The organism is Methylobacterium sp. WSM2598, from assembly GCF_000379105.1.
Classification (GTDB): domain Bacteria; phylum Pseudomonadota; class Alphaproteobacteria; order Rhizobiales; family Beijerinckiaceae; genus Methylobacterium.
The window spans coordinates 6,512,105-6,568,380 of sequence record NZ_KB900609.1 but is presented as its reverse complement, the minus strand read 5'-3'; the positions used below and the strand labels follow the sequence as shown (position 1 = coordinate 6,568,380).

Annotated in this window: 50 protein-coding genes, 1 tRNA gene and 3 pseudogenes (1 of these 54 cut by a window edge); 23 read left to right on the top strand and 31 right to left on the bottom strand. The window is 70.6% G+C overall.

Going from position 1 to position 56,276, the window contains the following annotated elements:
* On the top strand, nt 1–1,001 hold the 3' portion of the coding sequence (locus MET2598_RS0130535; RefSeq protein WP_018263446.1) for a deoxyribodipyrimidine photo-lyase. 397 nt of this gene lie to the left of the window's left edge; the window shows 1,001 of its 1,398 coding nt (coding positions 398–1,398); the start codon falls outside the window, past its left edge; it ends in the stop codon at nt 999–1,001.
* A gap of 201 nt (nt 1,002–1,202) precedes the next feature.
* Here MET2598_RS0130535 and MET2598_RS0130530 read toward each other — a convergent pair whose 3' ends face one another.
* Nucleotides 1,203–1,463, bottom strand: a complete 261-nt coding sequence (locus MET2598_RS0130530; RefSeq protein ID WP_012336006.1) for a DUF2934 domain-containing protein — start codon at nt 1,461–1,463, stop codon at nt 1,203–1,205.
* Between the two features lie 282 nt (nt 1,464–1,745).
* Here MET2598_RS0130530 and MET2598_RS0130525 point away from each other — a divergent pair, with 282 nt between their 5' ends.
* The 6 genes from MET2598_RS0130525 (at nt 1,746) to MET2598_RS0130500 (ending at nt 7,861) form a co-directional block, all read left to right on the top strand.
* Nucleotides 1,746–3,059, top strand: a complete 1,314-nt coding sequence (locus MET2598_RS0130525) for a replication-associated recombination protein A (protein ID WP_012336007.1) — start codon at nt 1,746–1,748, stop codon at nt 3,057–3,059.
* Nucleotides 3,060–3,197: 138 nt separating this feature from the next.
* The gene (locus tag MET2598_RS0130520; protein WP_018263445.1) at nt 3,198–4,022 is read left to right on the top strand and encodes a ParA family protein; all 825 of its coding nucleotides are present in this window, start codon (nt 3,198–3,200) and stop codon (nt 4,020–4,022) included.
* Between the two features lie 178 nt (nt 4,023–4,200).
* Entirely contained in the window at nt 4,201–5,610 is a 1,410-nt protein-coding gene (locus MET2598_RS0130515) for an RluA family pseudouridine synthase (RefSeq protein WP_018263444.1), read from the top strand.
* Nucleotides 5,611–5,793: 183 nt separating this feature from the next.
* Nucleotides 5,794–6,333, top strand: a complete 540-nt coding sequence (locus MET2598_RS42420) for a hypothetical protein (protein WP_051086546.1) — start codon at nt 5,794–5,796, stop codon at nt 6,331–6,333.
* A gap of 30 nt (nt 6,334–6,363) precedes the next feature.
* Nucleotides 6,364–7,023 carry an HAD-IA family hydrolase gene (locus tag MET2598_RS0130505; RefSeq protein WP_012336011.1) on the top strand — a complete coding sequence of 220 codons (660 nt, stop codon included), beginning with the start codon at nt 6,364–6,366 and terminating at the stop codon, nt 7,021–7,023.
* Nucleotides 7,024–7,072: 49 nt separating this feature from the next.
* On the top strand, nt 7,073–7,861 hold the full coding sequence (locus MET2598_RS0130500) for an ATP12 family chaperone protein (RefSeq protein WP_012336012.1): 789 nt from the start codon (nt 7,073–7,075) through the stop codon (nt 7,859–7,861).
* A 30-nt stretch (nt 7,862–7,891) separates the two neighbouring features.
* Here MET2598_RS0130500 and MET2598_RS0130495 read toward each other — a convergent pair whose 3' ends face one another.
* The gene (locus tag MET2598_RS0130495) at nt 7,892–8,161 is read right to left on the bottom strand and encodes a DUF6894 family protein (RefSeq protein ID WP_012336013.1); all 270 of its coding nucleotides are present in this window, start codon (nt 8,159–8,161) and stop codon (nt 7,892–7,894) included.
* 339 nt (nt 8,162–8,500) lie between these two features.
* On the opposite strand from MET2598_RS0130495, the gene MET2598_RS0130490 reads away from it, so the two are divergent.
* From MET2598_RS0130490 to MET2598_RS0130450, 9 genes are all read left to right on the top strand, one after another.
* Nucleotides 8,501–9,097: a LemA family protein gene (locus tag MET2598_RS0130490; protein WP_051086613.1), complete on the top strand. Its 597-nt coding sequence runs from the start codon at nt 8,501–8,503 to the stop codon at nt 9,095–9,097.
* A gap of 345 nt (nt 9,098–9,442) precedes the next feature.
* The gene (locus MET2598_RS0130485) at nt 9,443–10,240 is read left to right on the top strand and encodes a TPM domain-containing protein (protein WP_018263442.1); all 798 of its coding nucleotides are present in this window, start codon (nt 9,443–9,445) and stop codon (nt 10,238–10,240) included.
* Nucleotides 10,230–10,862, top strand: a complete 633-nt coding sequence (locus tag MET2598_RS0130480) for a TPM domain-containing protein (protein WP_012336016.1) — start codon at nt 10,230–10,232, stop codon at nt 10,860–10,862. The genes MET2598_RS0130485 and MET2598_RS0130480 overlap by 11 nt, the downstream gene beginning before the upstream one ends.
* Before the next feature lie 270 nt (nt 10,863–11,132).
* Nucleotides 11,133–11,507 carry a hypothetical protein gene (locus MET2598_RS0130475; RefSeq protein WP_012336017.1) on the top strand — a complete coding sequence of 125 codons (375 nt, stop codon included), beginning with the start codon at nt 11,133–11,135 and terminating at the stop codon, nt 11,505–11,507.
* A 503-nt stretch (nt 11,508–12,010) separates the two neighbouring features.
* On the top strand, nt 12,011–13,630 hold the full coding sequence (locus MET2598_RS0130470; protein WP_236728842.1) for a patatin-like phospholipase family protein: 1,620 nt from the start codon (nt 12,011–12,013) through the stop codon (nt 13,628–13,630).
* Complete coding sequence (locus MET2598_RS0130465; protein WP_012336020.1) at nt 13,627–13,833, top strand: hypothetical protein; 207 nt, start codon at nt 13,627–13,629, stop codon at nt 13,831–13,833. The genes MET2598_RS0130470 and MET2598_RS0130465 overlap by 4 nt, the downstream gene beginning before the upstream one ends.
* Before the next feature lie 99 nt (nt 13,834–13,932).
* Entirely contained in the window at nt 13,933–15,015 is a 1,083-nt protein-coding gene (locus MET2598_RS0130460) for an ABC transporter ATP-binding protein (RefSeq protein WP_018263440.1), read from the top strand.
* Nucleotides 15,012–15,968 (top strand): ABC transporter permease subunit, encoded by a 957-nt coding sequence (locus tag MET2598_RS0130455; protein WP_012336022.1) that lies wholly within the window; start codon nt 15,012–15,014, stop codon nt 15,966–15,968. The genes MET2598_RS0130460 and MET2598_RS0130455 overlap by 4 nt, the downstream gene beginning before the upstream one ends.
* On the top strand, nt 15,965–16,741 hold the full coding sequence (locus MET2598_RS0130450; RefSeq protein ID WP_012336023.1) for an ABC transporter permease: 777 nt from the start codon (nt 15,965–15,967) through the stop codon (nt 16,739–16,741). Before MET2598_RS0130455 ends, MET2598_RS0130450 begins: the two co-directional genes overlap by 4 nt.
* 137 nt (nt 16,742–16,878) lie before the next feature.
* Here the strand turns inward: MET2598_RS0130450 and MET2598_RS0130445 are convergent, their stop codons facing one another.
* The 5 genes from MET2598_RS0130445 to MET2598_RS0130425 all read right to left on the bottom strand — a co-directional run bounded on the left by MET2598_RS0130445 (nt 16,879) and on the right by MET2598_RS0130425 (nt 25,904).
* Nucleotides 16,879–18,327 carry a pilus assembly protein TadG-related protein gene (locus MET2598_RS0130445; RefSeq protein ID WP_018263439.1) on the bottom strand — a complete coding sequence of 483 codons (1,449 nt, stop codon included), beginning with the start codon at nt 18,325–18,327 and terminating at the stop codon, nt 16,879–16,881.
* Entirely contained in the window at nt 18,312–19,019 is a 708-nt protein-coding gene (locus MET2598_RS0130440; RefSeq protein ID WP_018263438.1) for a TadE/TadG family type IV pilus assembly protein, read from the bottom strand. The genes MET2598_RS0130445 and MET2598_RS0130440 overlap by 16 nt, the downstream gene beginning before the upstream one ends.
* On the bottom strand, nt 19,019–19,576 hold the full coding sequence (locus MET2598_RS0130435; protein ID WP_018263437.1) for a TadE/TadG family type IV pilus assembly protein: 558 nt from the start codon (nt 19,574–19,576) through the stop codon (nt 19,019–19,021). Before MET2598_RS0130435 ends, MET2598_RS0130440 begins: the two co-directional genes overlap by 1 nt.
* 98 nt (nt 19,577–19,674) lie before the next feature.
* The gene (locus tag MET2598_RS0130430) at nt 19,675–24,006 is read right to left on the bottom strand and encodes a translocation/assembly module TamB domain-containing protein (RefSeq protein ID WP_018263436.1); all 4,332 of its coding nucleotides are present in this window, start codon (nt 24,004–24,006) and stop codon (nt 19,675–19,677) included.
* Nucleotides 24,006–25,904: an autotransporter assembly complex protein TamA gene (locus MET2598_RS0130425; RefSeq protein ID WP_020493677.1), complete on the bottom strand. Its 1,899-nt coding sequence runs from the start codon at nt 25,902–25,904 to the stop codon at nt 24,006–24,008. The genes MET2598_RS0130430 and MET2598_RS0130425 overlap by 1 nt, the downstream gene beginning before the upstream one ends.
* A 377-nt stretch (nt 25,905–26,281) precedes the next feature.
* Here MET2598_RS0130425 and MET2598_RS0130420 point away from each other — a divergent pair, with 377 nt between their 5' ends.
* Both MET2598_RS0130420 and MET2598_RS37660 read left to right on the top strand, forming a co-directional pair.
* A complete protein-coding gene (locus tag MET2598_RS0130420; RefSeq protein WP_012336029.1) occupies nt 26,282–27,178 on the top strand; it encodes a histone deacetylase family protein in 897 nt (298 codons plus the stop codon).
* 75 nt (nt 27,179–27,253) lie between these two features.
* The gene (locus MET2598_RS37660) at nt 27,254–27,394 is read left to right on the top strand and encodes a hypothetical protein (protein ID WP_012336030.1); all 141 of its coding nucleotides are present in this window, start codon (nt 27,254–27,256) and stop codon (nt 27,392–27,394) included.
* A 229-nt stretch (nt 27,395–27,623) separates the two neighbouring features.
* Here MET2598_RS37660 and MET2598_RS0130410 read toward each other — a convergent pair whose 3' ends face one another.
* Nucleotides 27,624–28,982, bottom strand: coding sequence for a leucyl aminopeptidase family protein (locus MET2598_RS0130410; protein ID WP_018263434.1), 1,359 nt, complete (start codon nt 28,980–28,982; stop codon nt 27,624–27,626).
* 467 nt (nt 28,983–29,449) lie between these two features.
* On the opposite strand from MET2598_RS0130410, the gene MET2598_RS0130405 reads away from it, so the two are divergent.
* Entirely contained in the window at nt 29,450–30,250 is an 801-nt protein-coding gene (locus tag MET2598_RS0130405; RefSeq protein WP_018263433.1) for a tetratricopeptide repeat protein, read from the top strand.
* Nucleotides 30,251–30,274: 24 nt separating this feature from the next.
* Here MET2598_RS0130405 and dxs read toward each other — a convergent pair whose 3' ends face one another.
* Nucleotides 30,275–32,272 (bottom strand): 1-deoxy-D-xylulose-5-phosphate synthase, encoded by a 1,998-nt coding sequence (gene dxs / locus MET2598_RS0130400; RefSeq protein ID WP_018263432.1) that lies wholly within the window; start codon nt 32,270–32,272, stop codon nt 30,275–30,277.
* A gap of 95 nt (nt 32,273–32,367) precedes the next feature.
* Nucleotides 32,368–32,652 (bottom strand): exodeoxyribonuclease VII small subunit, encoded by a 285-nt coding sequence (locus MET2598_RS0130395; protein WP_012336034.1) that lies wholly within the window; start codon nt 32,650–32,652, stop codon nt 32,368–32,370.
* A gap of 287 nt (nt 32,653–32,939) precedes the next feature.
* Between MET2598_RS0130395 and MET2598_RS0130390 the strand changes: the two genes are divergently transcribed.
* The gene (locus tag MET2598_RS0130390) at nt 32,940–33,224 is read left to right on the top strand and encodes a hypothetical protein (RefSeq protein ID WP_018263430.1); all 285 of its coding nucleotides are present in this window, start codon (nt 32,940–32,942) and stop codon (nt 33,222–33,224) included.
* A 10-nt stretch (nt 33,225–33,234) separates the two neighbouring features.
* Here MET2598_RS0130390 and serA read toward each other — a convergent pair whose 3' ends face one another.
* The 3 genes from serA to MET2598_RS0130375 all read right to left on the bottom strand — a co-directional run bounded on the left by serA (nt 33,235) and on the right by MET2598_RS0130375 (nt 37,796).
* Nucleotides 33,235–34,830 carry a phosphoglycerate dehydrogenase gene (serA, locus tag MET2598_RS0130385; RefSeq protein ID WP_018263429.1) on the bottom strand — a complete coding sequence of 532 codons (1,596 nt, stop codon included), beginning with the start codon at nt 34,828–34,830 and terminating at the stop codon, nt 33,235–33,237.
* A gap of 175 nt (nt 34,831–35,005) precedes the next feature.
* The gene (locus tag MET2598_RS0130380; RefSeq protein WP_012336037.1) at nt 35,006–36,178 is read right to left on the bottom strand and encodes a phosphoserine transaminase; all 1,173 of its coding nucleotides are present in this window, start codon (nt 36,176–36,178) and stop codon (nt 35,006–35,008) included.
* 82 nt (nt 36,179–36,260) lie between these two features.
* Nucleotides 36,261–37,796, bottom strand: a complete 1,536-nt coding sequence (locus MET2598_RS0130375) for an FAD-dependent monooxygenase (RefSeq protein ID WP_018263428.1) — start codon at nt 37,794–37,796, stop codon at nt 36,261–36,263.
* Nucleotides 37,797–37,869: 73 nt separating this feature from the next.
* On the opposite strand from MET2598_RS0130375, the gene MET2598_RS0130370 reads away from it, so the two are divergent.
* Nucleotides 37,870–38,526: a TetR/AcrR family transcriptional regulator gene (locus MET2598_RS0130370; RefSeq protein WP_018263427.1), complete on the top strand. Its 657-nt coding sequence runs from the start codon at nt 37,870–37,872 to the stop codon at nt 38,524–38,526.
* 13 nt (nt 38,527–38,539) lie between these two features.
* Here the strand turns inward: MET2598_RS0130370 and MET2598_RS0130365 are convergent, their stop codons facing one another.
* Nucleotides 38,540–38,953: a hypothetical protein gene (locus MET2598_RS0130365; RefSeq protein ID WP_018263426.1), complete on the bottom strand. Its 414-nt coding sequence runs from the start codon at nt 38,951–38,953 to the stop codon at nt 38,540–38,542.
* A 364-nt stretch (nt 38,954–39,317) separates the two neighbouring features.
* On the opposite strand from MET2598_RS0130365, the gene MET2598_RS0130360 reads away from it, so the two are divergent.
* Nucleotides 39,318–39,407, top strand: a tRNA-Ser gene (locus MET2598_RS0130360).
* A gap of 22 nt (nt 39,408–39,429) precedes the next feature.
* Here MET2598_RS0130360 and MET2598_RS37655 read toward each other — a convergent pair.
* From MET2598_RS37655 to MET2598_RS38310, 15 genes and pseudogenes are all read right to left on the bottom strand, one after another.
* A complete protein-coding gene (locus tag MET2598_RS37655; protein ID WP_018263425.1) occupies nt 39,430–40,524 on the bottom strand; it encodes a tyrosine-type recombinase/integrase in 1,095 nt (364 codons plus the stop codon).
* Nucleotides 40,521–40,766, bottom strand: coding sequence for a hypothetical protein (locus tag MET2598_RS0130350; RefSeq protein WP_018263424.1), 246 nt, complete (start codon nt 40,764–40,766; stop codon nt 40,521–40,523). The genes MET2598_RS37655 and MET2598_RS0130350 overlap by 4 nt, the downstream gene beginning before the upstream one ends.
* Before the next feature lie 22 nt (nt 40,767–40,788).
* Nucleotides 40,789–41,394, bottom strand: coding sequence for a hypothetical protein (locus MET2598_RS0130345; RefSeq protein WP_018263423.1), 606 nt, complete (start codon nt 41,392–41,394; stop codon nt 40,789–40,791).
* A gap of 1,079 nt (nt 41,395–42,473) precedes the next feature.
* A complete protein-coding gene (locus MET2598_RS0130340) occupies nt 42,474–43,040 on the bottom strand; it encodes a hypothetical protein (RefSeq protein ID WP_012333597.1) in 567 nt (188 codons plus the stop codon).
* A gap of 290 nt (nt 43,041–43,330) precedes the next feature.
* The gene (locus tag MET2598_RS43480) at nt 43,331–43,462 is read right to left on the bottom strand and encodes a hypothetical protein (protein WP_018263422.1); all 132 of its coding nucleotides are present in this window, start codon (nt 43,460–43,462) and stop codon (nt 43,331–43,333) included.
* Between the two features lie 74 nt (nt 43,463–43,536).
* Nucleotides 43,537–44,292 (bottom strand): annotated as a pseudogene (locus MET2598_RS0130330) (transposase); the annotation flags it as partial.
* A 104-nt stretch (nt 44,293–44,396) separates the two neighbouring features.
* Nucleotides 44,397–44,570 carry a hypothetical protein gene (locus MET2598_RS41670; protein ID WP_157182288.1) on the bottom strand — a complete coding sequence of 58 codons (174 nt, stop codon included), beginning with the start codon at nt 44,568–44,570 and terminating at the stop codon, nt 44,397–44,399.
* Between the two features lie 41 nt (nt 44,571–44,611).
* Nucleotides 44,612–47,722, bottom strand: coding sequence for an efflux RND transporter permease subunit (locus MET2598_RS0130325; protein ID WP_018263420.1), 3,111 nt, complete (start codon nt 47,720–47,722; stop codon nt 44,612–44,614).
* Between the two features lie 47 nt (nt 47,723–47,769).
* Nucleotides 47,770–48,966: an efflux RND transporter periplasmic adaptor subunit gene (locus tag MET2598_RS0130320; protein ID WP_026191018.1), complete on the bottom strand. Its 1,197-nt coding sequence runs from the start codon at nt 48,964–48,966 to the stop codon at nt 47,770–47,772.
* Between the two features lie 260 nt (nt 48,967–49,226).
* Nucleotides 49,227–49,979, bottom strand: coding sequence for a sulfotransferase domain-containing protein (locus MET2598_RS38330; RefSeq protein ID WP_051086545.1), 753 nt, complete (start codon nt 49,977–49,979; stop codon nt 49,227–49,229).
* Between the two features lie 66 nt (nt 49,980–50,045).
* Entirely contained in the window at nt 50,046–50,834 is a 789-nt protein-coding gene (locus tag MET2598_RS38325) for an ABC transporter permease (protein ID WP_012333602.1), read from the bottom strand.
* A gap of 3 nt (nt 50,835–50,837) precedes the next feature.
* Nucleotides 50,838–51,752: a nodulation factor ABC transporter ATP-binding protein NodI gene (gene nodI / locus MET2598_RS38320; protein ID WP_051086544.1), complete on the bottom strand. Its 915-nt coding sequence runs from the start codon at nt 51,750–51,752 to the stop codon at nt 50,838–50,840.
* 350 nt (nt 51,753–52,102) lie between these two features.
* Nucleotides 52,103–53,350 (bottom strand): chitooligosaccharide synthase NodC, encoded by a 1,248-nt coding sequence (nodC, locus tag MET2598_RS37650; RefSeq protein ID WP_036270597.1) that lies wholly within the window; start codon nt 53,348–53,350, stop codon nt 52,103–52,105.
* Between the two features lie 24 nt (nt 53,351–53,374).
* Nucleotides 53,375–54,025 carry a chitooligosaccharide deacetylase NodB gene (gene nodB / locus MET2598_RS38315; RefSeq protein WP_051086543.1) on the bottom strand — a complete coding sequence of 217 codons (651 nt, stop codon included), beginning with the start codon at nt 54,023–54,025 and terminating at the stop codon, nt 53,375–53,377.
* Entirely contained in the window at nt 54,022–54,666 is a 645-nt protein-coding gene (locus tag MET2598_RS38310) for a NodA family N-acyltransferase (protein WP_085984603.1), read from the bottom strand. The genes nodB and MET2598_RS38310 overlap by 4 nt, the downstream gene beginning before the upstream one ends.
* A 113-nt stretch (nt 54,667–54,779) precedes the next feature.
* Here MET2598_RS38310 and MET2598_RS38305 point away from each other — a divergent pair, with 113 nt between their 5' ends.
* Nucleotides 54,780–55,706, top strand: coding sequence for a LysR family transcriptional regulator (locus MET2598_RS38305; protein WP_051086542.1), 927 nt, complete (start codon nt 54,780–54,782; stop codon nt 55,704–55,706).
* A 68-nt stretch (nt 55,707–55,774) separates the two neighbouring features.
* On the opposite strand, the pseudogene MET2598_RS41665 reads toward MET2598_RS38305, so the two are convergent.
* Nucleotides 55,775–55,911 (bottom strand): annotated as a pseudogene (locus MET2598_RS41665) (IS3 family transposase); the annotation flags it as partial.
* A pseudogene (locus tag MET2598_RS41660) lies at nt 55,898–56,182 on the bottom strand (IS1182-like element ISMtsp10 family transposase); the annotation flags it as partial. The pseudogenes MET2598_RS41665 and MET2598_RS41660, both read right to left, overlap by 14 nt.
* Nucleotides 56,183–56,276 lie beyond the last annotated feature (94 nt).

Here is a 56,276-nt window from a genome sequence, read left to right as displayed (position 1 = left end):
GCGCCGAGATCGCCCGGGGCCTCGCCTGCCCGGTGGTGCAGGTCGAGGGCGACGTGGTGGTCCCGGTCGAGACCGCCTCGGACAAGCACGAATTCGCCGCCCGCACCCTGCGCCCGAAGCTGCAGCGGCTCTGGGACTCCTACCTCGCGCCCCTGCGCGCCCGCAGGGTGGCGCACGCGGCGGACGGGCTCGCCCTGGCGAGCGACCTCGACGTCTCGGACCCGGAGGCGGCGCTCGCCGCCCTGACCCTCGACCGCGCCGTGCGCCCGGTGCGGCGCTTCCGCGGCGGGGAGGACGAGGCGATGGCCCGGCTCGACGCCTACCTCGCCGGGCCCTTCGCGCAGTACGGCACGGTCCGCAACCGGCCCGAGGCGGGGGCGGCCTCGCACATGAGCCCCTACCTGCATTTCGGCCAGATCTCGCCGGTGGCGATCGCCCTGAAGGTGCGGGCGGCCGCGGCCGGCGGCCCGGAGGACAAGGCCTCCTACCTGGAGGAACTGATCGTCCGGCGCGAACTGGCGATGAACCACGTCCACTACCAGCCGGGCTACGACCGCTACGAGTCGGCCGTGCCGGACTGGGCGCGCAGGGCCCTGGCCGAGCACGCGGGCGACCGCCGCGACCCGCTCTACGACGAGGCCGCGCTGGAGGAGGGCCGCACCCACGACCGCCACTGGAACGCGGCGATGCGGGAGATGCGCGAGACCGGCTACATGCACAACCACCTGCGCATGTACTGGGGCAAGAAGATCCTCGAATGGTCCCCCTCGCCCGAGGAGGGGTTCCGGCGCACCCTGCGGCTCAACAACCGCTACTTCCTGGACGGGCGCGACCCGAATTCCTTCACCAACGTGGCCTGGATCTACGGCCTGCACGACCCGCCCTGGGGCCGGCGCCCGATCTTCGGCACCGTGCGCTATCTCGGCCCCAACACGCTGAGGAAGTTCGACGCCGCGGGCTACCTTCGCAGCGTCGAGGCGCTCTGCGCCGCGGAGGCGTGATCCGACATCCGGTTGATGGCTTCGCCATGCGGATGTCGGCGTCGCTCACGCGCCGCGCGGGCTTTTGGCATACGCCATCCGGTTGATGGCTTCGCCATCTCCGATTTCGGCCATGCGGATGGCGGCTTCGCTCAAGCGCCGCGCGGGCTCGTCAGACGCTGTCCGGAATTGATCGTCCGGACAGCGGATGACCGGTCCGCCTCAGGGCGCGACGGTGCTCTCCCCGGCGGCGCGGCGGCGGCGCGGGGCGGCCTTCACGGCGGACGCGGCCTTGCTCGGCGCCTTGCCGGGCACCTTGGGGGCCGCCTTGGCCCGCGGCGTGCGGGCCGGCGCCGCCGGGGCCGCCTCGCGCAGCTCCCGCTCGGCGAGGTCCCAGTAATACGCGTCGCGGCCCATCGCGCGGCCGTCGCGCTCCCACAGCGCGTAGGCCCGCTCGCGGATCCTGTTTTCGACGTGATCCATGCTCAACTCCAGGATTGATCTGGTTCGACGATGGGTGGGGGTGGTTAACAAAAGCTTAAGCGGGTCGTCGCGACCGAAAACCGGGGGTCTTGCCGAGGAGACATGGCTGCCGAGGGCTCCAGGCGGGCGGAGATGCTTCGAGTCCGCGGTTCCGGCCGCTGCCGTCCCGGGATCGGCGGACCGGGAGCCGCGCCGTGCCGCCGGATCGCCTGGCGCCGCCCGTCAACCGCTTCGCGGCGCCCGGCCCTTGCGGCGGCGGGTCCGGCCGGTCTTGATGCGGGCATGTCCGACCTCTTCGCCGCCGCCGGGCTCGCCGCCGGCGCCCCCCGGCCGCTCGCCGACCGCCTGCGCCCCACCAGCCTCGCCGAGGTGGTGGGCCAGGAGCACCTGACCGGGGAGGGCGGCGCGCTCACCCGCCTCCTGCGCGGCGGGAGCCTCGGCTCGCTGATCCTGTGGGGACCGCCCGGCACCGGCAAGACCACGGTGGCGCGGCTCCTCGCCCGCGAGACGGCGCTGCATTTCGAGCAGATCTCGGCGATCTTCTCGGGCGTCGCCGAGCTGCGCAAGGTGTTCGAGGCGGCGCGCGCCCGGCGGGCGGCCGGGCAGGGCACGCTGCTCTTCGTCGACGAGATCCACCGCTTCAACCGCGCCCAGCTCGACGCCTTCCTGCCGGTGACCGAGGACGGGACCGTGACGCTCGTCGGCGCCACGACGGAGAACCCCTCCTTCGAACTCAACGCCGCGCTCCTGTCGCGGGCCCGGGTTCTGGTCTTCCGCGCCCTCGACGAGGCGGCGATCGGCAAGCTGCTCGACCGGGCCGAGGCGGCGGAGGGCCGGCCGCTGCCCCTCGATCCCGAGGCCCGCGCGGTGCTGCTGCGGATGGCGGACGGCGACGGGCGCGCGGCGCTGACCCTCGCCGAGGAGATCTGGCGTTCGACGGCCGGCGACGAGGTGCTCACCCCCGAGGCGCTGCAGGCGCTGATCCAGCGCCGTGCCCCCGTCTACGACAAGGCCCAGGAGGGGCACTACAACCTGATCAGCGCCCTGCACAAGACGATCCGCGGCTCGGACCCGGACGCGGCGCTCTACTATCTCTGCCGCATGCTCGACGCGGGCGAGGACCGCCTGTTCATCGCCCGCCGCCTGGTGCGCGCGGCGGTGGAGGATGTGGGCCTCGCCGACCCGCAGGCGCTCGCGGTGGCGAACGCCGCCAAGGAGGCCTTCGATTTTCTGGGCTCGCCCGAGGGGGAACTGGCCCTCGCCCAGGCGACCGTCTACCTCGCCACCGCGCCGAAATCGAACGCGGTCTACACCGCCTACAAGGCCGCCACGCGGGTGGCCAAGGAGCACGGCTCCCTGCCGCCGCCGCGCACCATCCTCAACGCCCCCACCAAGCTGATGCGCCGGCTCGGCTACGGCGAGGGCTACCGCTACGACCACGACGAGCCCGACGCCTTCTCGGGGCAGGATTACTGGCCCGAGCGCCTCGGCCGCCAGCACTTCTACGCCCCGACCGAGCGCGGCTTCGAGCGGCGCATCGCCGAGCGGCTGCAATGGTGGGAGGCGGAGCGCGGTCGGCGGAAACAGGGCGAGTAGCGCCGCTCTGTGAAGGTTTCGTGAACCATCCTCGCCTACCAAGTTGACGGGCACCCTCCCTAACGTCAGATTGGGGCGGACGATGATCAGAACCAGACAACAGACGGCCGGCGGCGCCGTTCGGGAGACCGCCCCCACATGAGCGCTCGCGTTCTCTCGATCGCCAATTGCAAGGGCGGGACCGGGAAGTCGACCGTTGCGGTGAATCTCGCGGCGGATCTCGCGGCCGAGGGGTTCCGCGTGCTGGTGATCGACCTCGATCCTCAGGGACATGCCGGGTTCGGCTTCGGGCTCGCGGCCCGGCTCGGCCGCGGGAACAGCCACGCGCCGCTCCTCGGCCGGCGGGTGGACCTCCGGGAGGCGGTCCTGCGCAGCGAGGAGGACGAGGTCGACCTCCTGCCGGCCGACCGCGGCTTCGACGGGCAGATCACCGCCCAGGGCATCCGCTGCCTGGACGACGCCCTGTGGCCGCTGCGGGCCGATTACGACCTCATGCTGATCGACGTGCCGCCCGCCGCCGCGGCGCTCACCGTCTGCGCCCTGATGGCGAGCGACGGCGTCGTCATCCCCACCACCCTCGATCCCCTCGGCCTGGAGGGCGTCCGGCAATTCGCCCGCTCCTATCACCGGATGATGCTGCAATTCGGCGCCGCGGAACTCGGCTTCGCCATCGCGCCGATGCGCATCGACCTGCGCTCCAACGTCGAGAAGGAGGTGCTGGGCCGGCTGCGCACGGATTTCGGCCCCGGCCAGATGATCCGCGGGGTGCGGGTGGACGTGGCGGTGAGCGAGGCCTTCGCCCGCCGCCGGCCCCTGCGGCGCCACCGCGACCGCGCCCGGGCGGTGGACGATTTCCGCGGCCTCGCCGCCGACGTGGTGCGCCGCTTCGGGGTCGAGGCGCGGCCGCCGATGCCCGTCTATCCGCCCCGGCTCGAAGGGTTTGTGCGCACGCCCTGCGCCTGATCCGGGATCGGCTTGATCGAAGCGGGTCCCGGATCACCAGCCTGCGCGGCGCCTGTGCGCGGCGCCTGAGCGAAGCCGCCATCCGCATGGCCGAAATCGGAGATGGCGAAGCCATCAACCGGATGGCGGATGAGAGGCCGGGTTTGCCGGGGCCCGGACCGGGTGCTAGGAGCCCCGCATGACCGGAAAACCCCCTTCCCGCGGCGGACGCGCGCGCGCCGATGCCGGGCGCCCGAAGCCCGGGCGCCCGCCCGCGCGGGCGCGCACCGGGCCGCGCAACACCGCCCGCGACGCCGCCGAACGCGCCGCCGGCGGCCGAGACCTCGGCGATGCCGCCCCCTGGGACCAGGGCGAGGCGATCCCGGCGGCCAAGTCTCCGGCGGCCAAGTCTCCGGCGGCCAAGTCTCCGGCGGCCAAGTCTCCGGCGGCCAAGACTTCGGCGGCCAAGACTTCGGCGGCCAAGACTTCGGCGACCAAGCCCCCGCGCCCGCCCCGGGCTCCCCGCGCGGCCGCGCCGCCGGCCCGGCCGCCGCGGGCCGCCGCCCCCGCCCCGACCCGCCGGGAGACCCGCGAGGCGACCGCCGCCGCCCTCGCCACCGGCGTGCAGACCCTGGAGGTGACACCCGACGAGGCCGGGATGCGCATCGACCGCTTCCTGTCGGTGCGCTTCCCGCAGCTGCCCTTCACCCGCATCCAGAGCCTCGTGCGCAAGGGCGAATTGCGGGTCAACGGCAAGCGCGCGAAGGCCGCCGACCGGGTCGAGCCGGGGGCGAGCGTGCGGGTGCCGCCGCTCAAGCTCGACGCGGCCAAGCCCGGCCCGAGCCCGGCCCGGGCCGAGAGCGACCTCGCCTATCTGCGCTCCCTGGTGCTCTACGAGGACCAGGACATGATGGTGCTCAACAAGCCCTACGGCCTCGCGGTGCAGGGCGGCTCGGGCACCAAGCGCCACGTGGACGGCTTGCTGGAGGCCCTGCGCGCGCCGGACGGGCAGAAGCCGCGCCTCGTCCACCGCCTCGACAAGGACACGGCCGGCTGCCTCGTCATCGCCAAGACCCGGCTCGCCGCCGCGACGCTCGCCAAAACCTTCCGGTCGCGTGCGGCGCGCAAGATCTACTGGGCGCTCGCCGCGGGCGTGCCGAAGGTCCGCCAGGGCCGCGTCTCGACCTACCTCGCCAAGGAGGAGGTCGGCGAGGCCGATGCGCGCATGCGCGTCGCCCAGCACGGGGACGAGGGGGCGAGCCACGCGCTGACCTATTACGCGGTGGTCGACCAGGCCGGGCAGAAGCTCTCCTGGCTGTCGCTGAAGCCGGTGACCGGGCGCACCCACCAGCTGCGGGCCCACGCCGCCCATATCGGCCACCCGCTGGTCGGCGACCCGAAATACTTCGACATCGAGAATTGGGAATTGCCCGGGGGCCTGCAGAACCGCCTGCACCTGCTGGCGCGCCGCATCGTCATCCCGCATCCCCGCACCAACAAGCCGGTCGACGTCACCGCGCCGCTGCCGCCGCACATGGCCCAGAGCTGGAACCTGCTCGGCTTCGACGCGGGCCGCTACGACCCGATCGTGGAGGCGCCCGAGGGCTGATCGGCCCCGGGCGCGGCCCGGCTGCCGCCCGATCGGACGGGCCGTCGGACGGGCCGTCGGACGGGTCTTGGCAGGACCGCCCGGCGCCTTATTCTTGCCGCTGGCGCCGTCGGGCGGCCAGATCTTCCCCCCTCGCGAGAGAGCCCGACGCCCATGCGACCTCGCCCGATGAGACCTGCCCCGATGAGACCTGCCGCGCTCGGCCTTCTCGGCCTCCTCGCCGCAGCCGCGCTGGCACCGGCTGTCTCCCGGGCGCAGCAGCCGCCGGCCCCGGCGGCCCGGCCCGAGACCACGCAGGCGACCAGCCCGCAGACGGCCCCGCCCCAGCCCGGGCCGCCGCAGGCGGCCCCACCCCATCCCCTGCCGCCGCAGACGGCCCCACCCCATCCCCTGCCGCCGCAGGCGGCCCCACCCCAGTCCCTGCCGCAGCAGGCGGCCCCCCCCCAGTCCCCGCCGCCGCAGGCGGCCCCACCCCATCCTCTGCCGCCGCAGGCGGCCCCGGGTGCCCCGGCGCAGGCGGGCGCGCGGGCGGAGGGGGGGCGGCCCGCCGCGGGCCAGCGCCTCAAGCGGCGGATCTCCTACGCGGCCTGCAATCGGGCCGCGCTGCGGCGCAACCTGCGGGGTGGGGCACGCCGCCGCTTCCTGATCCGCTGCCGCCTGGGTTATGAGCGGATCCAGCCGGGCACGCCGCCCCGCGGCGCGGAGGGGCGCCCGCGGTCCTGACGGCGGCGGCGGAACGGACGGCGGCTGCGCGTGATCCTCATCGTCTTCGACGTCGACGGCACCCTCGTCGACAGCCAGCACCTGATCGTGGCGGCGCAGGAGGCGGCCTTCGCGGCGGTCGGGCTGCCGGCGCCGAGCCGCGCGCGGGCGCTCTCGGTGGTCGGGCTCTCGCTGCCCCAGGCCTTCACGGCCCTGGTCGGGGCGGACGGGCCCGTGACGGCGCTCGCCGCCCATTACAAGGAGGCCTTCCACCGGCTTCGCGCCGAGGCTGCCCTGCGCGAGCCGCTCTTCCCGGGGGCGGCGGAGCTGCTGGCCCGGCTCCACCGGCAGCCCGAGGTGCAGCTCGGCATCGCCACCGGCAAGTCCCGCCGCGGCGTCGACCACCTGATCCGGGCCTATGGCTGGGAGGGCTGGTTCGCGACCGTGCAGACCGCCGACGACGCGCCCTCGAAGCCCCACCCGGCGATGCTGGAACAGGCGATGGGCGAGGTGGGCCTCTCCGCCGCCGACACGCTGATGATCGGCGACACGACCTACGACATGCTGATGGCCCGCGGCGCCAAGGTGGTCCCGATCGGCGTCGCCTGGGGCTACCACACCCCGGAGGCCCTCACCGCCGCCGGCGCCCAGGAGGTGGTGACCTCCTACGCGGAGCTCGGCACGGTGCTGGAGGGGCGAGCGGGGGTGTAGCGGAACCCGGAGCCTCGCATTCCGGCCCGCTCCCGCCTATCTCGATCCGATGAGCGACGACACCCTCCGCGACTGGCTGGGCCAGCCCGAGCCGAATCCCGATCCCCTCCGCGCCGCCCGGACGGCGAGCAGGCCCGCCCTGCCCAAGCGCTTCTACGCCGAGGCCGGGACCGCCGAGGCCGAGGACGGGCACCGGCTCGTCCTCGACGGGCGCCCGGCCCGCACCCCCGGCCGGCGCGTCGTCGCGGTGCCGCAGCCGGCCGTGGCCCGGGCGCTGGCCGAGGAATGGGGGGCGCAGGCGGAGGTGATCGACCCGGCCCGCATGCCGCTCACCCGCCTCGTCAACACGGCCCTCGACGGCGTCGCCGAGCGGCGCGAGGCGGTGGTGCAGGACATCGCGGCCTATGCGGGCTCCGACCTCCTCGCCTATCGGGCGGGCGACCCGGCGCGGCTGGTGGCGAGCCAGGCGGCGGCCTGGGATCCGGTGCTCGACTGGGCGCGCGACGAACTCGGCGCGCTCATCGTGCTGAGCGAGGGCGTGATGCACGTGGCCCAGCCGGCCGGCTCGCTAGAGGCGGTGCGCCGGGCGGTCGAGGCGGTCGAGAGCCCGCTCGCGCTCACCGGGCTGCACGTCATGACGACGCTCACCGGCTCGGTCCTGCTCGCCCTCGCGGTGCTGCGCGGACGCCTGACGGCCGAGGAGGCCTGGGAGGCGGCGCATGTCGACGAGACCTTCCAGGCGAGCGTCTGGGGACGCGACGAGGAGGCCGAGGCGCGCCGGGCGCTGCGCAAGCAGGATTTCCTGACCGCCGCGCGGCTCGTCGCCCTGACGGCGTGAGGGCGCCGCCCGGGGCGCCCCCGTCCCGTCTCAGGCCAGGTTCACGCGGCTGCGCCGGGGCCGGGGATCGGGCTCCAGCTCGGTGAAGGGCACCGTGAAGAGCGGGCGGTGCGCCTCGTCCGTCACCGCGAAGCGGTAGCGGGCGAGCTGGGGGTTGCGGGCGCATTCGTCGTGCGAGGTGAAGCCGGCCCCGTGGCGCGCGAGCGCCAGGGCCGCCGCGTCGTCGGGGCAGTCGATCCCGAAAAAGTCCTGACAGACGACGCCCGATCCGGATTGCACGTCGAAATGGTAGCGTGGCATCCCGCCCTCCGTTCGCCCCCCCCCGGCGGGGCCGTTCGCCGCCCCTGACCGGACGCCAGACTGCGCCTTCCCGGGCGGTCTGTCACCCGGGCTCGGCGCCTTGACGCTGCGCGCGGGCGCGGGCAAGCGGGAGGCGGCGGCTCCGGGTGGGGCCGGGCGCATCCGGCAGGAGGGCAGGGCATGAGCGCGAAGCGGAACGGGGGCGTCCGGGACGCCCGCTCCTTGCCGTCTCAATCCCGGCCGTCTCAATCCCGGCCGTCTCAATCCCGGCCGTCTCAATCCCGGCCATCTCAATCCCGGCCATCTCAATCTCGGCCGTCCCGGACTTCGCCGTCCAGGATCTGGCCGTCCCGGGTCGTCGGCGCCCTCGCCCTCGTCGCGGTGGCGGGCGGCCTCTCGGGCTGCGGTGCCGTCAACCGGGTGCCGGTCCTGGAGGAGCAGGCGAAATCCGCCTGGAGCGAGGTCCAGAACCAGTATCAGCGCCGCACCGACCTGATCCCGAACCTCGTCGAGACCGTGAAGGGCTACGCGCAGCAGGAGAAGGACGTCCTGATCGGCGTCACCGAGGCCCGCGCCAAGGCCACGAGCGTCAAGGTCGATGCCGGCACGGTCAGCGACCCGCAGAAGTTCAAGGAGTTCCAGGACGCGCAGAACCAGCTCTCGGGGGCGCTGGGGCGGCTCCTGGTCACGGTCGAGCGCTACCCCGACCTCAAGTCGAACCAGAACTTCCTCGCCCTGCAATCGCAGCTCGAAGGCACCGAGAACCGGATCGCGGTGGCGCGGCGCGACTACATCGCGGCGGTGCGGGCCTACAACACCGAGGTGCGCACGATCCCGGGGCGCTGGATCGCCGGGATCCTGTATCCCGATGCGAAGCCGATGGAGACCTTCACGGCGACGCCCGACGCCGCGCGCCCGCCGAACGTAAAGTTCTAGAGGCTGCCATGGACCGCAGACCGGTGTTGTGCTGGCCAGGGTCGGGCGCCGGGCAGGAGCCGCGTGCAGCCGGGAGCGGGGCTCCCGGCCAGGCGCGGCGACGCACCCGGCGCCCGACCCCGGCCAGCCCGAAGGGTCGCGTCAGCGACGCCATCCGCGGCGTCCGGCCTCCTGGTGGGCCGGACGTCGCTGACGCGACACAACACCGGTCTGCGGGCCATGGCAGCCTCTAGAGCATTTTCCGACGAAGTGGATGCCGGTTCGTCGCAGAAAACGCGGCAAGATCAAAGACCTAGAGCAGCACCCGATTGCAACGTGATCGGGTGCTGCTCTAGGCACCGGGCCGTGCCCGCTGCCCTGCCGATCCGGCCCGATCCCCGCGGGCGGCTCCTCCGCGGGCTCGTCCTGTGCATCCTGCTCCTCGCCGCGCTGCGTCCGGCGGCCGCCCGCGCGGCCGAGCTGTCCTTCCCGGCGCTCACCGGCCGGGTGGTCGATGCGGCCGGGCTGCTCGGCCCCGCGCGGCGCGACGCCCTCGATGCCAAGCTCAAGGCCCACGAGGACAAGACCTCCGACCAGGTCGTGGTGGCGACGGTGCCGAGCCTGCAGGGCACCAGCGTCGAGGATTACGCCAACCAGCTCTTCCGCAGCTGGAAGCTCGGTCAGGCCAAGACCAACAACGGCGTCCTCCTGCTGGTGGCCCCGCGGGAGCGCAAGGTGCGCATCGAGGTCGGCTACGGGCTCGAAGGCGCGCTCACCGACGCCCTCACCAAGGTGCTGATCGCGAGCGCGGTCACGCCGCGCTTCAAGAGCGGCGACTTCGCGGGCGGGATCGAGGCCGGCGTGGATGGCATCCTGTCGATCCTGGCGGGCGACGCGCAGGACTGGCAGCGCAGGCCGCAGGTGCGCTCCGACGAGGTCGACCCCGCCCAGGTCCTGCTCTTCCTCCTGCTGATCCTCGTGGTGATCGTCGTGCTGTGGCGGATGAACCGGGCCGGGCGCGGCGGACTCGTCGTCCTGCCCGGCCCCGGCTCCGGCGGCTGGAGCGGCGGCTGGAGCGGGGGCGGCTCGTCCGGGGGCTTCTCGGGCGGGTTCTCGGGCGGGGGCGGCTCCTCGGGCGGCGGGGGAGCGTCCGGTGACTGGTAGGCCCGCCGACCTCCTCGGCCCGGAGGCCTGCGCGCGGATCGCCGCGGCCGTGGCGCGGGCGGAGGCCGGCACCTCGGCCGAGATCGTCGTGATGGTGAGCGCGCGCGCCGGGCGCTACCGCTCCCTCGTGCTCACCGCGGCCCTCCTCGCCGGGCTCCTCCTGCCCTGGGCGCTCCTGCTGCTCACGCCCTGGAGCGCGGGCCGGATCCTCCTGACCCAGGCCGGCGCCGTGGCGCTGATCCTGGCGCTCAGCCTGTCGGAGCGGCTGCACCTCGCCCTGGTGCCCCGGTCGCTGCGGCGGGCGCGGGTGCGCGAGGCGGCGCTCTTCGCCTTCCGGTCGCGGGGCCTCACCCGCACGCGCGGCCGCACCGGCCTGCTCCTCTTCCTGTCGCTGGCCGAGCGGCACGCCGAGATCGTGGCGGATGAGGGCCTGCTGGCGCGGATCGGGCCGCAGGCCTGGACCGATCTCCTCGCCGACCTCGCCGCCTCCCTGCGCCGCGGCGAGGCGGAGGCCGGCCTCGTCGCGATTCTGGCGCGCCTCGGCGAGCGCCTCGCCGCCGCGGCGCCGGCCGGGCCGGGCGATCCGGACGAGTTGCCGAACCGGGTCATCCTCGACGGGTGAGGGGCCGAGAGGGCGTCCCCCTCCCGCCCGGGAGAGAGACGCCAAGTCGCGACACGTCTCGGGAGGAGAGTGCGGATCCCACCGTGATCGAGGACAGCGGCGCGGGATCGACGCGTGTCAACTCTCGAATACGCGCCCGATCGCGTCAGCGGCAAGATATCGCCGCCCCCCACCTTGGTCCGAGGCGCGGGCGCGGGAAGGCTTCCCTCCGCGCGGCGCGGGAGCGAGAATGGGACGAACGGCGCTTCGGGGCCGGCTCGGAGGCCCGCCATGGCATTGCGCACGCTCCGCCTCCTCTGGGCGGCGACGCTGCTCCTTTGCGCGGGGGCGGGATCGGCCCAGACCGTGGTCGACGGGAGCGGCGAGGCGCTCCCGCCCGCCGAACTCGCCATGGTCCTGCGCAACCTCAACGGCGAATCGCACGACCCCGCCGCGGTGCAGCTGCGCCGCCTGCGGCGGCGTGAGGGACCGCCCGTGATCCTGTGCGGCGAGATCCGCACCCGCGACGGCCTCGGCCTGCCGACGGAATTCCGGACCTTCGCGGCCGTGCCCGAACAGGACATGGTCTTCTCGCCCTTCGGCGCCTCCGGACAGCCGTTCCCCGCCTTCGACGGGATCATCCGGGCCCATTGCGGCGGGTCCTGACGCTCCCGCGGCGGGTCCTGAGGGTCCCGCGGCGGGTCCTGACGCTCCCGCAAAAGGGTCCCGACGGGCGAGGTCCGGAGGCTGAATCCGTGCGGTCTCGCGATCCGCACGTCGCGACAGCGCCGGATCGGACCGGCACCCCGGACACCGACGGAGCGTCGATGTGCCGGGCGAAGGGGAGCCCGCCCTGGCCGGGGCCGGGGCGGGCTCAAGTCGCGTGTCGGATGAAGACGTCCCGGCATAGCGGGCGGGCGCGGCGCCGTCGTCCCCCGAACGGGGGAGAGCGACCGCGAAAGCGGCCCGGCGGCCGGGCCCGCGCCACGGGCGGCGGCGTCCGCCCGGCCGTCGATGCCTCGCTTCCGGAGATCGGCTCCGGACGAGCGGTTGTCCGTCCGGCCACGCTGGCGCACGATCGTGCGGTGTCGAATCGCGTCCCGAAAGATCCGGCGCTTCCTCTGGGGAAGACGGCTGCCGAGGCAGGCGCGCCGATGACGGATCGGCCCGTGCCCGAGATTCCGGCCTTCGTCGCGTTCGCCGGGGGCGGCGCGAAGGGATTGGTCCACGTAGGGGCCCTGAAGGCCCTCGAAACCAGGGCCGTGGACATCCGCGGAGTCGCCGGGACCTCCGCCGGCGCCATCGTGGCGGCGCTGAAGGCCAGCGGCTTCTCGGCCGACGACATGGCCGACCCGATCACCGGACGCACCATCCTCGACGAACTGGCCCGCATCGATGCGGCCCTGTCCACGGCGCCGGCGCTGTTCGGGGAAGGCGGATGGGCGCGCGTGGCGCGCCTGCGCGCGTTGCTCCGCTGCGGCCTCGCGCGGGTCGCGGTCGCGGCGGCCCTCTCGGTCACCCTCCTCCTCCTCGGCTCGTTCCTGTGCGCCGCGATGGCGAACGTCGCCGCGGCGCTGATCCTCTGGGGGCTGTGGCTCGCAACCTTCGGCATCGTCTTCCGGCGCATCCGGGCCGGGCTCGCCGGGCTCTCGCGCCTGGAGCGCTTCAAGGGCGCCCTCGGCCGGGTCATCGCGGCGCGCGCGTTCCCGGCGGAACCGGACCGGATCGTGAGGCTGCGGGACTTCGACGGCGGGCATCTCCTGCCGCTCAAGATCGTCGGAGCGAATCTCTCGACGCGGCAACTCACGCTCTTCTCGGCGGAGACGACGCCCGACATCGCCGTCGCGGACGCGGTGGCGGCCTCGATCAGCATTCCGATCGTCTTCGCGCCGCAGCGGATCGGCGCGGACGTGTTCGTCGACGGCGGCATCGTCTCGAACCTGCCCGCCTGGCCCTTCGACGAGGAGCGCGCCCTCGATCCGGATGCCGTGACCCTGGCCTTCGAGATCGCCGAGGAGGTGCCGGAGAACGAGGAGCTCGGCGGCGCGGCGTGGCTGCCGGCCGCGATCCGGACCGCCCTGTTCGGGTCCGGGATCCTCAACCTGCGGGCGGTCGGCCGGTCGGAATTGATCACCCTGAGAACCGATCTCGACGTCCTTCAGTTCGACCTCGGCCGGCAGGCCGCCCTGAGGCAGGTGGCCGAGTCCACGATCGCGGCGGATGTCGAACTGGAGTTGCGCCTGTTCGCGCGGCCGAGCCTGTACCGACGCGCCTGCGAGACGATGGTGAGGGCGGTCGAGGACATCCTCGCCGGACTGGACGGCACCTCGCGCCGCGGGGCCGGCCCGCGCCGGGTGCGCGTGTCCCTGGCGATGCCGGATGACGGCCACGCGCGATCCCTTCGCCTGCGCTACGGCGCCGGCTACGACGCCGATCTCGACGAGCGTCTCCTGCTGCCGCTCGACGCCACCGTCGCGGGCCTGGCCTGGACCAGCGGTCGGGCGCAGTTCCATACGGTGCCCTTTCCGCAATCCGTGGCGCTGCCGGGTCGGCCGAACCGCTATCGCAGGCAGCAGGTCTGGCGGGACATGGATTGGGCGCTCTGCATCCCCATATTCCGCCGCGGGCGGCCGGACCCTGCGCGCCCCGCCTTCATCGTCTCGATCGACTCCAACGAGCGCCCCCCCGACGCGGTCCTGGACGACTTCCGGGACGCGGTCACGGGCCTCGCGATCGACTCGTTCGAGACCCTTCTGGTACAGTTGGAGCAGATCGGAGAGGGCGCATGACCGACGATTCGCGAGGTCCCGACGCCGCCGGGCACCGGCGCAACGCGCTGGAGGGAAACGCCGCCGTCAGGGAAGCGCAGCGGCGCGCGCGCGCCGAGATGCAGCTCATCGCCGACGACGCGCGGCGATTCCGCCGGGACATCGACGACAAATTGCAGGGAATCACCGACGGCGCCCTGCGGCGGAGCGTGGGCGGGCGGTGAGGGGCCGCGCCGGGGCCGGCGCGGCGGCGGACGCCGCGCCTTGACGGCGGACCGGGTTCTTGCGTGTAACAGGGGCTCTCCTGCCCCGACCGGACGACCTTGCAGCCCGATTCCTCCGCCCCCGCGCCCGGCCAGCTCCGCTTCGAGGGCGTCACCAAGCGCTTCGGACCGATCCCGGCGGTCGAGGAGGTCAGCCTCGACCTCGCGGCGGGCGAGTTCTTCTGCCTGCTCGGCCCGTCGGGCTGCGGCAAGTCCACGCTGCTGCGCATGCTCGCGGGCTTCGAGGCGCCGACGCGGGGGCGCATCCTGCTCGACGGGCAGGACCTCACCGGCGTGCCGCCGCATCGCCGGCCGGTCAACATGATGTTCCAGTCCTACGCGCTGTTCCCGCATCTCAGCGTCGCCGACAACGTCGCCTACGGCCTGCGCCGGGAGGGGCTCGGCCGGCGCGAGATCGCCGGGCGGGTCGCCGAGATGCTGCGGCTGGTCCAGCTCGACGGGTTCGAGGCGCGCCGGCCCGACCGCCTCTCGGGCGGCCAGCGCCAGCGGGTCGCCCTCGCCCGGGCCCTCGCCAAGCGCCCGCGCGTGCTCCTCCTCGACGAGCCCCTCGGGGCCCTCGACCGCACCCTGCGCGAGCAGACCCAGGGCGAGTTGCGGGCGATCCAGCGCCGGCTGCGCACGACCTTCGTGGTCGTCACCCACGACCCGCCGGAGGCGATGGTGCTCGCCGACCGGATCGGCGTGATGGATCGCGGCCGCCTCGTCCAGGTCGGGCCGGCCGCGGACCTCTACGAGCGCCCCGCCACCCGCTACGTCGCCGGGCTCCTCGGCGACGTGAACCTGATCGAGGGCCGGCTCGGCCCCGGCGGGCCGGGCCCGCGCCGGCTCGACACGCCGCTCGGCCCGCTCGCCGGCACCGACCATCACGGGGCCGGGCCGGAGGGGGCCGCGGCCGCGCTGGCGCTGCGCCCCGAGCGCGTCGTCCTGCGCCCGGACGGGGAGGGGATCCCCGCCACCCTCACGGACGCGACTTACCTGGGCGAGAAGATCGTCTACCGGGTGCGGCTCGGCGACGGGCGGGAATGGCGGGCCGCGCTGCCGGCGGGGGCACAGGGCTTGGCCCCGGGCCTCGCGGTGCGGCTCGGCTTCGCGCCCGAGGCCGCCGCCCTGGTGCCCGCGTGAGCCGGCCCCCGCGCCGCCCCGATGCCCGCCGCGATGCCCGTCCGGGGCGGCGCCTGCGCGACGCCCTCGCCCGGGCGGCCGTGCCGGCCCTGCCCTTCGCCTGGCTTCTCGCGTTCTTCGGGCTGCCCTTCCTGATCGTCCTCAAGATCAGCCTCTCGGACCCCGCCACCGCGCTGCCGCCCTACACCCCGGTGCTCGACTGGGACGCGGGGGTGGCCGGCTGGTCCGACTTCCTCGCCGCCCTCGACTTCGAGAATTACCGCACCCTCGCGGCCGACCCGCTCTACCTCGACGCGGCGCTGACCTCCCTGTGGATCGCGCTCGCCGCGACGCTCCTCCTCGCCCTCGTCGGCTACCCGATCGCCTACGGCATGGCGCGGGCGCCCCGGCGCCTGCAGCCGCTCCTCGTCGCCCTGATGGTGATCCCGTTCTGGACGAGCTTCCTGATCCGGGTCTACGCCTGGATCGCGATCCTGAAGGCGGACGGCTTCCTCAACCAGGCCCTGCTGGCGCTGGGCCTCGTCGCCCAGCCGCTGACGATCCTGAACACGCCGGCCGCGATCCTGATCGGCATCGTCTACGCCTACCTGCCCTTCATGGTGCTGCCGCTCTACGCGGTGCTGGAGCGCCTCGACCGCGGCCTGATCGAGGCGGCCCGCGACCTCGGGGCGAGCCGGGAAGCGGCCTTCCTGACCGTGACCCTGCCCCTCTCGGCGCCGGGCCTCGCGGCCGGGGCGCTGCTCTGCTTCATCCCGATCATCGGCGAGTTCATCGTCCCGGACCTGCTCGGCGGCGCCGACACGCTGATGCTCGGGCGGGTCCTGTGGAGCGAGTTCTTCTCGAACCGCGACTGGCCCCTCGCCGCGGCGGTGGCCGTGGTGATGCTGCTGATCGTGGCCGGGCCGCTGGTGCTGTTCCGCGAGGCCGAGGCCCGCCAGATGGAGCGACCGTGAGCCGCCCGCACCCCCTCGCCGTGGCCGCGCTCGTGCTGGGCTTCGCCTTCCTGTACGGGCCGATCCTGCTGCTCGTCGCCGCCTCGTTCAACGCCTCCCAGCTCGTCACGGTCTGGGGCGGCTTCTCGACCCGCTGGTACGCGCGCCTCGCCGAGAACGGGCCCCTCGTCGCCGCCACCCTGACCACCCTGAAGGTCGCGCTCGCCTCGGCGAGCCTCGCCACCGTGCTCGGCACGCTGGCGGCCCTCGCCCTCGACCGGCGCGGCGGTTTCCCGGGCCGGGCGCTGTTCTCGGGCCTCCTCGTCGCCCCGATGGTGATGCCGGAGGTCATCATCGGCCTCTCCCTGCTGCTGCTCTTCGTGGCGCTCGGGATCGACCGCGGCCTCCTCACCATCGTGGCGGCGCACGCCACCTTCACGCTCTGCTTCGTCGCCGTGGTGGTGCAGGCGCGGCTGCGCGGGCTCGACCGGACGCTCCTCGAGGCCGCCGCCGATCTCGGCGCCTCCCCGGCCACGGTATTCCGCACCGTGACCCTGCCGCTGATCCTGCCCGCCGTGGCGGCGGGCTTCCTCCTCGCCTTCACCCTCTCGATGGACGACCTCGTGATCGCGAGCTTCGTCTCGGGGCCGGGCGCCACCACCCTGCCGATGCGGCTCTACAGCCAGGTCCGGCTCGGGGTGACGCCGGAGATCAACGCGATCTCGACCCTGCTGATCGCCACCGTGGCGCTCGGCGTCCTCGTCGCCTCGCTCCTCACCGCCCGCCGCAGCTGATCCGCTATCCGGACGATCACGTCCGTTCAGCGGATGAGAAGCCCGCGCGGCGCGTGAGCGAAGCCGACATCCGCATGGCGACGCAATCGGTCGGATGTCGCATGACACCCGATCCCGCGCGATCGAGGCAGCCGGCCTCATTCCTTCAGGTGGGCGACCTGGGTCGCCTTCATGAACATCGCGTCGAGCGCCCTGTCGATGGCCTCGGGCGTGTCCGCCATCTGGAAGTAGCCCGGCGAGGCGCATTGCCTTGCGACGTCCGGCAGGCCCGAGCTGAACCCGTTGACCTTGTTGTTCTCGTCGGCGATGTCGCTCTTCACATACGTGAAATCGATTTTGATGTAGGGAATCAGCAGGACGGACACCGTCACGCCGGCTTGCCTGAGCGTGTCGCAGTATCCCCAGTCCATCGGAACCGGATCGGATCCGCCCGGCGACCAATTAGCGTGGGGATATGCACTGAATTTCGATGGAGATCCGGAATAGTAGCGTTTGCCATTTATCTGTATAGAGTGCCATTGGTTGTTCTGCATTCCATCCGTGATCAGAAAGACGAAAGGCTTCGGCTTGATTTGCGTTGAGCCGTCACCGTAGCCGTTCGCCTTGATGGTCGCCAGCATGGACGTGAGCGACGTCTCGAAATGCGTGCCGCCACTGCCCACGCCAGTCGAGGGATCGCCGTTGCTGTCGAGCTGGGTGGCGCCCGTGTCGAGGAGCTGCGTGAACACCATCGGGTTCGACGCGGCGCAGCCCGCCTTGAGGTTGAGGGCGCTGGTATCGGCCGTCAGGTCCTGGAGCGTCCCCATCTGGGTGATGAACGGGTACAGCCCGACCCGGTACTGATTGGCGACTTCCGGCTGGGCGGCGCGCTTGATGAGGTTGCAGACCGCCACGTTCACGGCGCCGGACCGCAGCTGGATGTTGTTGAACACGGCGAGGTCGTAGCCGACGAATCCCGGGAAGTGGCAGGCGAATTGGCATCCCTGCTGATAAACCTTGAAAAAGTCGATCCGATTGAGGGCCGCGAGCTGCGCCTGCCCGTCCGTCGTCGAGGGCAGTCCCATCGAGCCCGAGACGTCGATCAGGAGATAGAAATCGAGGTAGCTCGGCACGCTGGTCGTCGCCACCGCCCTGCCCGAGACCGCGGTGGTGCGGATGCCGAAGAGCGGCCCGAAATTGTTGGACACGGTCGCCGTGTAGGTCACCGTCGCCTCGAAGGTCTGGCCGCTGCGCGTGAGCTGGATCGGATCCAGGGCGAAATGCGTGAAGGGCACCGATCCGGCATTGACCGCGAAGGCGTTGGCCGCCCGGGCCTGGCCCTCCGCCACGGCGATGTCCCAGACGTTCCAGTTCTTGGCGTTGGCGGCCACGTAGGCCTTGGCGGTGACCACGGCGGCGAGCGCCGCCGCGTCCGCGGCGTGGTCGAGCTTCGTCTTGGCCCCGACCGCCATGCCGTAATCGACGCCGAGCCCGATCATCCCGATCAGGGGGATCAGCGAGAAGGCGACGATGAGGCTGACATTGCCGGACGCCGCGCCGGCGAAGCCCGCCGCGCGCGCGCGGCGGCGCCTCAGGATCCCGAGCATACGAGGATGCTCCCATCGTTGGTGGTTGGGTTGACGGTGATCTGGCTGGCGTAGCGCGGCTGCAGATAGGCCGAGCGGGCGATGCGGACCGGCGGCACGAAGGACGAGCCGAAGACCGGCACGTAGGTGAACACCACGTCGACCACGATCACCGAGCCCGGCCCGAACAGCGAGCGGGGCAGGCGGCCCGGCGCGGGCGGGGCATCGTTGTCGACGGGCTGCAGCGGCGCTCCGCAGGCGCGGTGGGGTCCGCGGCGGCCGGTCGTCCAGGCGAGGCTCGCCGTGAAGCAGCGGGTCAGGTCGGCCGGGTCGCTGCAGATCGCCCCGGTCGGCGTGAACACCACGCTGGCCGCGTTGATCGAGATCACGTCGGACCAGAGCACGCCGCGCCGGGCCGCCTGCTGCAGGGCGTAGGGGAACAGGACGGACGCGGCGCTGATGACGATGTCGATCTCCCCCGCGCCCAGCTGGGCGATCGAGCCGGACCGCTCGGGCGGCGGAGCCTGCGTCAGCATCTGGCCGACCGCGGCCGGGATGCGCTCGATCCGCTTGAGGCTGTCCGCGTAGGCGGCGATCTGGAACCCGCCCAGGATGATGAGCAGCAGCAGCGGCAGCAGCAGGGCGAACTCGACCGCCGCGATCGCGCGGCCGTCCCGGCGGAAGCCCTGCAGGCGCGAGGCGGGGGACCTCATCAGTACTGCTCGTTGCGGAAGGCCGCGGTCGCGACCGCGAGGAGCGCCGGCCGGCCGTTCGCGACGGCGGTGAGGTTCGACAGCAGGCTGGCGAGGCCCGGCGGGATCAGGGGCATCGGGTATATCACCAGCAGGTACTGGTAATCGCCCTGGATGCCGAGCTGGAACACGTCGTCTCCCGGCAGCGGTTGCGGAATTCTCAGAGAGCTCCAGTCATCCGTCAGAAACCGGAAATAATTATCCATGCGTGCTTTGACTTCGACTTTGTAGAGCTTGACGATCACGCTGTTGCAAGAGACGAGCGCGGGCAGGGGCGGGCAGACGAACTGATCGCGAAACTGCGAAGTCGTCATCTGCGTCGCCTGCAACTGCACGGCTCCGGTCATGATCTGGCGGGCGGCCTTGGCGGTGGCGAGGTCGACGGCCTGATTGACGTAGAGGCTGAGGCCGAGGATCAGCACGAAGCTGAGCATCAGCGTCAGCATCGACGCCACCAGGGCGAACTCGACGGCAGCCGCACCGCCGCGGGCGCGAATGAATTTTCCGAGCACATCCATGTGACTGACCCTAGGTCAGATCGTCTAAGGATAGCTTAAGCGGGCCCGCTGGCGCCTGCCGTTCCTCGGGAAGGACGGGCCGCTCCTGCGGCCGTCGCTCAATATTCCCATTCGGCCCCGACGCCGAGCGCGGCGGCGCCGTTCGCCCCGGCCTCGCCCTGGACCTTGATGCGCCCGGTCACGTCGTAGGTGAGCGTGGCGGCGCTGTCCTCCGGCCGGGCGCCGGCCTTCACCCCGACCGAGAGCCGGTCCCCGAGCGCCCGCGACAGCCCGACCGCCGCGCCGCCCCTCGACCCGGCCTGCACGTCGAGGCTGTCGAGGCCGAGCCCCTTGCGGGCGCTCTCGAACACGTCGGGCCCGCCCGCATTCCCGGAGAGCTGCGCTACCCCCTGCGCGAGCTGCAGGGCCTGGAAGGGCGAGAGGCCGCCCGAGGCCTTCTTGAACAGGAGGCGGGAGAGCACCTCGTCCTGCGGCAGGGGCGGCTCGGAATTGAGGGCGAAGACCGGCCGGTCGGCCGGGCCGCTCACGGCGATGCGGGCGGTCACGTCGCCGGCCTGGGTCTGAGCCTCGAAGTCGAGGTCGGGCGCCGTGAGGTCGCCCGCGAAGCCGACGCGGCCGCGGGTGAAATCGAGCCGCTGGCCGACGATCTGGATCCGGCCGCGGCGCAGCGCGAAGCTCCCGTTCGCCACCGGCGCCCGCGAGGTGCCGGTGAGGCGCAGCGACCCGCCGAGTTCCGCATCGACGCCGCGGCCGCGCACCACGATGCGCCCGGGCACCGAGACGGCGAGGTCGAGGGCCGCGTCGAAGGGCGCGGCCCGGCGTCCGGCCCGCGCCCGCTCCCGGGCCCGGGCGGCCAGGCGGCCGCGCTCGGCCTCCGGCACGTTGACGTGGCGCAGGCCCGGCAGGGGCTCGACGGTGGCGGGCAGGCGGTCCGGGATGCCGACCGCCAGCGAGATCACCTCGACCCGGCCGGCGATCCGCGGGGTGCGCGCGAGCGGCCCGGTGAGCGCGAGGTCGAGCCCGGCGACCGCCGTCATCAGCGGGCTCGCGGCGAGCTCGGCGCGGTCGGCCCGGATGGTCAGGTTGCCCGGGAAGCCGGCGCCGGGATCGACCGCCACCCGGCCCGTCGCGCTCAGCGTGCCGCCGTTGCGGGTGGCGGCGGTGAGGCGCTCGATCGCCAGCGCGTCGCCGCGCCCGCTGACCCGGCCCTCGATCCGGTCGAGGCGGATGCCCCGCAGCGGATCGGTGAAGCTGCCGCCGGTGAGCGTGGCGCCGCCCCCGACCCGGGGCGCCGCGAGGGGCCCGGTCACCTCGGCGTCGAGGGCGACCCGGCCGGCGAGGCGCTGGCCGGAGGCGGAGAGGAGCGTGTTGGCGAGCGCCGCGTCGAGGCTGCCCCGGGCCGTCACGCCGAGCGGCCCGCCGGGCTCGACCGGCAGGAAGCCCCCGAGGGTCACGGCGAGGCCCCGCCCGGCCGCGACGGTGCCGTCGAGGCCCGCCCGCCCGTCGCGGATCTCCCCCCGAAGGCGCGCCTCGACCGGCGGCAGGCCGGCCGAGCGCGTCTCCGGCGTGGCGAGCCGGGCGACCCGCAGGGCGTAGCGTCCCTCGGGGCTGCCGGCCGGCCCGGCGAGGCTGACCTCCCCGTCGAGCGTGCCGGAGACGGCGAGGCGCGGGTCGGCGAGCCGGGCCAGGGAGAGCGGCACGGCCGAGAGGCTCGCCCGCAGGTCGAGCCGGTGCCCGATCCGCCCGTCGAGGCTCGCCCGGCCGGAGCCCGCCGCCAGGCCGAGATGCTCGACCACGAGGTCGCGCCCGTCGAGGCGCAAAGTCGCCGGGCCGGCGAGGGCGAGGCGGTCGCCGCCGCGCTGGGCCGCGATCCGGACGAGGTCGAGGCGCGGGGCCTCGCCGGCCTCCAGCCGGGCGGCCCCGTCGAGGAGGAAGCCCCGCGCCCGCGCCTGGATCGTCAGGTCGCTCGCCTCCGCGGCGGGCCGCGCCTCGAAGCGCAGGGTCTCGACGGTCTCGCCCGCCGCGACCAGCCGCTCGGCGGCGAGGCGGCCGTCGAGGCGCGGCGCCGCGCGCAGGTCGCTGCCGGCGAGGTCGGCGTCGAGCCGCGCCAGGGCGATCTGCCCGGCCCGGAGCCCCTCGCCCGCCGCCCGGACGCGCGCGTCCTGGCGGCCGTCGCGGCGCGCCAGGGTGATCCCGGCATCGAGCCGGCCGGCGAGGCGGGTGAGGGCAAGGGCCGAGAGGTCGTCGAGGCTGCCGGCCCTGAGGCCGAGCTCGCCCTCGGCGAGGCCGCTCCCGGCATCGATCGCGGCGGCGCCGCGCAGCTCCACCGAGCCGAGGCTGAAGCCCAGGCGGTCGAGGGCCCAGTCGCCGCGCCGCCGGGCGAGGTGGGCCTCCCCGGCGAGCGGCTTGCCCCCGACCCGGCCCGAGAGGGTGAGCGTCCCGTCCGGGCGGCCGGTGACGTCGCGCAGATTCGCCGCCAGGACGAGGTCGCGCAGGGGCCGCCCGAGGGCCGAGCCCTGCGGCGCCTCGGCGGTGAGCGCGAGGTCGGGCCGCTCCAGCGAGCCGGTGAGGGTCGCGCCGAGGCGGGCGGCGCCCGCGAGGTCCGGGTGGAGCGCGGCGAGGTCGGCGAGGTCGAGCCGGGCGGCGAGGTTCGCCTGCGCCAGGGTGGCGCGGCCCTCCGCCGTGGCGCTGACGGCCCGCCCCTCGAGCCGCGCCCGCTCGACCGCGTAGCCGTCCGGCAGGCGGGTCAGGCGGCCGCTCAGGCGGGGGGCGGGGCCGAGGCTGCGGTCGAGGGCGGGAGTGCCGAGGGCGAGCCCCTCGCCCGCCGCCTCCAGCTCCGCCGCGACGCCGCCGCGGCCGGGATCGCCCGACAGGAGGGCGGAGGCGGAGAGCCGCCCGGCGAGCGGGCGTCCGGCCAGCAGCGAGAAGGCGGCGAGGTCGCCGAGCTCCGCCCGCAGGGTCCCGGCCACCTCGGTGCGGCCGAGCCGGCCGGCGTAGCGCAGGCTCGCCCCGGGCGCCTCGAGGCTGAGGGTCCGGAGGTCGGCCACCCCGTCCGGGCGCAGCTCGCCGCGCAGGGCGAAGCGCGCCTCGGGCCCGACCGCGCGGCGCAGGGCCGGGTCGGCGAGGTGCAGGCCCTCGAAGGCCGCGTCGGCCGCGAGGCGGAAGGACTGGCCCGCCGGCAGCCTCGGCAGCGGCTCGACCGCGAGGTCGGCGCTGATCCTGGCAAGGCGGCTCTCCGCCGCGCGCAGGCCCGCGGCCCGCAGCGTGCCGCGCAGGGCCGGGGCCGAAAGCGGTCCCGTGAGGGATCCGTCGAAGGTCAGGGCCTCGACCTCGCCGGCGCCGGTCCGGGTGACGCCGCCCTCGGTGGGCAGCGCCCGGGCCGCGAGCGCGAGGTCGGCCCGTCCGGCCGCGTCGAGGCCCCCGGCGGCGGTGAGCGTCGCGGTCCGGGAGGTGAGGGCGAAGCGCTCGATCCGGGAGGCGCCGTCGCGCGAGAACAGCAGCGCCCCGTCGAGCCGGGTCGTGCCCGCGAAGACCGCCGCCGCCGGCCCGGGCACCAGCCCCTCGATGCGCGAGGCGAGGTCCAGGACCATGCGCCGCCCGGCCTCGACCCGGTCGATGCGGGCCCGCCCCTCGGCGCCGATCTCGTCGCCGGCCCGGAAGGCGAGGCTCGCCCCGAAGGCGTCGAGGGGGCCGCGCCCGTCGAGGTCGAGGGTGACGGGCGGCAGGCCCGGCAGGGCGAGGGCCCGCGCGACGAGGCCGCCCTGCGGCTCGTCGTGGGCGAGCTTCACGTCGAGGCGCTGGCCCTCCGGCACGTAGGCGAGCCGGAGCGTCGCGGTGCCGGGCCGGTCGAGGCGGCGGATGCCGAGGGCGAGGTCGAGCCCCTCGCCCGGGTCGCCGAGCCGCGCCTGGCCCGCCCCGGCGAGGCGGGCGGCCTCGCCGAGCACCGGCGCGCCGAGGCCGAGTTCGTCGAGGGTGAAGGCCTTCACCTCGACCTTCACGGGCAGGTCGGGCAGGAGCGGGCCGTCGGAGGCGGTGGCGACCGGGTTCGGCAGGGGCCGGCGCAGCACCTCCAGGCGGCCGATCTCCAGCCGGTCGATCTCCAGGCGCCGGGCGAGGAGGGCGGTGCGCCGCCAGATCAGCCGCGCCCGGTCGAGGCGCAGCCAGACGCCCTCGCGGTCGGCGATGGCCACGTCGCGGATCGTGGCGTCGGAGGAGAGCGCGCCGTCGACGGCGCCGATCGAGACCCGCGAGGCGGGCGTCGAGAGGGCGCGGGAGAGGAGATCGCCCAGGATCGTGGTCTCGCCCTCGGCGGCGCGGCCGCGCCCCTGCGCCGCCAGGAGGGCGAGGGGGAGGGCGAGGGCGAGGACGAGGAGGCCGGCGAGGAGCGCCCGGCGCAGGCGGCCGGCGCGGGCCGCGAAGGCAGCGTTCATCAGAAGGCCTGCCCGATGCTGATGTACAGGGCGACGGGCGGCTGCTTGAGCGCCTTGTCGGGGTTCAGGGGCGCCGCGAGGTCGACGCGGATCGGGCCGATGCCCGTGTAGTAGCGCAGGCCCAGGCCCGCCGCGTAGCGGATCCGCTCGTCGAAATCCGGCAGGCTCGACGCGAAGGCGGTGCCGGCGTCCAGGAACGGCACGAGGCCGATCGTGTCGGTGATCCTGATGCGGGCCTCGAGCGAGCCTTCGAGGAGCGAGCGGCCGCCGATCGGCAGCTGGAACGGACCGATCGGGCCGACCGTGCGGTAGGCATAGCCGCGGATCGAGCCGCCCCCGCCCGCGAAGAAGCGCAGCGAGGCCGGGATCCGCTCCAGGCTCGCCCCCGTGATGGAGCCGAAGCCGACCCGCGCCGCCAGGATGGTGCGCGCCTCGTCGTCGAGGGCGAGGTAGGTGGAGCCCTGCGCCTTGGCGAGGAAGATCCCCGGATCCGAGCCGAGGAAGCCCGGATAGGGGGTCGCCGCGGCGGTGAGGCGGATCCCCCGGGTCGGGTCGAGGAGGTTGTCGGTCGAGTCGTAGGCGACCGAGACCGGCAGGCCGACGAGGCGGTAATCGACCTTGCCGAGCGCGTCCCGGGACGAGCCGACCTGTCCCTCGATCCCCGCCTGGACCGAGGCCGCGTCGCCGAAGCGGTGGCGCAGCGCCACCGTGCCGCCGGCCGCGTCCGTGAAGTAGGATTGCTGGACCTCGCGGCCGACGAAGGCGCCCGCCACGAGGTCGTTGCGGGTGCCGAGCAGGCCCGGCTTGACGAAGGTGGCGGCGAGCCGGCCGCCGAGGCCGTTCGTCTCGATGCCCGCGAGCTTGCGGCGCCGCGCGTAGTAATCCTGCCCGAGCCCCAGATAGGACAGGTCGGCGTCCAGCCGCAGGCTCTCGCCGCCGCCGAACAGGTTGCGGTGGGCCCAGTAGCCCCGCACGCCCGGCCCGTCGACCGTGGAGTAGCGCGCCGCGACCCCGAGGAGGTTCGGGGCCCGCTCGCTCACCTCGACGAAGACCGGGAGCCGGCCCTCCGCGTCGAGGCCGTCGGCCTCGCGCACCCGCACGCCGCCGAGCGCCTCCAGGCGGGTCACCGAGCGGCGGATCCCGGCGATCGCCTCGGGGGAGTAGGGATCGCCCGGCTCGGCGTAGATGAAGGAGCGCACCACCGCCGGGTCGAGGCCGGCCGCGCCCCGCACCGTCACCGGGCCGAGCCGCGCCGCCGGCCCGGGATCGACCGTCAGCGTCGCGTCGAGCGCCCGGGCCGCGTGGTCCGCCACCGGATCGAGCCGCACCACCCTGGCGAAGGGGTGGCCCTGCGCGCGCAGGTGATCGACGATCCGGGCCTGGCGGGCAAGGACCGTGGCCGAGCGGCCGGACTCGTCGGCGCTGCGGGTGAGGCGGTCCGGCAGGTCGAGGGGGAGGCCGGAGGCGTCCCGCACCGTGAGCCGCCGCAGCCGGTAGAGCGGGCCCTGCGTGATCGCGATCCGCACCGCCACGAGCCGGCGGTCGCGGGCGGCCTCGGCCGCGCGCAGGGCGGCGCGGGCCGCCGCCTCGCCGCCGAGCACGACGTCCTCGATCCGCACCGTGACGGTGCCCGAGTAATAGCCGTAGCCCCAGAGCACGTCGAGCAGGCGGCCGGCATCGGCCTCGGCGCGGCGCAGCAGGCCCTCGGCGTCGGGCGGCGGCTCGTCCCGCAGGCGGTGGAGGCTCGAGGCATCCTCCAGGGCGGTGCGCAGGTCGTCGTCCTCGACGCCCTGGACGCGCAGGGCGTAGGGCAGGGCGTCGGGCCGGGGGACGGGCGGCGCCTCCTCGCTGCCGAACAGGCCGAAGAGGTCGAAGGCCCGCGCCTCCGGCGCGCCCATCAGGCAGGCGACGACGGCGAGCGCTCCGGTGCGGCGCCCCCCGGCGCGGCGCCCGGCCCGGGCGCCGCCTGCGATCCGTCTCCTGTCCGGCATGCTCCGGCTGCTCGCTGTCCCCGGTTGCCCACAGGTCGGCTCCATGCCGCAAGGGTCGGCGGGGTTCGTGTTCAAACCGTGTCCACGCCGGAGCGCGGCGCGTGCCACTTTGAGAGCAAGCGGCGCGATCCCTCAACCCCGGCCGGAGAGCTTGCGGCGTGCGGTCGCGCTTCGCGCCGGGCCGCCGCCGACGATATCGCCCGGGTGCGGGCGCCGCGACCGTCCCGCCGCGGCCGGCCGGGCGCGGCCGGTCCGATTGCGGTGGGCGCGGTCGAGGAGGAGCCATGCTGCCGATCGTGTTCCATCCGGCCTACGAGGCCGAATTGCCGGAGGGCCACCGCTTCCCGATGCGGAAATACGGCCGCCTCGCCGAGATCCTGCGCGCGCGCGGCCTGGTGCCGAACGGGTTCGTGCGGCCCGAGCCGGCCGGCGCGCCGACCGTCGCGCTGGCGCATGACCGCGCCTACGTCGATCAGGTGCTCACCGCGACGGTGCCGCGCGCGGTCGAGAAGCGGATCGGCCTGCCGGTCGATGCGGGCGTGGCGCGCCGCTCCCTCGCCTCGGCGGGCGGCACGCTGCTGGCCGGGCGGCTCGCCCTCGCGGGCGGGCTCGCGGGCAGCACCGCGGGCGGCAGCCATCACGCCAGGCGGGCCGGGGGCGGGGGCTTCTGCGTCCTCAACGACGTGGCGGTGGCGGCGCTCGCGCTCCTGCGCGAGGGCGCGATCCGGCGGGCCCTCGTCATCGACCTCGACGTGCACCAGGGCGACGGGACCGCCGACTGCCTCGCGGGCGAGCCGGACCTGTTCACCTTCTCCATGCACGGCGAGCGGAACTACCCGACCGACAAGGTGCCGGGCGACCTCGATGTCGGGCTGCCGGACGGGCTCGACGACGCCGGCTACATGGCCGCGCTGGTCCGGCACGTGCCGCGCCTGCTCGACGCGCTGCGGCCCGACCTCGTCTTCTACAACGCGGGCGTCGACCCGCACCGGGACGACCGGCTCGGGCGGCTCGCGCTCACGGACGAGGGCCTCCTCGCCCGCGACCGCCACGTGGTCGGCGAGACCCGGCGCCGCGGCATCCCCCTGGCGGCGGTGATCGGCGGCGGCTACGCGACGGAGATCGACGCGCTCGCGGCCCGCCACGCCCTCGTCTTCGAGGCCATGGCCGAGTGGGCCTGAGCGGAACGGCTGAGCCTGTGCCTCGTTGACAGCGGAGAGAGGGCGCTCGCCGCCCGCCAGCCGGAGGGGAAGGCCATGAGCTTGATCGGCCGCATCGTCACCAAGATCCTGGGCAACGACGATCCGAATGCCCGCCCGGGCGACCGCTACGACACCCGCAACGCCGATTCGAGCACGCTCGTCGGCCGCATCGTCACCAAGATCCTGCGCCGCTGAGGCGGCGCCCCGAGCGGCGCCCGGGCGCCGCTCGGTCCCGTCATCCGACATCCGGGTGATGGCTTCGCCATCTCCCATTTCGGCCATGCGGATCTCGGCGTCGCTCAGGCGCCGCGCGGGCTTGTCATACCAAATCCGCTTGATCCCTTCGGGATGGCGGATTTGGGCTTCGCTCAGGCGCCGCGCGGGCTCGTGATCCGGGATCCGCTTCGATCGAGCGGATCCCGGATCAGGCGTAGCGGCGGCGCAGCAACGCGTAGACGAGGCGCGCGGTCTGCACCTCGCCGCCCTCCGGCCGACCGGGCTTGGTGCTCGGGTTCCACCCGTAGAGGTCGAGGTGAACGTGGGCCTTCGCGGCGGTCGCGAAGCGGCGCAGGAACAGGGCCGCCGTGACCGCGCCCGCGAAGGGGCCGCCCGAGACGTGGTTGACGTCCGCGACCTTCGAGTCGAGCAGGCTCGCGTAGGGCGCCCAGAGCGGCAGCCGCCAGACCGGATCGTTCACCGCCCGCCCGATCTCGGCCATCTCGGCGGCCAGCCCGTCATCCTCCGTGAACAGGGCCGGCAGGTCCGGGCCGAGGGCCACGCGGGCCGCGCCCGTCAGGGTCGCGAAATCGACGAGGAGGTCCGGGCTCTCCTCGTCCGCGAGCGCGAGCGCGTCGGCGAGGATCAGGCGGCCCTCCGCGTCGGTGTTGCCGATCTCCACGGTGAGGCCGCGGCGGCTGCGCAGGACGTCGCCCGGCCGGAAGGCGCTCCCCGAGATCGCGTTCTCGACGGCCGGCACCAGGACGCGCAGGCGCAGGCGCAGGCCCGCCCCCATCGCCATCTCGGCGGCGGCCAGCGCGGCGGCGGCCCCCGCCATGTCCTTCTTCATCAGCAGCATGGCGGCCGAGGGCTTGATGTCGAGACCGCCCGTGTCGAAGGCGACGCCCTTGCCGACCAGGGTGACCTTCGGGGCCCCCGGATCGCCCCAGGTCAGGTCGATGAGGCGGGGCGCCCGGTCCGAGGCGCGCCCGACCGCGGCGATCATCGGGAAATCCCGCTCCAGGGCCTCGCCCGACACGACCGTGCAGGCCGCCCCGGCGCGCGCGGCGAGGCCGCGCGCCGCGGCCTCGATCTCGGCCGGGCCGAGGTCGTTGGCGGGCGTGTTGACGAGGTCGCGCCCCGCCGCGACCGCCGCGGCGACGCGTTCGACCTCGGCCGCGTCGACGCCCTCGGGCGTGGCGAGCACCGCCCCCGGCGCCGGCCGGTCGCGGTAGCGGGCGAAGCGATAGGCGGCGAGCCGCCAGGCCAGGGCGGCGAGGAGCGGGTCTGGCGGGGCCGCCGCGAAGCGGTAATCGCCCTCCGGCAGCGCGTCGGCGAGCTTGCCCGGCGCGAAGGGATCCCCCTTCGGGTCGATGCCGAGGACGACGCCCGCGAGGCTCCCGTCCGCCCCGGGGAGCACGCAGTGACTCCCGGGCTTGGCCGAGAAGCCGGTTGCCCGGGCGTAGGCGGCGGCCGCGGCCGGGAGGGTCTCGGCGAGGGCGGGCCATCCCTCCGCCGTGACGCACCAGATCGGACGGGCGGCGGAGGCGTCGGGGGATGAGGTCACGGGCGGGTCCCGGGTTCGAGAGGAGGTGCACCGCTGCCTAGCGCAGCCGACCGGGCCTTGTCACACCGGCCGCGCGGCGCGCGGCGCCACCGCATCCGCCGTGCCGCGCCGGGCCCGACGCTGCGGCCGGTCGACGATCCCGCTTCCGGTGCCTTCGGGGCGGGCTGTGCGGCCGCGCAACCCCGCTGAGGTCCATCGCCCCGTCGGGCTGCGCATCGACCGCGCGCTCCCTGGTCCCGGGCGGGCGGTTGACGCAGGGTCCCGCGAGCACAGGGCCTCGCTCCCGGCGGCGCGGCTCCCCGCTCATCGGCGACCGACACGGGACGACAATCCCCGAACGGCGCCCGCAACGGATGATTTCTCAACGATATCAATGCCGCCTCGTTAACCCCCGGTTAGGGTTAACACCCTATTCCGGGCAGCGAGGCGGCGCGTTGGGCCGCCCGAGCCCGCCTGAGGAGAGCCGGATGGGGTCCCCCGTCGACGTGTCGCGTTCCGCCCTGGTGCGCCTTCTCGCGGCCGGCACGATGGCGCTGCTCGTGTCCGGGTGCCTGTCGCGCTCGCCGACGACGACCGGCTCGATCGATGTCGGCACCGGCGCCGGCAATGCTCGGCGCGACCTCGACCGGCTCGCCGCGCGCTACACCCGCGATCCGGCCGATGTCGGCACCGCCATCGCGTATGCGGGGGCGCTGCGCGCCAGCGAGCAGACCGCGCAGGCCGTCGCGGTGCTGCAGCAGACGGCCCTGCGCAACCCCAAGAACCCGGCGGTGCTCGCGGCCTACGGCAAGACCCTGGCGGAGGCCGGGCGGTTCGGCGAGGCGGCGGAGGTTCTCCAGAACGCCCACTCGCCGGCCAATCCGGACTGGCGCGTGCTCTCGGCCCAGGGCGCCGTCGCCGACCAGATGGGCGACCACGCCCAGGCCCAGCGCTACTACGAGACCGCCCTCAAGATCGTCCCGGGCGAGCCGAGCGTGCTGTCCAATCTCGGCCTCTCCTACGCGCTGGCCAAGCGCCTGCCCGAGGCCGAGCGGGTGCTGCGGCAGGCCGCCGCCGATCCGCGCGCCGACGCGCGGGTGCGTCAGAACCTCGCCCTGGTGCTCGGGCTCGAGGGGCGCTCGGCCGAGGCGGAGGAACTGATGCGCCGCGACCTCGGCGGCGCGGAGGCGGCCCAGAACGCCGCGGCGCTCCGGGCCTTCGTGGCGCAGCCGAACGGCTGGCAGGCGATCCGCTCGGCGGATGCCCGCAAGCGCAAGCCCGCGGGCTGAGCGCCGCTCAAGGGCGGGCTCCGCTCAGCGCGGGCGGCGGGAGACGCTCACCACGTTCGAGTCGCGCGCGGGCCGCTTGGCGGCCCGCGGCTCGTCCGGGAGCGCGTGCTCGACGGCTCGGACGATGGCGGGGGCGTCGAGGCCGGCCTGGGCGTACATGCGCTCGGGCGTGTCGTGGTCCTGGTAGCTGTCCGGCAGGGTCAGCGTGCGCACCCGCACCGTCCCGGCATCCAGCGCCCCGCGCCCCGCGAGCAGGTGCAGCACCATCGCGCCGAAGCCCCCGGTCGAGCCCTCCTCCACCGTCACCAGCACCTCGTGGCTGCCCGCAAGATCCAGCAGCAGCGCCTCGTCCAGCGGCTTGGCAAAGCGCGCATCCGCCACCGTCACCCCGATCCCGCGCTCCTCCAGCTGCTCGGCCGCCTTCAGCGCCTCCGCCAGGCGCGTCCCCAGGCTCACCAGCGCCACCCGCGCCCCCTCCGGCCGCCGGATCACCCGGCCGCGGCCCAGCGCCAGAACCTCGCCCTTCTCGGGCAGGTCCACCCCCACCCCCTCGCCCCGCGGGTAGCGGAAGGCGATCGGGCCGGCATCGTGCGCGTGGGCGGTCGCCACCATGTGCACCAGCTCCGCCTCGTCGGCGGCCGCCATCACCACCATGTTGGGCAGGCAGCACAGGTAGGCCAGGTCGAAGGCCCCCGCATGCGTCGCCCCGTCCGCCCCGACCAGGCCGGCCCGGTCGAGCGCGAAGCGCACCGGCAGGTTCTGCAGCGCCACGTCGTGCACGACCTGGTCGTAGGCCCGCTGCAGGAAGGTCGAGTAGATCGCGCAGAACGGCCGGTAGCCCTCCGCCGCCAGCCCGGCCGCGAAGGTCACGGCGTGCTGCTCGGCGATGCCGACGTCGAAGGTGCGCCCCGGGTGAGCCTTGGCGAACAGGTCGACCCCGGTGCCGGAGGGCATCGCGGCGGTGATCGCCACCACCTTGTCGTCGGCGTCCGCCGCCTTGACCAGGCTCTCGCCGAACACCCGGGTGTAGGTCGGGGCGTTGGCCTTGGCCTTGACCTGCTGGCCGGAGACGACGTCGAACTTGACCACGGCGTGGCCGCGGTCGGCGGCGGCCTCGGCGGGGGCGTAGCCCTTGCCCTTCTGGGTGACGACGTGGACCAGGACCGGCCCCTCGGGCGCGTCGCGGACGTTCTTGAGGATGGGCAGCAGGTGGTCGAGGTTGTGGCCGTCGATCGGGCCGACGTAGTGGAAGCCGAGCTCCTCGAACATGGTGCCGCCGCCCGCCAGGATGCCGCGGGCGTATTCCTCGGCGCGCACGGCGGTGTCGTAGAGGGCCTTGGGCAGCAGGCGGCCGAACTGGCGGGCGGTGTCGCGCAGGGAGCGGTAGGTGTCGCCGGAGACCAGGCGGGCGAGGTAGGCCGACATGGCGCCGACCGGGGGCGCGATGGACATGTCGTTGTCGTTGAGGATGACGACGAGGCGGGAGCGCAGGGCGCCGGCGTTGTTCATGGCCTCGTAGGCCATGCCGGCGGAGATGGATCCGTCGCCGATGACCGCCACGACGTTGCGGCGCTCGGGGGTCTCGCCGCGGGCGCGGGCGGCGGCCTCGGCGAGGTCGCGGGCGACGGCCATGCCGAGGCCGGCGGAGATGGAGGTGGAGGAGTGGGCGGCGCCGAAGGGATCGTAGGGGCTCTCGGCGCGCTTGGTGAAGCCGGAGAGGCCGCCGCCCTGGCGCAGGGTGCGGATGCGGTCGCGCCGGCCGGTGAGGATCTTGTGCGGGTAGGCCTGGTGGCCGACGTCCCAGATCAGGCGGTCGTCGGGAGTGTGGAAGACGTAGTGCAGGGCGACCGTGAGTTCGACCACGCCCAGCCCCGCGCCGAGATGGCCGCCGGTGACCGAGACCGCGTCGATGGTCTCGGCGCGCAGTTCCGCGGCGAGCTGCGCCAGGTCGCTCTCCGGCAGGGCGCGAAGCTCCGACGGATCACGGACGCGATCGAGGAGGGGAAGGCTGAGCGGTGACACCGAACGATCCTCATGTCCGGAAGGGGGGGCGCGGCGCCAGGGCGCGCGACGGCCGCCGACGGGCGGGGGGCGGGCGGCGCCGCGGGAGGGCTGCGTCAGGCGACATCGAGCGGCGCCGTGCCGACGGGGCTGCCATCCGCCCCGAGGGTGATGCGCTGGATGCGCGCCTCGGCGCGCTGCAGGAGCTGCTCGCAATGCCGCTTCAGCGCCTCGCCGCGCTCGTAGATCGCGACGGATTCGTCGAGCGGGACGTTGCCCTGCTCCAGGCGCTGCACGATGCCCTCAAGCTCTTCGAGGGCTTTCTCGAAAGGCAGATCGCCCGTCACGGCCGGGCCGGACGGGGGAACGGCCGATGCGGCATCGGACCGGACTGCGGTCATCCTGAAAAGCTCTCCTTCGAGCGGAGGTTTATGACCGCCTGCCTGTCTCAAAACAACCCTTCGGCCGATCTGGCCCGGGGACACCGGACCAAACTCCGAGAGGGGCAGCCTTTGCGCCACACCGGTTCGGCGGCGCGGTGCGGCGCCGGCCGCGCGCCTCGGCCGCCCGGATCGGGCCCTCGCGCGAGGGTTCGGACCGCGCCGGACCCGGCGGGTGCGGTGGCGCACCGCGCCGGGCCGGTCGCGGATGTCGTCTTCCGTGATCCTCTCAACCGGCGGAGGCATCCATGGGCGTCGCGACCCTCGACAGCGGAATCCGGTCCCACCCCCCGACCGCGCGCGCCATCCCGCACCGCCTCCCTTCCGGCGCGGCGCCCCGGGGCCTGCGCGGTCGGCTCGCCGCCCTCGCGGTGCTGGCCGCCGTCGCCGGCGGGGCCGGCCCGCTGGTGATGCAGGTCGGCCCGGCCGCCGCGGCGATGAACCGTGAGGCCGCCGCCCGGATCGGCCTCCTGACGGAGGCGATGTTCTGCACGGCGACCGCCGCGGGCAGCGCCGCCTTCTGCGGCCACTGACGGCCGGGCCTCAGAAGCGGACCGCCCGCGCGCGCTTGACCTGGGGAATCGCCTCGATCTGGCGCAGCAGCGCCGGCGAGACCGGCTGGTCGACCGCCGCGAAGCAGATCGCGTCGCCCCCGGGCCGGTCGCGGCCGAGATGGAAGGTGGCGACGTTGACCCCCGCCTCGCCGAGCAGCGTGCCGAACCGGCCGATGAAGCCCGGCTGGTCGGCGTTGCGCACGTAGAGCATGTGGGGCGCGAAGGCGGCCTCGAGGGGGATCGAGCGGATCTCGACGATGCGGGGCACCCCGTCCTGGAAGACGGTGCCGGCCGCGTCCCGGGGCATGTCCTCGGCCTCGACGGTCACGTGCAGCACCGAGCCGTAGTTGCGCGCGGTGCCGGTGCGGGTGGTGGTCTCCACCACGATGCCGCGCTGGCGGGCGACCTCGGTGGCCGAGACCATGTTGACGCCCTCCAGGAACGGCCTCAGCGCGCCCGCCACCGCCGCGGCGGTGAGCGCCCGCAGGTTCATGGCGGCGACCTCACCCTCGAAGGCGATGCGGATGCCGCGGATCGGCGCCTCGGTGAGCTGGCCGAGGAAGGAGCCGAGCTGCTCGGCGAGCGTCACGAAGGGCCGCAGGCGCGGCGCCTCCTCGGCCGAGATCGACGGGAAGTTCACCGCGTTGCGGATCGCCCCGTGCAGGAGGTGGTCGGCCATCTGCTCGGCCACCTGGAGGGCGACGTTCTCCTGCGCCTCGCGCGTCGAGGCGCCGAGATGCGGCGTGCAGATCACGCTCGGGTGGCCGAACAGCACGTTCTCGGTGGCGGGCTCGACCGCGAACACGTCGAGGGCGGCGCCGGCCACGTGGCCGCTGTCCAGGGCGGCGCGCAGGGCGGGCTCGTCGACGAGCCCGCCCCGGGCGCAGTTGACGATGCGCACCCCGGGCTTGGTGCGGGCGAGGGCCTCGGCCGAGAGGATGTTGCGGGTCTTGTCGGTGAGCGGCACGTGCAGGGTGACGACGTCGGCCCGGCGCAGCAGATCGTCGAGCTCGACCTTCTCGACCCCGATCTCGACGGCGCGCTCGGGGGTCAGGAAGGGATCGTAGGCGATGACGCGCATGCGCAGGCCGATGCCGCGATCCGCGACGATCGCCCCGATATTGCCGCAGCCGATGACGCCGAGCGTCTTGGCGGTGAGCTCGATGCCGAGGAAGCGGTTCTTCTCCCAGCGCCCGGCCTGGGTGGAGGCGTCCGCCTGCGGGATCTCGCGGGCCAGAGCCAGCATCAGGGCGATGGCGTGCTCGGCGGTGGTGACCGCGTTGCCGTGCGGCGTGTTCATCACGATGATGCCGCGGGCGGTCGCGGCCGGCACGTCGACGTTGTCGACCCCGATGCCGGCCCGGCCCACCACCCGCAGGCGCCCGGCCCGCTCGAGCAGGGCGGCCGTGACCCGGGTGGTCGAGCGGATGGCGAGGCCGTCATACGCCCCGATGGCGGCGGCGAGCGCCTCCTTGTCCTTGCCGAGGTCGGGCCGGAGGTCGGCGACGAGGCCGCGCTCGCGGAAGATCGCGACCGCGGCGGGGGAGAGGGAATCGGAGATGAGGACGCGCTTCTGCGTGGTCATGGGCAAGGCTCCGGCTGGGCAAGGCTCCGGCTGGGCAAGGCTCGGGCAAGGCATCCGGGATGCGGGGCCGGATCCGCCGCGCGCGCCGTCCGGACAGGGCGCAGCCTTCCCCCGCTTGCGGCGGGGGCGCGGCGCGCGACGCCGGGACCGCCGGGGCGGATCCGCGCGCGGTCTGTCAGGCGGCCTGCCGGAGGAGGCGGGCCTTCTCCTGCGCGAAGGCCCAGTCGAGCCAGGGCGTCAGCGCCTCGAGGTCGCTCCGCTCCACGGTGGCGCCGCACCAGATCCGCAGCCCCGCCGGCGCGTCCCGGTAGGCCCCGACGTCGAGGGCGACGCCCTCGCGCTCCAGGGTCGCGGCGATGCCCTTGGCCAGGGCCGCCACGGCTTCAGGGCCGCGGCCCGTCACCTCGGGATCGGCGATCACCAGGCAGACGCTGGTGTTCGAGGCGGTGGCCGGCGCGCGCGCGAGGTTCTCGACCCAGGGCGTCCGCGCCACCCACGCGGCGATGACCCGGGCATTCGCGTCCGCCCGGGCGCGCAGGGCCGGCAGGCCCCCGATCCCCTGCGCCCAGAGCAGGGCGTCGATGTAGTCCTCGACCGCCAGCATGGAGGGCGTGTTGATGGTCTCGCCCTCGAAGAGGCCCTCAATGAGCTTGCCGCCCTTGGTCATGCGGAAGATCTTCGGCATCGGCCAGGCCGGCACGTGGCTCTCCAGCCGCGCCGCGGCGCGGGGGGAGAGGATCAGCATGCCGTGCGCCGCCTCGCCGCCGAGCACCTTCTGCCAGGAGAAGGTCACGGCATCGAGCTTGGCCCAGTCGAGATCCTGCGCGAAGGCCGCCGAGGTGGCGTCGCAGATCACCACGCCCTCGCGGTCCGCGGCGATCCAGTCCGCGTCGGGCACGCGCACGCCCGAGGTGGTGCCGTTCCAGGTGAACACCACGTCGTGGTGCCGGGTGTCCACGGCCGCGAGGTCGGGCAGGGCGCCGTAGGGCGCCGTGGTGACCCGGGCGTCGAGCCTGAGCTGCTTGACCGCGTCGGTGACCCAGCCCTCGCCGAAGGATTCCCAGGCCAGCATCTCGACCGGGCGGGGCCCGAGCAGCGACCACATCGCCATCTCGACCGCGCCGGTGTCGGAGGCCGGCACGATGCCGATGCGGTAATCGTCCGGCACCTGCAGCACGGTGCGGGTGAGGTCGATCGCCTGCTTGAGCTTGGCCTTGCCGAGCTTCGCGCGGTGGGAGCGGCCGAGCGCCGCGTCCGAGAGGGCGGCGGGGGTCCAGCCGGGGCGCTTGGCGCAGGGGCCGGACGAGAAGAAGGGCGCGCGCGGGCGCGCGTCGGGCCGGGTCGTCATGCGGTGTCCATCCTTCCAGATGGGCGCCTCTCGGTGGGGAGAGGTGTCCCGCCGCCGGGAATGACCGAGCCGCGCGCGCCGGTCAAGCGGCGATCGCGGCGCTCCCGGCCGGGCGCAGGCCCTGCGCGCGCAGGTAGGCGCCGAGGGCGGCCGCGTCCTGGTCGGGCAGGGCGAGGGCGACGTGGCCGTCCGGCCGGACCAGGAAGGCGGCGTCCCGCGTCACGCCCGCCCGCGCGGCCTCCGGGCCGTGCGCGAAGACGTGGCAGGGCAGGGCGTGGGCCGCCGCCGCCTCGCCGAGGGCCGGCGCCGGGGTGCCGTAGACGTGGACCTGCCAGGCGAGGGCGCGCAGCGGCGCGAAATTGTCGAGGCCCGGGATCCAGGGCAGGCGGTCCCCGCCCCGCACCTCGCCCGCCCGGCCCAGGCTGAGCGGGCTGTCCGGATAGGCGATGCGGACCTGCGAGACGATCTCGAACATCATCCGGCGGGTCGCCGCGACGCCCCAGAGCAGGGGCATCAGGTGGGGCACCACGAGGGTGCGCAGCACCTGGTGGCCGAGGCCCTTGCCGATGGCGGCCTGGAAGGCCCGGTCGGTGGAGGCGATGAGCTGGCGGGCGAAGGCGATCCGCTCCGGCTCGTAGCTGTCGAGGAGGGACGGGGGGGCGGTGCCCCGCACCACCTCGGCGAGCTTCCAGGACAGGTTCACCGCGTCGCCGATCCCGGTATTCATGCCCTGGCCGCCGGCCGGGCTGTGGATGTGGCCGGCATCGCCGGCGATGAAGCAGCGCCCCTGCCGGAACCGCGCCGCCACCCGGTGGTGGACGTTGTAGGTCGAGAACCAGTTCACCGCCGCCACCCGCACGCCGAGGAGCGCCTCGGCATGGGGCTGGATCTCGGGAAAGCCGAGCTCCTCGCGCCCGGCGAGGGGCGGCGGCACGATGCCGATCAGCCGGTGCATGCCGCTCGACCGCACCGGCATGACGAGGCCGAGGGCGTCCACGCCGAGATTGACGAAGACGTCGTCGCCCGGATGCGCGGCGAGCCGCACATCCGCCACGTAGAAGCGCTGCGCGTAGGTGCCGCCCGGGAAGTCCAGCCCGAGGTCCTGGCGCACGCGGCTGTGGGCGCCGTCGCAGCCGCACAGATAGGCCGCGCTCACGGTCTCCCGCACCCCGTCCCGCTCGAGCACGGCCTCGACGCCGTCCTCCCGGTCCGTGAAACCGACGAGCTCGGTTCCGTATTCCACCGTCACGCCCGCCCGCGCGAGGCGGTCGAGGAGGAAGCGCTCGTGGTCGTCCTGGGGGTAGCACAGCATGAACGGGAACGGGCTGATCCCCTCGCCGAGATCCCCGAAATGGAAAGCGGCGACGTCCTTGCCCCGGCTGCGCAGGTGCACGCCGCCCATGCGGATGCCCTGCGCCACCACCTCGTCGGCGAAGCCGAGCTGCTGGTAGAATTCCAGGGTGCGGGCATGCACCACCATGGCGCGCGAGGCCTCGCCGGGTCCCGCGCGCCGGTCGACGATGCGGGGCCGCACCCCGTGACGGGCGAGCCGCAGGGCGAGGACGAGGCCGGTCGGGCCGGCGCCGACGATCAGGATCGGAGAAGACGAAGAGGCCATGGCGCATCCTCCTGCGGGCATCCTATGACCGGCGGGTCATTTTTGCAATCGGCGCGGGAGGCGCGGGGGCGGCGTGGCTGAGGCGGCGAGGGGAGCGGAAGCGGGCCGGCGCGGCCCGAGCCCGGAGAAGACCGCCCGCACGCGGGCGGCGATCGTCGGGGCGGCGCTCGGCGTGTTCCTGGAGCGGGGCTTCTCGGGCACCCGGATGATCGACGTCGCCGCGCGCGCCGGCGTCGCCAAGGGGACGCTCTACCTGTACTTTCGGGACAAGGAGGCCCTGTTCGAGGGCGTGCTGCGGGAGGTGATGGCCGACCTCGTGGCGAGCCTGAGCGGGCAGGGGCCCGGCCCCGGCGAGAGCCTGCGCGACTTCCTGCGGCGGGTCGCGGTGCCGGCCTTCCGGGACCTCGAGGCGACGCGCCGCGCGGCGGTGGTGCGGCTGGTGATCGCCGAGGGCGGGCGCTTCCCGGCAGTGGCGGCGGCCTACCGGCGCGTGGTGATCGGCCCGGTGACGGGCGCGGTCCGGCGCTTCGCCGCCGAGGCCCTGGCGCGGGGCGAGCTGACCTCGGACGCGCTCGTGCGCTTCCCGCTGCTGCTCGCCGCGCCGGGCGTGCTGGCGACGGTCTGGAACGGCCTCTACGGCGCCGAGGAGCCCCTCGACGCGGGCGCCGTCGTGGAGGCGTTCCTCGACTGGGCGATGCCGGCGCGCGCCGGGGAGCCCGGCGCCGGCTGAGCGGCGGCGCCGCTCAGGCCGGTCCGCGCGCCGCGCCCCGCCGCTGCTCCCGGCGCAGGGCCGCGGCGCGGCTGCGGCGGGCCGCCTCGGCCCGGCGCATCAGCCAGTCGAGGATGTTGCGCTCGACGCGCTCGCCGGTGTCGCGGTCGGTGAGGCGGTGGATGCGGTCGGCCCGGAAGCCCCGATAGGCGTCGCGGTCGCGGTCGGTGCCGCCGACCAGGACCTTGCCCGGGCCGACCTTGAGTTCGTGCGCGGCGAGGTGGCGGACCGTCCAGGCGCCGTTGCCGTCCTCGTAGACGAGTTCGAACCGGCCCTCGATCGGCAGGATCCGCCACGCACCGTCCCGGCGCTCCGGCGCCGGCGGCGCCGCGTCCGGCGGGGCCCCGGCCGGGGCGTCCAGCTGAGCAAAAAAGGTGTTGTCCAACATGGTCTTGATATAGGTGTTCGTGGTTCGTTCCGAAAGGGGTGAGCGCGCGCGACCGGGCCCGTGCGCGAAGTGTTGCGCGAGGCGTTGCGCGAGGTGTCACGCGGCTGTCGCGCGGCGCGCCTAGACGGCCGGCCGTCTCCGGGGGACGGGTGCGAGGACTCGGTTCGGCATGGCGATGTTCGCGTTGAGTGTCGTGGCGGTCGGCCTGATCGTCGTCTCGGCAAGCCTGTCGCAGGGCGGACCGTGAGCGCGCCGGCGCGGCACCGCGGCGCGAGTTGACGCCCCGCTCCGGGAGGCCCTAGACAGGCTGGGCGCCGTCGCGCTCCGGCCCCGGGGCGCCGCAGGTCGGCTCCGGCCCAGACCGGGAAGGGTGGCCGAGTGGTTTAAGGCAGCGGTCTTGAAAACCGCCGTGGGGGTGACTCCACCGTGGGTTCGAATCCCACCCCTTCCGCCATGCACATCTATTTTGACCTATTTTACAATGGCTTAGAGCCGATGGTGGCTAACATTTCAGGCCCGTTAGCCAATGCCTGTTCACGATCCATACCCGCAACGGTGCTTATGGCTCGGGACGCAAGCCGTCTTTGCTCCGCCGCTGCGGTGTAGGTCGTGACCTCGCGAAGGTTTTTGTGGCCGCTCACGGCCATGATCTCGTTTGCCGTGCACCCCGCCTCAGCGAGGCGCCGGCAGGCTGCCTTTCGCAAGCCATGAGAAGCACACTGCTTCAGGCCGGCGACATTGCAAACTTCGCGCATCCAATTGCCGAAGCCGGCCGCCGTGAAGGATTTGCCCTCACGCGTGACGAGGAATGTCAGATGGTCGGACGGAGTGGCCGTGATGATCGCAGCCAGTACGGGATGAACCGGGATCTCAAGCGTCGTTCCAGTCTTCTGCTGGCGAACCGTGATCATGCCATCGCGGATGTGCTGACGCCCCATCCGGATCACGTCGGACCGACGCTGCCCGGTGTAGAGGAGCAGGGCGAGCGCAAGCCGGGCTCTCGAGCCGACAGGATGGTGCGCTTCAAAGGCAGCTATGTCCTCCTCCGACCATGTGTAGAAGCCAGTCGACTTCGACCGGACTTTCTTCACGCCGACAGTTGGATCATCTCGCCGCATCTTCTCCGCAATAGCGAACTGCATCAGCATGCGAACGATGCGCAGGAAGTTGTTCGCTGCAGCCGGAGTGTCGGCCTTGCGATCGATCATGCGCTTGATGTGCTCGCGTTCCAGGCGACCCACGGGCTTATCGCCATGGTCCGCACGGAAGCGCTCAATGATGCCGCGGTAGGTCGCTTTCGTGCTGTCGGCGAGCCCCTTCCATTCGGCGGATGCGTAGTAGCGGATGATCAAATCGGAGATGCTGCCGGTGATCGTACGAGCTGCGCCAACCACCAAAGGTGCCCTACTGCCTTCAATGAAGGCGTTGTACTCGGCCAGGAACTCTGGCGTGCCGAGAATTGCCTTGGGGTAGACGGTTTTCCTACCCTTCATCCGGAAGCGCAGCCGACGCTTACCCCGGACGTCGGTGAACTCGTCACAGTATTCCGGTAAGTAGCGCTTCCGCTTCATGGCACGTCGTCCCAGGGATTGGGTTCAATTGTTTCGTCCTCGAGCGGCAGCGACTTGAAGGCGAGCCTGACCTCCTCAAGGTCCCAAATCAGGCGGCCGTCGATACGCTTCGGCTTTGGCATCAGGCCGCGGTTGACCAGGTCCTGAAACTTGCCGGCTGACAGTGACAGGTAGGCGGCCGCCGTTTCCCGCCCAGCACCGATAGGTGCCAAGCTCGGCGGAAGGTCGTGCTGCCGGGCCATGATCTAGCGGCTCGCTGCCATGTCACACCTCGACGGGAGTGCGATGCTGCTTCGCGTCAGCTGGCGCCGGTGCGCCCCAAGTGGCTGTCACGGTCGGCGGGGCGAACTTGAGGAACTGGCCGAGCATCTGAAGCGCCGGGCCGCCCATTACGAAACGCCAGCCGAGATACGTCGAGCCGAATTTGGCGGGATCGGCCCCGGACGTGCGGAACTCCTCCCGTTTGTTGTGATCGACCCACAGCCATTCGGCGAGCGGCTTCCCAGGCTTCGCCGTCAGCATCCAAGCAGCCGAGCCGTCGCCAGCGACCATCAGCCGCTTCATCCAGCTCTCTTCAGGCTCGCACAGGAGATGAGCGAGCCGCGTCGCAAGCTGCGTATCGATCTCATCCCCGTTCACGCACCGCAGGGCGGACGCCCTCCGCATAACCGTGAGGCTGTCGCCGGCACGCCGAGGCACCATCGCGAGCAGCATCATGGCGGCGAGCGCGGGTTCGATCTCCGGGGCATGCCGTCCTCGTACGGACGGCAGTTCGCCGGCCTCGCGGAGGGGCCGAACGCGCTGGTCGACCTCTGAGGGCGTGACCGCCAGCAGCTTCGCCAATTGCCCCTCGAACTGCTTGGCCTTCACGCTATCTCTCCACGGGAGGTTTCCCTGTGGACTCTATCGCATAGCGCAGGTCGCACGTCCACGGGAAAATTTCCATTCGATGGGCTGAGGGGGCTAGCCTCCGATCGCCGGATTGCGCTCAGCGTATCTGCAGCCCGCGCGGACTGCTCGAGCCAGAGCCGACAAAGGCCAACAAGCGGCGTTGAAGCGATTCGCTAGGCCTCGAAGCGCATATAAGAGATCGCGGCTGTAGTAGTTCTAAGTTTTGACCAGGAGATACGCAGGATTTCGCTGGCATATACCGGCATGATAGGCGTGCGGACAACCAGTTTAGTCTTTCTGGCGATGGGGTTGATCAGGGCAGGGCGGGAGATAGTACCCTCGCTCGGCTCAACAGCGTCTGATGTTATACATATATTTGAACTGCCTAAATTAAAAACCAATCTTAATTGCCTAATTTGCAAAAAATCAGGCAAAACCCCTCGCCGGCGGCGCGCCAGAAGCCTAATATGGCCTCTGAAAATTTTCCAATCCACAGTTGTTTGTGCAGCATGATCTGCGGTTCTGCATAATGGCCATTGGGTTGTAAGTGCGATGTTTTCGGCACTCAGAATTAGTCAGTACGCAATCTTCGAAACCGGAACTCTGACGTGGCCACTTCCGAGCAAAGGACTTTTAATCTGTAGGTCCTGGGTTCGAGTCCCAGCGCGCTCACCACAGATTTTGCCCGCTCGGTCAATGACTTGGCGGGCTTTTTTCATGACCCTCCCTTGCCCTTTCCGTGTTGCAACGGCGTGCAACACGACTCCTGAATTTACAATGGGTTACAACCGAGCGTCGGCGGCTCCATGCAACACGGATGCAACACGAATCCAGTCCGCTTGGCGCTCTTCAGACGGGCCCAAGGGTCGCATTCCGTGAGCCAGCTGCCGCACATGCTGAGCCCCGCGCTGATGCTCTCTTGAGGCCCTTGGCAAGGCCGAGTAGGGGAGGGCGAGCGGCTACCCCAGCTGGTCACTGAGGCTGGCCGGTACAGCCAGAGAGGACCGGCTCAGGGGATCAACCTGTACCTCAGCCATTCTCGATACGGCGCATCGCCTTCAGAGCACGGCCTCGATCAGCCCGAGCGATCTCGCCTCTTCGGCCTCAATGTACCAGTTCGACGGAGCCTGCTGCAGGAGCTCTTCCATCGTGACCTGGGAGCCGCGAATCAGGTTTTCAAAGCCCTCGTTCTGGATCGCGATCGAGGCTTCGATCTCGTGCAGCGTCGCCTTCACAGTCGCGATGCAGGTGGTCAGCGGTCCATTGATCGTGAGCTCCTTCGCGAGCTTGCGCTCGTGGATCATCAGCCGCGTGCCGCGGGTCAGGTAGCGGTTGGCGCGAACAAAGAAGCTCATGAAGGTCGTACCGGCCGAGTAGATCGCTGCCTTGCCAAGAAAGACGAAGCGCCGGTCCGGGCTCATCTCGCTGTGGTAGCGGATGTCCTCGCCCATCATGCGTGCGACCTCGGGGTCGCCTCCGAGCGTCGACAGCTCGACCACGACGAGGTTCTGCGAGGCCTGCTCGAACTGACGGCGGAAGTCCCGGTACATGTCATAGTCGACCGGCCCCGAGAGCAGGACGGCAGGGGGCTCGAACGCGGGTGGCGGCAGCGGCGAGGTGTCCATGAGGGCTCCTGATGGGATCGGCTCCGGCGCCGGATGAGCGCCTTCCTCTGAACTGGGCGGCTACGACCCCGGTTGCACCGCAGCATGCAACAGTGAGGCTGCGAACGGCGAGTTCGAGATCCGAGGCGCAGGAGGTACAAGGTGCCGTCTTGGGCCGTCCGCGGCAGGAACGAGGAGCCCTAGCCGATGCCGTGCTGCCGCCGGGCAGGTGGGGTGCTGACAGCCCCGCCTTCGCCCGTGCGATAGTACTCTGAGGCGGCTAGATCGCGCATAATGGCACCTGCCGACCGTCAGCCGAATGCCCGATGGCCGCCAAGCGCCCTGATGCCGATCCGCGCGAGACGCTCGCGGAGGTGAATCGGATAAGCGATGAAGGCGTCGGGCAGCGCGAGGCGCAGGTCCGGCTCGTCACCGACCTGCATGCGCGAGGCCTCGATGCGTCCGAGGAGCAGGAGCGCCTGTACCGCCCGCCGATTGTGAGACACCGGTTTGAACCCTATGCGGCGAGAGCCGCAGGTGGAAGCTGCGCGGCCCGAATAGCGGCCGGTGGGCGGAAGCCGTGCCGCTCGATCAGCCACGTCGTATTGTAGATCTCCCGGAACACCAGCAGCGCGCGGCGCAGATCCTCGACGGTGTCGAAGCGCTCCACCCAGAGCAGGTTCTCCTTGAGCGTGCGGATGAACCGCTCAGCGCAGCCGTTCCCCTCCGGCGCCCGCACGAAGGCGGGCGAACTCGCGATGCCCAGGAACGCCAATTCTGACTGGAAATCATCCGATAGGTACGGGCTGCCGTGGTCGTGCCGGACACTCAAGCCGCTGGCGATCCGCGCGCTGAAGCCACCGAAGCGCTGCCGCACGCCCTGACGGATCGGCTCCAGCGCCTCGAAGCGCGTGGCCCGTCGCGCCGCATGGATGCCGACACACGCGGCCGAGCAGGGGTCGACGGCCACCAACACCGCGACCTGCCCCTCGCCGGTCCACGGGGTGGTCAGGTCGGTCCCCCACATCGTGTCCACCGCCTCCGGGAGGATGGTGCCATCGTGGGTGCGCGGACCGCGCGGCGCGCCGACGCGAGACGGGGCGAGCAGATCATGGTCGCGCATCAGGCGCAGCACGCGGCGCTTGGAGGTGCGCACGCCCGTGTGGCGCAGGCGCGCCCAGACCTTGCGGTGACCCTCGCCGTGGAAGGGGCTGCCGGTGAGGGTGGCGCGGATCTCCTCGAGCAGCGCGGCATCCGGCATCGGCCGGGCTGGTTCGAGAACTACAACACCGTCCACCCGCACTCCGGTTTGCGCATGCTCTCACCCCGGGAGTTCCTCCGCCAGAGTGCCGAGGCCCGGCCCGCTCCCTCGATCTGCTAACCCAGGGCGCTCACGATGCCCGATATCCGCACGATCGGCGACACGGATGGTGCAGCGTTGCCGTTGACGGCATCGAGAATGGCGTCGGCCGGCTTGGTCCAGATGCGCTCATCAAGCTTAAACCCGAGAAGCGGTTTTGAAGCGACATCCGCAACTGTCATGTTAGCCATGATTGTCTCTCTCACCCACTCGCGCCAAGGCCGGGGTGGCACTAGACATTTTCGTGAAGACCTACCTCGCCTCGCCGCGCCGCTTGCGGCTCCAACTCGTCCACCACCCCGACGAAGCGGCCGAACAGCCGCACGAACAGCCGGGCGAGGTCGTCCATCAGCACGAAGATCGCCGGCACGAAGAGCAGCGACAGGAGCGTCGAGACGATCAGCCCCGAGATCACCGCGATCGCCATCGGCGAGCGGAACTCGCCGCCGATGCCGAGGGCCATCGCGGAGGGCACCATGCCGGCCGCCATGGCGATCGTCGTCATCACGATCGGGCGGGCGCGCTTGCGGCCCGCATCGGTGATCGCGGTGATGCGGTCGACGCCCCGGGCCATCTCCTCGACGGCGAAATCCACCAGCATGATGGCGTTCTTCGTCACCACGCCCATCAGCATCAGGATGCCGATCACGACCGGCATCGAGATCGGCCGGTTGAAGATCAGGAGGCCGAGGATCGCCCCGCCGATCGAGAGTGGGAGCGAGAACAGGATGGTGAGCGGCTGCAGGAACGAGCCGAAGAGCAGGATCAGCACGCCGAGCACCATCATCAGGCCGGCGCCCATGGCGAGGGCGAAGCCCTCGAAGACCTCGCCCATCACCTCGGCGTCGCCGGTCTGGCGCAGCTCCACCCCGGGCGGCAGATTCGTCGCGGCCGGGGTCGCCAGCGCCTTGGCGATCGCCTCGGCGAGGGCGTCCGAGCCCTGGAGATTGGCCTCCAGCGCCACCCGGACGGCGCGGTCGTAGCGGTCGATCGCGGTCGGGCCGCGGCCGAGGCTGATGTCGGCCACCGCGGTCAGCGGCACCGCGGCGCCGGTCTTCGTCGGCACCTTCAGCGCCTCCAGCGCCTGCAGGTCGCCGCGGGCCTCGGCCGGCAGCTGCACCCGGATCGGGATCTGCCGGTCGACGGCGTTGAACTTGGCGAGGTTGGCGCCGATGTCGCCGATCGTGCCGACGCGCACGGTCTCGGCGATGGTGTCGGTCGAGACCCCGAGATCGGCCGCGACCGCGGGTTTGGGGCGGATGCGCAGCTCGGTGCGGTCGAGCGGCGCGGTCGACATCACGTTGACGAGGTTCGGCACCTGCGCGACCTCGCGCTGCATCCGCTCGGCCACGTCCCGCACCACCTCGGTGTCGGGCCCCGCCACGATCAGGGTGAAATCGCGCTGGCCGCCCTCGCGCAGGGACCAGTAGCGGATGTCGGGCTCGTCGCGCAGCGCGGCCATGATCGCCGCCTCAAGGTCGCCCTGCGTGCGCGTGCGGGTGTTCTTCGGCGTCAGGTTGATCGTCAGCGTGGCGAGCCGGATCTCCTTCTTGCCCGGGAGCTGGCGCCCGCCATCGACGAAGACGGAGCGCACCTCGGGCAATGCGCGGATCTTCTGCACCACCCGGTCCGAGACCGCGATCGTGTCGTCGAGCTTGGCGCCGGGCGGCAATTCGAGCACCAGCAGGGTGCGCGCCGCGTCCTCCTTCGGCAGGAAGCCGGCCGGCAGCAGCTTGGTCGACATGAGGGAGCCGGCGAACAGCGCGAGGCCCACCACCAGCGTCACGAACTTGTGCCGCACCGACCACGCCACCACGCGGGTGTAGGTGCGCATCACCGGGCCGGGCGCCTCCTCGGCGTGGCCGTGGTCCCGCATGAAGTAGGCCGCCATCATCGGGGTGATCAGGCGGGCGACGAGCAGCGACATGAACACCGCGGCCGCGATGGTGAGGCCGAACTGCTTGAAGTACTGGCCGGCGATGCCGCCCATGAAGCTCACCGGCGCGAAGATCGCCACCAGCGTCGCCGTGATGGCGATGACCGCAAGGCCGATCTCGTCCGCGCCCTCGATCGCGGCCCGGTAGGGCGACTTGCCGAGCCGCACGTGCCGGACGATGTTCTCGATCTCCACGATGGCGTCGTCGACCAGGATGCCGGTGACGAGGGTGATGGCGAGCAGGCTGACCGCGTTGAGCGAGAAGCCCATGGCGCTCATCGCCCAGAAGGTCGGGAAGACCGAGAGCGGCAGCGCCACCGCGGCGATCAGCGTCGCCCGCCAGTCGCGCAGGAACAGGAACACCACCAGCACCGCCAGGGCCGCCCCCTCCATCAGGCCGTGCATGGCGGATTCGTAGTTGCCGATCGTGTTGGTGACCGAGGTGTCGATCAGGTCGAAGTGGACGTTCGGGTGGGCGGCGCGCAGCTCGTCGATCTTCCGGGCCACCAGCTGGGCGACCGAGGCGTCGCTGGCGCCGCTGGCACGGGAGATCGCGAAGGCGACGACCGGCTCCCCGTTGAGGCGCGCGAAGACGCGGGGCTCCTCGGCCCCGTCCGTCAGGGTGGCGAGGTCGTCGAGGCGCACCTTGCGCCCGCCCGGCAGCACGATCGTGGTGGCCGCGAGCGTGTCGAGGCTCGCCGAGGCCGCGAGGGTGCGGATCGACTGCTCCTGGCCGCCGAGCTCGGCCCGCCCGCCCGCCATGTCGGCGCTGGTGAGGCGCAGCTGCCGGTTCACGTCGGCGGCGGTGATGCCGAGCGAGAGCAGCCGGTCGGGCTTGAGGGTGACGCGCACCTCGCGGTTGACGCCGCCCAGGCGCCCGACGCCGCCGACCCCGCGCAGGCCCTGGATCTGCCGCGCCACCACGTCGTCCACGAACCAGGACAGGTCCTCCGGGGTCATGGCGGGCGCCGAGGCGCCGTAGATCATGATCGGAAGCCCCGCGATCTCGACGCGGTTGATGATCGGCTCCTCGATCGTCCGCGGCAGGTTCATGCGGATCTTGGCGATCGCGTCCTTGACGTCGTTCACCGCCCGGTCGGTGTTGACCTCGAGCCGGAATTCGACCGTGGTGGCCGAGTTGCCCTCGGTGATCGCCGAGGTGATGTGCTTGACGCCCTTCACGCCCGCCACGGCGTCCTCGACCCATTTCGTGACCTGGGTCTGCAGCTCCGAGGGCGCGGCGCCCGGCTGGTTGATCGACACCGAGACGAGCGGCACGTCGATGTTGGGGAAGCGGGTGATCGGCAGGGTGCGGAAGCTGACGAGCCCGAGCAGCCCCAGCACCAGGAACAGCACGATCGAGGGGATCGGCTTGCGGATCGCCCAGGCGGAGACGTTGAGGCGCATCGGGTCGGTCCTTCGGCGGCGGGGGCGGGCGCCGTCGGCGCCGTGGATCAGGGGCGCGGGAGGGCGTCGGCGCTGACCTGCTGGGCGGGAAAGACCGGGCGGACCCGGTCCCCGTCGCGCAGGAAGCTGCCGGCCCGGGCCACGACGGCGTCGCCGGCCCGCACCCCGTCGCGGATCTCGATGAAGCCCGCCGCCGAGAGGCCGGTGCGGACCCGGCGCGCCTCGACCCGGTCGCCCGCCACGACGAGGACGGTCGCGCCGCCATTGCCGTAGACCACCGAGGCGACCGGCACCGCGACGCCGGTGCGGCGCGCCACCTCGACGCTGCCGCGGGCGAAGGCGCCGATGCGCAGGCGCGGATCGGGATCGAGGCGCACGCGCACCTTGCCGAGGCGGGTCGCGCGGTCGATCTCCGGATAGACCGCGCGCACGCGGCCCGGCACGCCGACGGACCCGTCCGGCGTGTCGAGGTCGAGCTGGGCGGGCGCGCCGGGCTTGAGCCGCGGCATGCCGGTCTCGGTCACCTCGCCCTCGAGTTCGATCTCGCCGCGGGCGATCAGCCGGAACAGCGGCTCGGCGGTCGCGCTCGCGGTGGCGCCGATCCGGGCGGTGCGGCGGCTGACGATGCCGCCCTCGGGCGCGCGGATCTCCGTGCGGGCGAGCTTGAGGTCGAGTTCCTTGCGCTGGGCCCGGGCCTGCAGGAGGTCGGCCTCGGCGATCGAGAGCCCGTTGCGGGCCGCGGCGAGCCGCCCCTCCGCCGAGCGCGCCGCCGAGGTGCGCTGCTCCATCTGCACCTCGGTCGCGTTGCCGGTCCGGATCAGGGTCCGGGTGCGCTCCAGCGCCAGGGCCGCCTCGACCTGCGCCGCCTCGGCCTGCACGATGGTGCTGCGGGCCTGCTCCACGGCGGCCTCGGCCCGGGTGACGGCGGCGGCGTTCTGGGCGAGCTGGGTGTCGATCATCTCCCGGGACAGGCGGGCGAGCACCGCGCCCCTGGCGACCCGGTCCCCCTCCTCGACCAGGAGTTCGGTGATCCGGCAGCCCTCGATCTCGGGCGAGACCATGATCTCGTCGCGCGGGACCAGGGTGCCGGTGACCACCGTGCGCTCGACGATCTCGCGCTCGGCCGCCACCACCACGGTGACGGGGGGCACGGGTACCTCGGTCTCTAACGTACGATGGCCCGTCGCCGCCGGCACCAGGCACATGACGGCGAGTAGCCAAGCGAGGCGGCTGCGGCGACACATGACAGGGTACCCCGGTCGGCAGCTACCAGACTACGCATGGCCCAACGCCGCGCCGCCGGTGGTGCTGCTCGGCAGCTCGACCAGCGCGCTGCGCGGCATTGCGGCTATATGAACATAGCGTATGCATTGTCGTTACCGGCTTCTACAATGCTCACGCCGACCAATCGCGGTTCTCCGAATGGATCACGTGTTAGTCTCAGCTCACACCACATCCGCAGCCCTACCAAAAACTCAGCCGCGGATAAAAGCAGCTTTTAATGTCAGCGTGTATCTCTCGATTGAAAAAATTTCTGGTAAGGGCCGCCGGAGAAGTAGCGCCTCAATTCATCGAAATTTTGGACCGTTTCTATCAAAGGCCGCATCTCCTGGCGTTGAAGATCGGTCAAACCAGAAGGCTGATGCGGTCGAACTCCCAAAAAGCTCCAAACTGAATTCACGCAAGCGTTCCGATCGCGAGTGACATCTTCATAACGAACCACCATAACAGCACCAGACCCAAAGGAATGTACAACTCGCGCGTTAAAACAATCAGAAAGCCTGAAGTATGCCTCACAGTCAGCTGTCGATAGCCGGACACGCGGCGGCAGCGCGCCTCCGCCGTCGGAGCTAAACTTCAGCCAACGGCCAGATTGTCTTGCCTGGACAAGCGAGCGAAGCGACTCCAAGACATTAACGCGAACCATAAGAATGACTTTAAGACCAGGCCACGCAACAAGCTCGTCAAATATGCCGGGACGGTCGCGAAATTGAGGTTCGTTGATCTTGCAGCCAACGTGCGTCACTTCTGCCTTGACAGATTTTGCGGTATATTGCAGGTACGCAACCTCGAGGAGCCCTCGATCGCTAAGTAACAACCGACTTTTGTCGGGCCAATTGCCTTCATACTGATTTAAAAGCTCGCCTCTGCTGTAGACGTTGGGATGTTCGTTAAGCAATTCCTCGAGAAAGTGTGTACCCACTCTCGGCATTGCCAGTATAACGAAGGGATGATGCGAAGACATCTGGCTGTCCATTGGTAGCACCATTAGACTACACATACGATTGCAGGCCTAAGTTACGGCTATTTTGCCGAACCGGTGTCACCGTAGGAGACACCGGCGAAGCATTGCTGTCGCAAAGAAAAATGGCAGTATCGCGTACGCGCAAAGCACGAAAATATGCACGCCGACACCGCTGGTCGACCGTCCGAGCATCACTGGGCGAATGAGCTCGATCGAATGGACCAATGGCAAGACCGAGGTTAAATTTTTAAGCTCGCTCGGCAACTGATTGACGGGGAATACTGCGCCACACAAAAACAACATGGGTGTGATAAAAAGGGTCTGATAAAATACAAAATGATCGTAACTGCGCGCCAAAGCAGCAACAAGCATAGCTAAGCTTGCGAAGGCAAGACCAGTGAGCGCAATGACGGGCAGCGCATAAAATGCGGACGGCCAAGCGGCGTAGCCAAGCACGCCCGCGATGATGATGATTCCGGACCCCGCTAGAAAAGCCCTTGTCGCTGCCCACGCTAGTTCCCCGAGAATAACATCGCCAAGCGTGAGTTGTGTATACAGAATTGCTTCCCAAGTGCGCTGGGCGTGCATGCGTGCGAAAGCCGCGTGGATTATTTCGAAAGTCGCCGAGGTCATCGCGGCAGTCGCGACCATACCTGCAGCAAGAAAGGCGATATACGGACTTCCCTCAACTTGATCGATCATCAGTCCGACGCCGAATCCAAGACCAACCAGGTAAATCGTTGGATCGGCGAGATTACCAAGAATTGATGCAGGTGCAATTTTCTTCCAGGCTTGATAGTTGCGGAGCCACACCGCTAGCCAGTTCCACGCATTGGCGGGAAGAGCCGCTGCAAAATCTCCCGTCATCGCTCATCTCTCCATCTCGTGACCAGTTAGCCGCAAAAAAACATCCTCGAGGTTCGGAGGACGCTGTAGAAGGCGTAAGCCCGAGCGCCCAAGAAGCTGGAGGCAAACCTGCTCTGGATGTGGCGTGTAGCAATAGAGAGTCTCGCCGCTAGCTTCGATGTGCCGCGCGTATGGTCCAATTATCGCACGTAGTTCACGCGGATTACCACCATAGACCTCGACTACATTGCAACCGATCTGCTCCTGGATGAGTACGCGGGGCCGACCTTCTGCAATTCTGCGTCCATCGTCGAGAACACACACCCGGTCACACAGTCGCTCGGCCTCCTCCATGAAATGGGTAGTCATTAAGATCGTCTTTCCTTTAGCTAGAAGTGAGCGAAGACGTTCCCAGATTAGGTGGCGCGCGTGCGGGTCGAGACCGGTTGTCGGTTCATCCATCACGAGCATCTCAGGATTATTGATCAAAGCACGCGCCAGGGACAGGCGCCTTCTCATGCCTCCGGACAACGTCGCGATGCGCGCATCCACCTTGTCCTCAAGACGGGCAAACTCTAGGAGCGACGGCGTAACCGCTTTAATGTCGCGAGCACTCATGCCGAAGTAACGCCCGAACACGATAAGGCCCTCGCGCACTGTAAACTCGCTGTCGAGATTGTCGAACTGTGTGACTACGCCAATGCGGGATCGCGCCAAGCGAACGCGCGCCGGCACGGGCTCGCCGAACACATTGATACTACCCGAGTCTAGCGGCGCTATGCCCAGGATCATGCGCGTGACAGTGCTCTTGCCCGCACCGTTAGGCCCTAATAATCCGAAGCATTCTCCGGGTGTAACGACGAAGGACAAGTCATCGACAACGACATTTTTGCCGTATGACTTCCTCACACCTTCAAGATTTATTGCTGTTATGGGCATTAAATCACACATCCTCTCTCAGGCGGCATTGCACGGTAATCACTGGCGGGTGTAATAAGCATCCGAACGACATTATTCACCAGCCGGTTCAGTGAGGGCGGTGATCGTTACGCGCTTCTATTACTGGAACATAGAATCTGGGCTTCAACCTAGATACTTAACCAGAAAATGGGCAATCTGGTGCAGTACACCGGAGCCACTTGCTGCGGCGTCAAACACTTCCGCTACGCACGCCCCCTTTCGCAACCGCAGTCTGCAACGAAGGGCTACCATAAAGAAGGCAATATAAGTCAGACCCGCCGTGCGAAAGAGCGCTGGAACGGTGCCAGATATGAATGTATCTGATGCTGCTATGTGCTTACTGTCACGGATTTTATGTAAACGCTTTTCTGCCCGTCGTATGGAGAGCCGCGGGACAACCAATTGCTATTACTGATTGTAAATAATGCATAAATCTTCAGCGGTATCAGTAAAAAGATGTTTATTGGCATGTGAAACAAGAAGCCGAGAAATCGAAGTTGGCGAGCACGGACAGATGCTACGCAGCAGCGAATTATTGTCATTAAGACGATCATTAAACTCGGCCACCACGGGACGGAGGCCGTCGAAAACACCTGTGCTATTCCCGCGATCAACGAAACAGTGAGCAATAGAAGCCCTATGTTCTGCCCAATCACATCCAGGGTCAGATAGCCGTCCAGTCTGGGAAGAATATATAGCGCGAGCAGCGTGTCACGGTAAGTACTACGCGCCCATCGCAGCTGCTGGCGCAGATACGAACTAAGTCTATCCGGGACGACAGTTGCTACACAGGCATCTGGTACGTACTCGGTTCGAAATCCTGCTTCTAGCATCAGTATCGTGAGATGCCGATCCTCACCAAAATTGCTTATTCTACCGCGAAAAACTTGTGTCTCGTACCGGTCTATCAACAGAAGCAGCGCGGACCGGCGGTACATCGCACAAGGACCGCAGCAGCACATAACGGCACCGAATCGACCTTGTGCCGCTCGTTCCTCATTACAGGCCAGCCAGTATTCCATATCAATCAACCGAGTCAACCATGTTTTCCGGCGGTTGCTAGCTGTTAACTGGCCCATTACCGCACCTACAGATGGATCTCGCATTCTCAGTGCGAGCTTTGCTACCACATCGCTATCCGCGGTCGTATCGGAGTCGATGTTGAGCACCAAGTCTCCCGTGGACCGGCGTATCGCCGAAATCTGGGCTTTGCGCTTCCCAACATTATCTTCCAAATTAATGAACACGAACCTCGGATCGTGTGCAAAAACATCGTGCACTTGTGCCAATGAGCCGCGGTTGTCTGAGCCATCATCAACCACGTATATCTGCAGTTTTCCACTGTATTCCTGACTTGCAATTGAAGAAAGACACTCAAAAAGCGTACACGGATCTTCATTAAAGCAGGGGACAATGACATCTACGCTTGGCATGATACCCGAACCGACGAAAGCACTCCTTTTCGCTGGCGGAATAGTTGCGGGATCAGAATAAAAGGTCTGCACGCCTTTGTAGAACGCCGAGAGTAGCGCGTATAGTGATACAGCGCCGATGCTGGTTGCCGCAAATTTATCCATCTTGCATCTGCCAGTTTAGTGATCTTAGGGAAGAAGGCAAATTTTGAACCCATGGTTATGCAACTCCGGAATGAGACGAGAAAGTGCGATGACGGTCTGCTCTCGCGGGCCGACATGAGTGCACGGAGCTGCGTCGCCGGGAGGACTACCGTCGTGCAGGAGCACGATTGCACCTGGACGAACTGAGTTTAGCACGCTGTCTATAATCGCATTAACACCGGGGCGCGACCAATCTCGGGGATCCACAGACCAGTGGAGAGCCGCAAGTCCAGCTCTGGACGCAATACTGATTACTTCCGTTGTCCATTTTCCGTACGGCGCGCGCACATGCCGCAACGTACACTGTGGACAGGCCATGCGGATCGCTCTATTTGCCTGCAAAATCTCCTGCTCAACCGTATTCGGATCGCATATCGAAAAATCCGGGTGAGTCATGGTGTGGTTTGCCACCTCATGCCCATCTGAGATCATGCGCCGGATTAGCAGCGGCTCCCTTGCCGCGTACGCGCCAATGACACAGAACGTTGCCGGCACGCCGTATTCCGCCAGCACATCGAGAATACCGGGAGTGCAATGTGGATTAGGGCCGTCGTCGAAGGTCAAATATACGCTGGAACGGTCTCCGCTTCGACCCCATCGGGTGGACACCTCGGATATACAATTAAATTTCTTCATAGTTCTGGTCCATTGCGATCAATTAGTGTACCTGGCGGCCAATGACTGACCGGCAGTTGAATGGGGAAAATTAGGATCAGAAGGTCCTCGACTCTCGTCGGTGGCATGTCGAGGCTCATGTCTCGGAGAGTGGAACGGACGCGAACCCCGGACACAGTGGCCGCCAAACCGGCCTTACCGAGCAGCCTGGTGAGGTGTTTCTGAAGCGCAGGCCGGACTGTGCCAAACCCGAAAGGGACACCCAGGTTTTTCAAAGCTGGATACAGCTCGAGCATCGAATAACTAACTCGCAATCCCTGGAGATCCAAACGTACTGCATACAATCCCAGTTCGACGACGAGTAAATCAACCATCCCAATTTTGATGAAGCGGCGTAGTGCGGCTATGTGGGCTGCGACGCCCTTCGAGTCGTAGCCGATAGCACGGAGTTCTGGTCTAGCACCGGCCCAACTGCGACCGCCTTCAAATGGCTTGGCATTATACGCGCCGCTCGGGTTGTAGGCGTTCCGCAAGAATTCAGCGAGTTCAGCGTGGTCAGCGAGATCCAACTCACTTTCCCAGCACAGACGCCATCGCACCTGCAAACGACCCGGATGCTCCTCCGTTCGGGAGATAGAGCAAAAATCTGGATTGATTTTCATGGTACGACTGCATGCCCAGCAAGTTTGGCACCGCCCTGTATGCTAGGACCACAGCACATTTGTAAAATCGATTGTTTTGATGTAACGCATCTGGGTGGTGGATAGGAGGGTAGATGCGCTTCAAGGGCCTCGATCTCAATCTTCTCGTTGCGCTCGACGCTTTGATGAAAGAGAGAAATCTCACCCGCGCGGCAAGCAGTCTCAACCTAAGCCAGCCCGCAATGAGCGCGGCTGTCGCGCGTTTGCGCGCATATTTCCGAGATGAGCTATTTATCATGCGGGGCCGCAAACTCGTTTTAACGCCACGCGCGGAGGAACTTTCCGCCCCAGTCCGCGAAGCTTTGCTGCATATTCAGCTCGCAATTGTTTCTCGAGATACCTTTGAGCCATCCCAATCAGAGCGGTGTTTCAGAATCGCTCTTTCTGATTTCATGACGGTCGTATTTTTTAGACGTGTGATGGAGCGGCTTACGACGGAAGCACCCGACATCAGCTTCGAGTTACATGAGCTCGCCGATGACCCTGACGAACTTCTTCGGCGTGGCGAAGCCGATTTTCTAATCTGCCCAGAATTGTTTCTGTCGGATGCGCATCCAAGAGCGTCTCTTTTCACTGACACACTTGTTTGTGTAGGCTGCCGCGCGAACGACAAGCTATCGCGACAGCTTACATTTGATAGCTACGTGTCGATGCGCCACGTCGTAGCGAAATTCGGGCGCAAGCGAAAGCCTTCCCTGGAAGAATGGTTCCTGCTGGAACATGGAATAAAGAGACATATAGACATTGTGGTGCAGAGTTTCACTATGATACCGCATATGATTTTGGGAACTGATCGGATTGGAACGATACCATTAAGCCTTGCCAGGTATTTTGAAAATATCCTGCCTCTGCGCATCGTCGATTTACCACTTCCGTTTCCTGAATTTTGTGAGTCCGTTCAATGGCCGGCCCTGCATAATTCTGATCCGGCAAGTATTTGGATGCGGGATGTGTTTTTCTTTGAAGCGTGTAGGGTGGGCTCGCCGGGCAACGCTGCCTGATTGCTCAGAGTCTACCCCGTACCTGAATCACGGGTGATCAACCCCCACAGGGTGGCCCGAGTGGAATGTTAGTGGACCGTGGGCCTGTCCACCGCGGGTAGCTTGGCCGGCGGAGCCGGGCGGGCGAGCGCAGCCGGCCAAGCGGTCAAGGCCGGCACGAACACCTCCGGGGCCGGCGGTAGCCCAGGGAGGCGTGCGGCCGAACCCGTGCCGGGCTCGTCGAGCACGCCGCGATGGCGGCCTCGCTGCCATTGCCGATCACCCCGCGTCGGGCCGATCAGATCGATCCCGTGGCGCTCCTGGGCCTCCACGAACAGCGCCGCGTTCACGAAGCCGGTGTCGGCGATGTGTGTCCTGGGCAGCAGGCCCCGTGCAGCGAGCGCCGCGTGGATGGTCGAGGTCGTCGCGTCGTCCGAGACCGCGGCGGTCGTCGTCTCGACGTGGGTGATCAGGTTCGGGGTGCCATCGTCACACGTCGGGACTGTCAGGAATTTCGTGTGAGGGCGGCGGGTTGACCGTCAGGCCGCCATGGCCAACTCCGGTCCGATTTCAGGAAGTTGGAGGATGATC

Bases quoted from the DNA above. Each gene is read 5' to 3' on its own strand.
- MET2598_RS0130530 (WP_012336006.1), bottom strand. From the start codon at position 1,463: ATGGATCACGTCGAAAACAGGATCCGCGAGCGGGCCTACGCGCTGTGG.
- MET2598_RS0130525 (WP_012336007.1), top strand. From the start codon at position 1,746: ATGTCCGACCTCTTCGCCGCCGCCGGGCTCGCCGCCGGCGCCCCCCGG.
- MET2598_RS0130520 (WP_018263445.1), top strand. From the start codon at position 3,198: ATGAGCGCTCGCGTTCTCTCGATCGCCAATTGCAAGGGCGGGACCGGG.
- MET2598_RS0130515 (WP_018263444.1), top strand. From the start codon at position 4,201: ATGACCGGAAAACCCCCTTCCCGCGGCGGACGCGCGCGCGCCGATGCC.
- MET2598_RS42420 (WP_051086546.1), top strand. From the start codon at position 5,794: ATGAGACCTGCCGCGCTCGGCCTTCTCGGCCTCCTCGCCGCAGCCGCG.
- MET2598_RS0130500 (WP_012336012.1), top strand. From the start codon at position 7,073: ATGAGCGACGACACCCTCCGCGACTGGCTGGGCCAGCCCGAGCCGAAT.
- MET2598_RS0130495 (WP_012336013.1), bottom strand. From the start codon at position 8,161: ATGCCACGCTACCATTTCGACGTGCAATCCGGATCGGGCGTCGTCTGT.
- MET2598_RS0130475 (WP_012336017.1), top strand. From the start codon at position 11,133: ATGGCATTGCGCACGCTCCGCCTCCTCTGGGCGGCGACGCTGCTCCTT.
- MET2598_RS0130465 (WP_012336020.1), top strand. From the start codon at position 13,627: ATGACCGACGATTCGCGAGGTCCCGACGCCGCCGGGCACCGGCGCAAC.
- MET2598_RS0130445 (WP_018263439.1), bottom strand. From the start codon at position 18,327: ATGCTCGGGATCCTGAGGCGCCGCCGCGCGCGCGCGGCGGGCTTCGCC.
- MET2598_RS0130440 (WP_018263438.1), bottom strand. From the start codon at position 19,019: ATGAGGTCCCCCGCCTCGCGCCTGCAGGGCTTCCGCCGGGACGGCCGC.
- MET2598_RS0130435 (WP_018263437.1), bottom strand. From the start codon at position 19,576: ATGGATGTGCTCGGAAAATTCATTCGCGCCCGCGGCGGTGCGGCTGCC.
- MET2598_RS0130430 (WP_018263436.1), bottom strand. From the start codon at position 24,006: ATGAACGCTGCCTTCGCGGCCCGCGCCGGCCGCCTGCGCCGGGCGCTC.
- MET2598_RS0130425 (WP_020493677.1), bottom strand. From the start codon at position 25,904: ATGGGCGCGCCGGAGGCGCGGGCCTTCGACCTCTTCGGCCTGTTCGGC.
- MET2598_RS0130420 (WP_012336029.1), top strand. From the start codon at position 26,282: ATGCTGCCGATCGTGTTCCATCCGGCCTACGAGGCCGAATTGCCGGAG.
- MET2598_RS37660 (WP_012336030.1), top strand. From the start codon at position 27,254: ATGAGCTTGATCGGCCGCATCGTCACCAAGATCCTGGGCAACGACGAT.
- MET2598_RS0130405 (WP_018263433.1), top strand. From the start codon at position 29,450: ATGGGGTCCCCCGTCGACGTGTCGCGTTCCGCCCTGGTGCGCCTTCTC.
- MET2598_RS0130395 (WP_012336034.1), bottom strand. From the start codon at position 32,652: ATGACCGCAGTCCGGTCCGATGCCGCATCGGCCGTTCCCCCGTCCGGC.
- MET2598_RS0130390 (WP_018263430.1), top strand. From the start codon at position 32,940: ATGGGCGTCGCGACCCTCGACAGCGGAATCCGGTCCCACCCCCCGACC.
- serA (WP_018263429.1), bottom strand. From the start codon at position 34,830: ATGACCACGCAGAAGCGCGTCCTCATCTCCGATTCCCTCTCCCCCGCC.
- MET2598_RS0130380 (WP_012336037.1), bottom strand. From the start codon at position 36,178: ATGACGACCCGGCCCGACGCGCGCCCGCGCGCGCCCTTCTTCTCGTCC.
- MET2598_RS0130375 (WP_018263428.1), bottom strand. From the start codon at position 37,796: ATGGCCTCTTCGTCTTCTCCGATCCTGATCGTCGGCGCCGGCCCGACC.
- MET2598_RS0130365 (WP_018263426.1), bottom strand. From the start codon at position 38,953: ATGTTGGACAACACCTTTTTTGCTCAGCTGGACGCCCCGGCCGGGGCC.
- MET2598_RS37655 (WP_018263425.1), bottom strand. From the start codon at position 40,524: ATGAAGCGGAAGCGCTACTTACCGGAATACTGTGACGAGTTCACCGAC.
- MET2598_RS0130350 (WP_018263424.1), bottom strand. From the start codon at position 40,766: ATGGCCCGGCAGCACGACCTTCCGCCGAGCTTGGCACCTATCGGTGCT.
- MET2598_RS0130340 (WP_012333597.1), bottom strand. From the start codon at position 43,040: ATGGACACCTCGCCGCTGCCGCCACCCGCGTTCGAGCCCCCTGCCGTC.
- MET2598_RS43480 (WP_018263422.1), bottom strand. From the start codon at position 43,462: ATGCAGGTCGGTGACGAGCCGGACCTGCGCCTCGCGCTGCCCGACGCC.
- MET2598_RS41670 (WP_157182288.1), bottom strand. From the start codon at position 44,570: ATGGCTAACATGACAGTTGCGGATGTCGCTTCAAAACCGCTTCTCGGG.
- MET2598_RS0130325 (WP_018263420.1), bottom strand. From the start codon at position 47,722: ATGCGCCTCAACGTCTCCGCCTGGGCGATCCGCAAGCCGATCCCCTCG.
- MET2598_RS0130320 (WP_026191018.1), bottom strand. From the start codon at position 48,966: ATGTGTCGCCGCAGCCGCCTCGCTTGGCTACTCGCCGTCATGTGCCTG.
- MET2598_RS38330 (WP_051086545.1), bottom strand. From the start codon at position 49,979: ATGGACAGCCAGATGTCTTCGCATCATCCCTTCGTTATACTGGCAATG.
- MET2598_RS38325 (WP_012333602.1), bottom strand. From the start codon at position 50,834: ATGACGGGAGATTTTGCAGCGGCTCTTCCCGCCAATGCGTGGAACTGG.
- nodI (WP_051086544.1), bottom strand. From the start codon at position 51,752: ATGCCCATAACAGCAATAAATCTTGAAGGTGTGAGGAAGTCATACGGC.
- nodC (WP_036270597.1), bottom strand. From the start codon at position 53,350: ATGGATAAATTTGCGGCAACCAGCATCGGCGCTGTATCACTATACGCG.
- nodB (WP_051086543.1), bottom strand. From the start codon at position 54,025: ATGAAGAAATTTAATTGTATATCCGAGGTGTCCACCCGATGGGGTCGA.
- MET2598_RS38310 (WP_085984603.1), bottom strand. From the start codon at position 54,666: ATGAAAATCAATCCAGATTTTTGCTCTATCTCCCGAACGGAGGAGCAT.
- MET2598_RS38305 (WP_051086542.1), top strand. From the start codon at position 54,780: ATGCGCTTCAAGGGCCTCGATCTCAATCTTCTCGTTGCGCTCGACGCT.